Origin of the sequence: Sphaerisporangium melleum (assembly GCF_014646695.1) — a bacterium.
Classification (GTDB): domain Bacteria; phylum Actinomycetota; class Actinomycetes; order Streptosporangiales; family Streptosporangiaceae; genus Sphaerisporangium; species Sphaerisporangium melleum.
In genome coordinates, this window is sequence record NZ_BMNT01000040.1 from 1 (window position 1) to 56,841 (window position 56,841).

Annotated in this window: 55 protein-coding genes, 1 tRNA gene and 1 pseudogene (1 of these 57 only partly in view); 41 read left to right on the plus strand and 16 right to left on the minus strand. The window is 71.7% G+C overall.

All coding sequences use genetic code 11. From position 1 onward, the window contains the following. Window positions 1-132: 132 nt before the first annotated feature. The 4 genes from IEY93_RS39830 (at window position 133) to IEY93_RS29570 (ending at window position 2,027) form a co-directional block, all read left to right on the plus strand. Entirely contained in the window at window positions 133-291 is a 159-nt protein-coding gene (locus IEY93_RS39830) for a Scr1 family TA system antitoxin-like transcriptional regulator (RefSeq protein ID WP_373291512.1), read from the plus strand. Next, on the plus strand, window positions 261-413 hold the full coding sequence (locus IEY93_RS29560; protein WP_189166433.1) for a hypothetical protein: 153 nt from the start codon (window positions 261-263) through the stop codon (window positions 411-413). Before IEY93_RS39830 ends, IEY93_RS29560 begins: the two co-directional genes overlap by 31 nt. Window positions 414-421: 8 nt before the next feature. Beyond that, window positions 422-598, plus strand: coding sequence for a DUF397 domain-containing protein (locus IEY93_RS29565; RefSeq protein WP_203968408.1), 177 nt, complete (start codon window positions 422-424; stop codon window positions 596-598). Between the two features lie 229 nt (window positions 599-827). Further along, window positions 828-2,027, plus strand: coding sequence for a UDP-N-acetylglucosamine--N-acetylmuramyl-(pentapeptide) pyrophosphoryl-undecaprenol N-acetylglucosamine transferase (locus IEY93_RS29570; RefSeq protein WP_189166435.1), 1,200 nt, complete (start codon window positions 828-830; stop codon window positions 2,025-2,027). A 49-nt stretch (window positions 2,028-2,076) separates the two neighbouring features. Here the strand turns inward: IEY93_RS29570 and IEY93_RS29575 are convergent, their stop codons facing one another. Beyond that, window positions 2,077-2,250, minus strand: a complete 174-nt coding sequence (locus tag IEY93_RS29575; RefSeq protein WP_189166436.1) for an NAD(P)-dependent oxidoreductase — start codon at window positions 2,248-2,250, stop codon at window positions 2,077-2,079. Window positions 2,251-2,601: 351 nt separating this feature from the next. On the opposite strand from IEY93_RS29575, the gene IEY93_RS29580 reads away from it, so the two are divergent. The 3 genes from IEY93_RS29580 to IEY93_RS29590 all read left to right on the plus strand — a co-directional run bounded on the left by IEY93_RS29580 (window position 2,602) and on the right by IEY93_RS29590 (window position 4,804). Then, window positions 2,602-3,102: a NucA/NucB deoxyribonuclease domain-containing protein gene (locus IEY93_RS29580; RefSeq protein WP_189166437.1), complete on the plus strand. Its 501-nt coding sequence runs from the start codon at window positions 2,602-2,604 to the stop codon at window positions 3,100-3,102. A 130-nt stretch (window positions 3,103-3,232) separates the two neighbouring features. After that, the gene (locus IEY93_RS29585) at window positions 3,233-3,751 is read left to right on the plus strand and encodes a hypothetical protein (RefSeq protein ID WP_189166438.1); all 519 of its coding nucleotides are present in this window, start codon (window positions 3,233-3,235) and stop codon (window positions 3,749-3,751) included. A 324-nt stretch (window positions 3,752-4,075) separates the two neighbouring features. Next, window positions 4,076-4,804: a dienelactone hydrolase family protein gene (locus tag IEY93_RS29590; RefSeq protein WP_189166439.1), complete on the plus strand. Its 729-nt coding sequence runs from the start codon at window positions 4,076-4,078 to the stop codon at window positions 4,802-4,804. Between the two features lie 105 nt (window positions 4,805-4,909). Here the strand turns inward: IEY93_RS29590 and IEY93_RS29595 are convergent. The 4 genes and pseudogenes from IEY93_RS29595 to murA all read right to left on the minus strand — a co-directional run. After that, window positions 4,910-5,281, minus strand: a pseudogene (locus IEY93_RS29595) (LysE family translocator); the annotation flags it as partial. Then, window positions 5,278-6,027, minus strand: a complete 750-nt coding sequence (locus tag IEY93_RS29600) for a metallophosphoesterase (protein WP_189166440.1) — start codon at window positions 6,025-6,027, stop codon at window positions 5,278-5,280. The gene IEY93_RS29600 and the pseudogene IEY93_RS29595, both read right to left, overlap by 4 nt. 303 nt (window positions 6,028-6,330) lie before the next feature. Further along, a complete protein-coding gene (locus IEY93_RS29605) occupies window positions 6,331-8,706 on the minus strand; it encodes a transglycosylase domain-containing protein (RefSeq protein ID WP_229691583.1) in 2,376 nt (791 codons plus the stop codon). A 53-nt stretch (window positions 8,707-8,759) separates the two neighbouring features. Then, window positions 8,760-10,064, minus strand: a complete 1,305-nt coding sequence (gene murA / locus IEY93_RS29610) for a UDP-N-acetylglucosamine 1-carboxyvinyltransferase (RefSeq protein WP_189166441.1) — start codon at window positions 10,062-10,064, stop codon at window positions 8,760-8,762. A gap of 116 nt (window positions 10,065-10,180) precedes the next feature. Between murA and IEY93_RS29615 the strand changes: the two genes are divergently transcribed. Then, window positions 10,181-10,837: a hypothetical protein gene (locus tag IEY93_RS29615; RefSeq protein WP_189166442.1), complete on the plus strand. Its 657-nt coding sequence runs from the start codon at window positions 10,181-10,183 to the stop codon at window positions 10,835-10,837. A gap of 107 nt (window positions 10,838-10,944) precedes the next feature. Here the strand turns inward: IEY93_RS29615 and IEY93_RS29620 are convergent, their stop codons facing one another. From IEY93_RS29620 to ybaK, 4 genes are all read right to left on the minus strand, one after another. Beyond that, window positions 10,945-11,568, minus strand: coding sequence for a hypothetical protein (locus tag IEY93_RS29620; RefSeq protein WP_189166443.1), 624 nt, complete (start codon window positions 11,566-11,568; stop codon window positions 10,945-10,947). Window positions 11,569-11,570: 2 nt separating this feature from the next. Beyond that, the gene (locus IEY93_RS29625; protein WP_189166444.1) at window positions 11,571-12,143 is read right to left on the minus strand and encodes an RNA polymerase sigma factor; all 573 of its coding nucleotides are present in this window, start codon (window positions 12,141-12,143) and stop codon (window positions 11,571-11,573) included. 129 nt (window positions 12,144-12,272) lie between these two features. After that, window positions 12,273-13,673 carry an amidase gene (locus tag IEY93_RS29630; protein ID WP_189166445.1) on the minus strand — a complete coding sequence of 467 codons (1,401 nt, stop codon included), beginning with the start codon at window positions 13,671-13,673 and terminating at the stop codon, window positions 12,273-12,275. Between the two features lie 208 nt (window positions 13,674-13,881). Further along, window positions 13,882-14,382, minus strand: a complete 501-nt coding sequence (gene ybaK, locus IEY93_RS29635) for a Cys-tRNA(Pro) deacylase (protein ID WP_189166446.1) — start codon at window positions 14,380-14,382, stop codon at window positions 13,882-13,884. Between the two features lie 100 nt (window positions 14,383-14,482). On the opposite strand from ybaK, the gene hisD reads away from it, so the two are divergent. The 9 genes from hisD (at window position 14,483) to IEY93_RS29680 (ending at window position 21,875) form a co-directional block, all read left to right on the plus strand. Further along, window positions 14,483-15,787 carry a histidinol dehydrogenase gene (gene hisD / locus IEY93_RS29640; protein ID WP_189166447.1) on the plus strand — a complete coding sequence of 435 codons (1,305 nt, stop codon included), beginning with the start codon at window positions 14,483-14,485 and terminating at the stop codon, window positions 15,785-15,787. Continuing rightward, a complete protein-coding gene (locus IEY93_RS29645) occupies window positions 15,784-16,941 on the plus strand; it encodes a histidinol-phosphate transaminase (RefSeq protein WP_229691584.1) in 1,158 nt (385 codons plus the stop codon). The genes hisD and IEY93_RS29645 overlap by 4 nt, the downstream gene beginning before the upstream one ends. Continuing rightward, window positions 16,938-17,558, plus strand: a complete 621-nt coding sequence (hisB, locus tag IEY93_RS29650; protein ID WP_189166448.1) for an imidazoleglycerol-phosphate dehydratase HisB — start codon at window positions 16,938-16,940, stop codon at window positions 17,556-17,558. Before IEY93_RS29645 ends, hisB begins: the two co-directional genes overlap by 4 nt. Further along, window positions 17,555-17,710: a CG2302 family histidine operon protein gene (locus IEY93_RS29655; RefSeq protein WP_189166515.1), complete on the plus strand. Its 156-nt coding sequence runs from the start codon at window positions 17,555-17,557 to the stop codon at window positions 17,708-17,710. Before hisB ends, IEY93_RS29655 begins: the two co-directional genes overlap by 4 nt. Further along, window positions 17,701-18,333: an imidazole glycerol phosphate synthase subunit HisH gene (gene hisH / locus IEY93_RS29660; RefSeq protein WP_189166449.1), complete on the plus strand. Its 633-nt coding sequence runs from the start codon at window positions 17,701-17,703 to the stop codon at window positions 18,331-18,333. The genes IEY93_RS29655 and hisH overlap by 10 nt, the downstream gene beginning before the upstream one ends. 45 nt (window positions 18,334-18,378) lie before the next feature. Then, the gene (locus IEY93_RS29665) at window positions 18,379-18,717 is read left to right on the plus strand and encodes a hypothetical protein (protein WP_189166450.1); all 339 of its coding nucleotides are present in this window, start codon (window positions 18,379-18,381) and stop codon (window positions 18,715-18,717) included. 4 nt (window positions 18,718-18,721) lie between these two features. Beyond that, entirely contained in the window at window positions 18,722-19,444 is a 723-nt protein-coding gene (gene priA / locus IEY93_RS29670; protein WP_189166451.1) for a bifunctional 1-(5-phosphoribosyl)-5-((5-phosphoribosylamino)methylideneamino)imidazole-4-carboxamide isomerase/phosphoribosylanthranilate isomerase PriA, read from the plus strand. Beyond that, a complete protein-coding gene (hisF, locus tag IEY93_RS29675; protein WP_189166452.1) occupies window positions 19,441-20,211 on the plus strand; it encodes an imidazole glycerol phosphate synthase subunit HisF in 771 nt (256 codons plus the stop codon). Before priA ends, hisF begins: the two co-directional genes overlap by 4 nt. 287 nt (window positions 20,212-20,498) lie before the next feature. After that, entirely contained in the window at window positions 20,499-21,875 is a 1,377-nt protein-coding gene (locus tag IEY93_RS29680) for an LppU/SCO3897 family protein (protein WP_189166453.1), read from the plus strand. A 174-nt stretch (window positions 21,876-22,049) separates the two neighbouring features. Here the strand turns inward: IEY93_RS29680 and IEY93_RS29685 are convergent, their stop codons facing one another. After that, the gene (locus IEY93_RS29685; RefSeq protein ID WP_189166454.1) at window positions 22,050-22,220 is read right to left on the minus strand and encodes a hypothetical protein; all 171 of its coding nucleotides are present in this window, start codon (window positions 22,218-22,220) and stop codon (window positions 22,050-22,052) included. 267 nt (window positions 22,221-22,487) lie between these two features. Then, the gene (locus IEY93_RS29690; RefSeq protein WP_189166455.1) at window positions 22,488-23,123 is read right to left on the minus strand and encodes a TIGR03085 family metal-binding protein; all 636 of its coding nucleotides are present in this window, start codon (window positions 23,121-23,123) and stop codon (window positions 22,488-22,490) included. A 384-nt stretch (window positions 23,124-23,507) separates the two neighbouring features. Here IEY93_RS29690 and IEY93_RS29695 point away from each other — a divergent pair, with 384 nt between their 5' ends. After that, window positions 23,508-25,292 carry an ABC transporter ATP-binding protein gene (locus tag IEY93_RS29695; protein WP_229691590.1) on the plus strand — a complete coding sequence of 595 codons (1,785 nt, stop codon included), beginning with the start codon at window positions 23,508-23,510 and terminating at the stop codon, window positions 25,290-25,292. Between the two features lie 91 nt (window positions 25,293-25,383). Then, complete coding sequence (locus tag IEY93_RS29700) at window positions 25,384-27,219, plus strand: ABC transporter ATP-binding protein (protein ID WP_189166457.1); 1,836 nt, start codon at window positions 25,384-25,386, stop codon at window positions 27,217-27,219. Between the two features lie 75 nt (window positions 27,220-27,294). Here the strand turns inward: IEY93_RS29700 and IEY93_RS29705 are convergent, their stop codons facing one another. Continuing rightward, entirely contained in the window at window positions 27,295-28,356 is a 1,062-nt protein-coding gene (locus tag IEY93_RS29705) for an alkene reductase (RefSeq protein ID WP_189166458.1), read from the minus strand. Window positions 28,357-28,468: 112 nt separating this feature from the next. Here IEY93_RS29705 and IEY93_RS29710 point away from each other — a divergent pair, with 112 nt between their 5' ends. Further along, entirely contained in the window at window positions 28,469-28,810 is a 342-nt protein-coding gene (locus IEY93_RS29710; RefSeq protein WP_189166459.1) for a winged helix-turn-helix transcriptional regulator, read from the plus strand. Between the two features lie 75 nt (window positions 28,811-28,885). On the opposite strand, the gene IEY93_RS29715 is transcribed toward IEY93_RS29710, so the two are convergent. From IEY93_RS29715 to IEY93_RS29725, 3 genes are all read right to left on the minus strand, one after another. Next, window positions 28,886-29,983: a PP2C family protein-serine/threonine phosphatase gene (locus IEY93_RS29715; protein WP_189166460.1), complete on the minus strand. Its 1,098-nt coding sequence runs from the start codon at window positions 29,981-29,983 to the stop codon at window positions 28,886-28,888. A 205-nt stretch (window positions 29,984-30,188) separates the two neighbouring features. Then, entirely contained in the window at window positions 30,189-30,491 is a 303-nt protein-coding gene (locus IEY93_RS29720; RefSeq protein WP_189166461.1) for a hypothetical protein, read from the minus strand. 114 nt (window positions 30,492-30,605) lie between these two features. Next, a complete protein-coding gene (locus tag IEY93_RS29725) occupies window positions 30,606-31,475 on the minus strand; it encodes a helix-turn-helix domain-containing protein (protein ID WP_189166462.1) in 870 nt (289 codons plus the stop codon). 274 nt (window positions 31,476-31,749) lie between these two features. Between IEY93_RS29725 and hisI the strand changes: the two genes are divergently transcribed. From hisI to pyk, 16 genes are all read left to right on the plus strand, one after another. Next, a complete protein-coding gene (hisI, locus tag IEY93_RS29730) occupies window positions 31,750-32,100 on the plus strand; it encodes a phosphoribosyl-AMP cyclohydrolase (RefSeq protein ID WP_189166463.1) in 351 nt (116 codons plus the stop codon). Continuing rightward, window positions 32,097-32,747, plus strand: a complete 651-nt coding sequence (locus tag IEY93_RS29735; protein WP_189166464.1) for a TIGR02234 family membrane protein — start codon at window positions 32,097-32,099, stop codon at window positions 32,745-32,747. The genes hisI and IEY93_RS29735 overlap by 4 nt, the downstream gene beginning before the upstream one ends. Before the next feature lie 138 nt (window positions 32,748-32,885). Continuing rightward, window positions 32,886-33,392, plus strand: a complete 507-nt coding sequence (locus tag IEY93_RS29740; RefSeq protein ID WP_189166465.1) for a CD225/dispanin family protein — start codon at window positions 32,886-32,888, stop codon at window positions 33,390-33,392. Further along, on the plus strand, window positions 33,392-33,829 hold the full coding sequence (locus tag IEY93_RS29745) for a DUF2752 domain-containing protein (protein ID WP_229691585.1): 438 nt from the start codon (window positions 33,392-33,394) through the stop codon (window positions 33,827-33,829). Before IEY93_RS29740 ends, IEY93_RS29745 begins: the two co-directional genes overlap by 1 nt. 185 nt (window positions 33,830-34,014) lie before the next feature. Then, complete coding sequence (gene trpC, locus IEY93_RS29750) at window positions 34,015-34,839, plus strand: indole-3-glycerol phosphate synthase TrpC (RefSeq protein WP_189166466.1); 825 nt, start codon at window positions 34,015-34,017, stop codon at window positions 34,837-34,839. Window positions 34,840-34,877: 38 nt separating this feature from the next. After that, the gene (gene trpB, locus IEY93_RS29755; RefSeq protein ID WP_229691591.1) at window positions 34,878-36,080 is read left to right on the plus strand and encodes a tryptophan synthase subunit beta; all 1,203 of its coding nucleotides are present in this window, start codon (window positions 34,878-34,880) and stop codon (window positions 36,078-36,080) included. A gap of 31 nt (window positions 36,081-36,111) precedes the next feature. Beyond that, window positions 36,112-36,915 carry a tryptophan synthase subunit alpha gene (trpA, locus tag IEY93_RS29760; protein WP_189166468.1) on the plus strand — a complete coding sequence of 268 codons (804 nt, stop codon included), beginning with the start codon at window positions 36,112-36,114 and terminating at the stop codon, window positions 36,913-36,915. 371 nt (window positions 36,916-37,286) lie between these two features. Continuing rightward, complete coding sequence (locus IEY93_RS29765; protein ID WP_203968405.1) at window positions 37,287-37,802, plus strand: DoxX family protein; 516 nt, start codon at window positions 37,287-37,289, stop codon at window positions 37,800-37,802. A 40-nt stretch (window positions 37,803-37,842) separates the two neighbouring features. Next, window positions 37,843-38,607: a DsbA family protein gene (locus IEY93_RS29770; RefSeq protein ID WP_189166470.1), complete on the plus strand. Its 765-nt coding sequence runs from the start codon at window positions 37,843-37,845 to the stop codon at window positions 38,605-38,607. Between the two features lie 11 nt (window positions 38,608-38,618). Beyond that, window positions 38,619-39,809: a prolipoprotein diacylglyceryl transferase gene (gene lgt / locus IEY93_RS29775; protein ID WP_189166471.1), complete on the plus strand. Its 1,191-nt coding sequence runs from the start codon at window positions 38,619-38,621 to the stop codon at window positions 39,807-39,809. Beyond that, complete coding sequence (locus tag IEY93_RS29780) at window positions 39,806-40,690, plus strand: hypothetical protein (protein WP_189166472.1); 885 nt, start codon at window positions 39,806-39,808, stop codon at window positions 40,688-40,690. Before lgt ends, IEY93_RS29780 begins: the two co-directional genes overlap by 4 nt. A gap of 17 nt (window positions 40,691-40,707) precedes the next feature. Beyond that, window positions 40,708-41,358 carry a hypothetical protein gene (locus IEY93_RS29785; RefSeq protein ID WP_189166473.1) on the plus strand — a complete coding sequence of 217 codons (651 nt, stop codon included), beginning with the start codon at window positions 40,708-40,710 and terminating at the stop codon, window positions 41,356-41,358. Between the two features lie 306 nt (window positions 41,359-41,664). After that, window positions 41,665-46,179, plus strand: a complete 4,515-nt coding sequence (gene gltB / locus IEY93_RS29790) for a glutamate synthase large subunit (RefSeq protein ID WP_189166474.1) — start codon at window positions 41,665-41,667, stop codon at window positions 46,177-46,179. Window positions 46,180-46,193: 14 nt separating this feature from the next. After that, entirely contained in the window at window positions 46,194-47,678 is a 1,485-nt protein-coding gene (locus tag IEY93_RS29795; RefSeq protein ID WP_189166475.1) for a glutamate synthase subunit beta, read from the plus strand. Between the two features lie 205 nt (window positions 47,679-47,883). Then, window positions 47,884-49,620, plus strand: coding sequence for a S8 family peptidase (locus IEY93_RS29800; RefSeq protein WP_189166476.1), 1,737 nt, complete (start codon window positions 47,884-47,886; stop codon window positions 49,618-49,620). Window positions 49,621-49,957: 337 nt separating this feature from the next. After that, window positions 49,958-51,388 carry a pyruvate kinase gene (gene pyk, locus IEY93_RS29805; RefSeq protein WP_189166477.1) on the plus strand — a complete coding sequence of 477 codons (1,431 nt, stop codon included), beginning with the start codon at window positions 49,958-49,960 and terminating at the stop codon, window positions 51,386-51,388. A 255-nt stretch (window positions 51,389-51,643) separates the two neighbouring features. On the opposite strand, the gene IEY93_RS29810 is transcribed toward pyk, so the two are convergent. Beyond that, a tRNA-Leu gene (locus tag IEY93_RS29810) sits at window positions 51,644-51,716 on the minus strand. A 50-nt stretch (window positions 51,717-51,766) separates the two neighbouring features. On the opposite strand from IEY93_RS29810, the gene IEY93_RS29815 reads away from it, so the two are divergent. From IEY93_RS29815 to IEY93_RS29835, 5 genes are all read left to right on the plus strand, one after another. After that, window positions 51,767-52,366 (plus strand): ANTAR domain-containing response regulator, encoded by a 600-nt coding sequence (locus IEY93_RS29815; protein WP_229691586.1) that lies wholly within the window; start codon window positions 51,767-51,769, stop codon window positions 52,364-52,366. Window positions 52,367-52,767: 401 nt separating this feature from the next. Continuing rightward, entirely contained in the window at window positions 52,768-53,964 is a 1,197-nt protein-coding gene (locus tag IEY93_RS29820; RefSeq protein ID WP_189166478.1) for a branched-chain amino acid ABC transporter substrate-binding protein, read from the plus strand. Window positions 53,965-54,069: 105 nt separating this feature from the next. Then, window positions 54,070-55,038, plus strand: coding sequence for a branched-chain amino acid ABC transporter permease (locus IEY93_RS29825; protein ID WP_189166479.1), 969 nt, complete (start codon window positions 54,070-54,072; stop codon window positions 55,036-55,038). Next, window positions 55,035-56,183: a branched-chain amino acid ABC transporter permease gene (locus IEY93_RS29830; protein WP_189166480.1), complete on the plus strand. Its 1,149-nt coding sequence runs from the start codon at window positions 55,035-55,037 to the stop codon at window positions 56,181-56,183. Before IEY93_RS29825 ends, IEY93_RS29830 begins: the two co-directional genes overlap by 4 nt. Then, window positions 56,180-56,841, plus strand: partial view of an ABC transporter ATP-binding protein gene (locus IEY93_RS29835; RefSeq protein ID WP_189166481.1) — the 5' portion only. It continues 121 nt past the right edge of the window; the window shows 662 of its 783 coding nt (coding positions 1-662); its start codon is at window positions 56,180-56,182; its stop codon lies beyond the right edge, outside the window. Before IEY93_RS29830 ends, IEY93_RS29835 begins: the two co-directional genes overlap by 4 nt.

The window sequence follows — 56,841 nt, forward strand, 5'->3', positions numbered from 1 at the left end:
CAGCAGCCACCCCGCTGACCAGCCCGCCTCTTCCAAACCCAACGCCGGAAGGGGCATCAACTCACAAACCGACCTCTGAGTGCTTCACGGCATTGGCGACGAGCTCACCCACCAGGAGTTGTGCGCGCACAAGTGGCCCGGTTGCTGGAAGTCGCGGCACACCCACGCGTCACCATCCAGGTCGTCCCCTACACGGCCTGGTCCGCGATCGGTCTTCAAGCGTCCTTCAGCATCGCGGAACTGCGCGGTGTGCCCACAGCGTGTACGTCGAGAGCGCACCCCGTGGCCTGACCGTCGGTGACCGTGAGACCATCGCAGCGCTGGTGGGACGTTTCGACGCTCTACGGGCGGCGGCCCTTCCGAAGAACCTGTCATTCGGCTTCATCGAGGAAGTGATGGCGCAGTGGACCTGAGCAACGCGATGTGGCGTAAGTCCTCTTGGTCTAGTGGCGATGGCGGCACATGCGTGGAGATGGCCTCCAACCTGCCGGGTATCGTCGCCGTTCGGGACAGCAAGAACCCCCAGGGCCCCGCTCTGGTCTTTCCGGTCCACCAGTGGCGCGCGTTCCTCCTGAGTGCGAAGACCGGAGAGGTCTGATCTCGCGTCGCTAGCAGGACAGCGGCGGGCGCCGAATAGTCGATGTCGGCGCCCGCCGGGAAATGGTGCCTTCGGCGCGCTTTGTTTCGGGCGACCCTCGTCTCTGTGGTCGCCGCATCACCGCTGGTCACCGTTTGGAGTCGTTCGTGGTGTGAGCACAGGAGTGCGGGCAGAGGGGGGCGGTGATGGATGGCCGGGGGAGAGCCGGGCGCTGCTAGTGTCGCGCGGTGTGAACAGCGTCGGCGGGGGGCTCCCGTCCTCTGAGGAGCGTCCTTTCCGCTTGATCGTCACCGGCGGTGGGACGGGTGGGCACACCTATCCCGCGCTCACCGCCGTACGCACTCTGCAGGGCAGGCTGGCGGAACACGGCCGGGCATTGGACGTGCTGTGGGTCGGCTCGGCCGGCAGCCTGGAGGCCCGGGTCGCGGCGGGAGAGGGCATCGCGTTCGCCGAGGTCGCCACCGGCAAGGTACGGCGGTCCCGGAACCCGCTGGGCATGCTCTCGCTCGCCAACCTCAAGGACATGGCGCGCGTCCCGCTCGGCGTCGCCCAGGCCCGGTCGATCGTCTCGCGGTTCCGTCCGGACGTGGTGCTCGCCACGGGCGGCTACGTCGCCGTGCCGGTTGGCCTCGGGGCGTGGATGTGCCGCCGGCCACTGGTGGTGCACGAGCAGACGGTCCGCCTCGGGCTCGCCAACCGGCTACTCGCCCGCGCCGCCCGCCGGGTCGCGGTGTCCTCGGAGTCGTCTCTGACGCTGCTCCCGGAGTCGGTGCGGCGGACGGCGGTGGTGACCGGCAATCCGGTACGACCCGAAGTGCTGACCGGGCGGCCCGACAAGGCGATCGGCGCGCTCGGCCTGCACGGCTTCGACTCGGCGCTGCCGACGGTGTACGTGACCGGAGGCGCTCAGGGGTCGCAGCAGATCAACGGCCTGGTAGGGGAGATCCTGCCGTGGCTGCTGTCCCAGGCGAACGTCGTCCACCAGTGCGGGCCGAACAACGTCGACGAGCTGCGCCGGCGCGCGGCACAGGTGCCCGCCGCGTCGGCCGCCCGCTACCACCTGACCGGGTACCTCGGCGCCGAGTTGCCCGACGTCCTGGCCCTGGCCGATGTGGTGATCTCACGGAGCGGGGCGGGGACGCTCGCCGAGCTGACCTCGCTCGGCAAGGCCGCGGTTCTCATTCCGCTCGCCAGCTCCGCCGGCGGTGAGCAGGCGCACAACGCGCGGCACCTGGCCGAGGCCGGCGCCGCGGTCGCCCTGTTGGGCGAGGCGTCCGCGCACAACCTGGGCGAGGCCCTGGCCCCTCTGCTCGCCGACCCCGCCCGCCGCGCCGCAATGGCCGCCCGCGCCCGCACCCACGGCCGCCCCGACGCCGCCGGCCACCTCACCGACCTCGTCCTGTCCGCCGCGGCGAACAGGCGTTCCTGACCGTGATGCGGTCGAGCCGAGGCGGGTAGACGCCTCGGCTCCCGAGTTCTCACGAAGTGATGACCACGGCTCGGTGCAGGTAGGCGTTGTCGTGGAGTTCGGTGAGCATGAACTCCGCGATGTCGGCGCGGGAGACCTTGGCGGTGAAGGAAAGCCGAAGCTCGGTTCCCGCGTGGTAGCGGCCGGTGCGGGGCCCGTTGGTGAGCACGAACCCGGCGCGCACGGCGGCACGTCTGGTCCCGTCCGTGTGGCCCCGATGCCCGGCCGGCTCCGGCCGTGGGCCCAGATCGAACCGTTGCGGCCGGAAGGTGCCGCGCCGACCGCCCAGACGGAACCGCTCTCCGGCTGGATGGCGAGGTCGCGGACGGACGCGTTCTGGTCGGGCGGAGCCGGAAAGACGCCCGGCTCGACACTTTCGGCGCCGATGCGCGGATAACGGCTGCCTCCGCCCTTGGCGTTGTAGACGACCCAGGCCCCGCCTCTGCCGTCGGGCTCCGCCTGGGCGCGCGGCTGGAAGCCCGGTTCGCCACGGACCTCGATGTCGAAGCCGCCCAGATAGCCGGACAGCAGCAAGGTGTCACCGCAGAGCACGCCGTCGTACCCGCCGACGCGCAACCCCCTGGGCAATGAGCAGAACAAGAACATCCCCGGCAACTGGCTGGCCAAGAGCGACCCGCTGACCCGCGGCAAGCCCGGGGTCATCAACACGGAGAACCGGTTGCATTTCTCCCGGATCGAAATGCACATGGACGTGGGGACGCCGCAAGAAAAGCACTTGCTGATTCCACCGGAGAGGCCGCGCCACGCCTTCAGCATCAACTACTGCAAGTACTACATGCCGCAGAAGTATCCCGCTCCGTTCAGGGCGGACGGCCTGCCCCCCGGCGGGCCGAACAGCTGCGACGAATATCCGTTCGCCGCAACTTTGGAAGGGGCGAAGGCCGCCAAGGTCCATTTCTCCGTACGCGCCGTGAACGCGGCCCATAACTCGCTTCAAGGAAGGATGCTCGAAACATTCTTCACCGATTTCCGTGCTGGGGAGGGCAACCGGTTCTGGGTGCTCACTGAGGACTGATCCCTGGACCAGGAAGAGGGCGAGAGGTGGTACGGTATGGCTTCTCGCCCGCTTTCTCCTGGTGACTGGGATTGGAACCCGGCCAGCCCCTATGAATTCCTTCCCCGCCGAAAGTCAGCACCCTCTTCTGGTGGCGCACGGCCTCCATCCGTGGTTCGCCGCCCAATGGGTCGGCATCGAGGACGGCAACGAGGTCGCCCAGCGGTTGCGCGTCCCGGTGGAGACCATGGAGACGTGTGACTTCCAGACCGCCATGGAGTCGTACGCGCCCACGTCCGAGACGCTACGGGTCTGGATCACCTCGCATGTCCCGGGCTGGTCCCATGTCCTGGTCCTCAGCGGGTGGACGATGCCGTCCGCGGAGGTGCTCAGTCGCGGTGGTAGGCGCGTCTTCGAGATCGCCTACACCAGTGGGGTCGAGGAGATCGAACCGATGGGCTACACCCACGACGGAGTGAGCGCCGGAGACATCTTCCAGGCGGACGAGTACCACGACTATTGGGCGGATCTGCCGTATGACGACATGATGCCGCCGGCGGATGAGCTGGAGCAGTATCTCGTCATCGTGGGCAGGATCACCGAGCGGTTCCTCGACCGCGATTGGTTCTCGGCACACGGGCTGCTGTGCACCATTCCTGACCCAGGCTGAGGCGAACAGCCTCGTCGTACGTCATGGACACTCGCCGCGCCGTCCGATCAGTCCGGTTCAGATCACGCGGGAGGTCTCCTTCCAGTAGCAGGCCCTTGTAGAGCTTGCCGGTCTGTCCGCGATCGAAGCTCTCCAGTGCCGCGTCGGACGACGTTCGCCTCGGCGAGGCGCGGGCGATGTTCCTCGTGATACCTTCGGCGTCGCCGTGCACCACTGTGAGTTCAAGGAGGTGAGACCCATCAACGCTGTGACAGGTCGGGCCTCCCTCCTCTGCATGGTCTAGGGAGCGCCCGCACAAGGCATCCCGAAAGGCTTGAAACGCTGATGCGCTTCACCTCTGTGACGTCGTCGGACGGCGTCACCGAACAGTTCTTCACCCTCGGCGAGATCCCTGGCGTGCTGTGGACGCCGGAAGACGCCCGCGGTACTCGTCCCCTGATCCTGCTTGGCCACGGCGGCGGGCAGCACAAGACGGCCCCCGGCACCGTGTCCCAGGCCCGCCGCCTCGCCGCCGAGGGTTTCGCGGTCGTCGCGATCGACGCGCCCAACCACGGCGACCGGCCCAAGGACGAGGAGTTCGGCCGGATCGCGGCGGAAATGCGGGCCGGCATGGCCGCCGGTGAGAATCCTGGCGCGCTGGTCGCCGGCATGCACGGCTATCTGGCCGGTCAGGCCGTCGCCGACTGGCGGACGGTCCTGACCGCGGTTCAGCGCCTCGACCAGGTCGGCGTCGGCCCGGTGGGCTACTGCGGCATGTCGATGGGCTGCGGACTGGGCATCCCGCTCATCGTCGCAGAGCCCCGGATCCGTGCCGCGGTGCTGGGCCTGCTCGGCGTGCATGGGCTGGCCGAGGACGCCGCGCGGATCACCGTGCCGGTGCGGTTCCTGGTCCAGTGGGACGACCAGCTGGTCCCGCGGGACCAGAGCCTGGCCTTGTTCGACGCTCTGGCCTCGGCTCAGAAGACGTTGCACGCCAACCCCGGCAAGCACGGGGATGTGCCGTCGTTCGAAGTGGACGGCTCGGTGAGGTTCTTCGCCCGGCATCTGGGCTGACACGAGATCACAGTGACCGGCGCGCCGGCCGGAACCCGTTCCCGGCCGGCGCGCTCGTGTCACCTTGACCGGCCCGAGGGTCAGGGAGATGGAGGCGGCCTTGGGGTTGAGCACGTTCGCGAGCAGGGCCTGGGTGTGGCGGGACCCGGTACGTTTCGGCTCCTGCCGCGGGGTGGGAGGCGGGGGCAGGGTGGTGGAGCGCCAGGTCCACAGGCCGAGGCCGACCAGGTAGGCCGCGCCGAGGAACTTGACGACGGCGAATGCCTGGCTGGAGTGCATGACCAGGGCCGACAGGCCGGCGATGGCCAGGACCGCGTGGACGTACAGGCCGCTGCACGTACCGAGGACGACAGGGAGGGCCTGCGGGCGGCCGCTGGTGGTGACGTGCTGGATCAGCAGGGTCAGGCCGGCGCCCGGCGTGGCGATGATGGGCAGGATCGCCGGCAGGAACGCGGTGATCGCGTACGGATGGATCACGCAGGGAGCACGACGCGGTAGTGCGTGGTGAGGCGATGCTCGTCGTCCAGGATGTGGAAGGCCAGGCCGGGTGGCTGCTCCAGGTCGGCGAACTGATCGCCCTCCCAGGGCAGGCGCAGTGTCCAGGTGACGGCCGGTCCGACGATCAGGGGGCGGCCGGCGAGGGAGGAGGCGGCCGCGGTGTGCGCGTGGCCGGTGAGCACGGCGACGACCTGCGGGTGGGCGTCGAGCAGTGCGGCGAGGTCGCCGGGCGACTCCAGCCGGATGGAGTCGAGCAACGGGTGGTGGAGTTCGACGGGGGGATGGTGGAAGGCGATCAGCGCAGGGGTGTCCGGGGCGAGCCCGTCGAGGGTGGTGTGCATCCAGGCGAGGGTCTCGGGGTCCAGCCGGCCATCGTCGCGTCCCGGGATGGTGGAGTCGCACATCAGGATGGTCGTGCCGGCGATGTGGTGCACCTCGTTGACGGGGCCGGAGCCGGGCGGCCGCCCCAGCAGCGCCTTGCGGTAGGCCTGGCGGACGTCGTGGTTGCCGGGGCAGGGGAGCACCGGGAAGGGGGCGGCCAGAATCCGGGCGGCCTCTTCGTACTCGGCCTCCGCGCCGTGGTCGGCGATGTCACCGGTGACCAGCAGGGCGTCGACCGGGCGGGGCAGCGCGCGCAGGTAGTCCATGACCCGGGTCGCGCGCCGGGTCGCGCGGTCGGTGCCGTCGAGGTGCAGGTCGCTGATCTGAGCCAACAGCAGCGTCATCACGTGATCGTCCCCTCAGCGGATCGCCTGATGGATGAGCGAGATCTACCGTTAGGACGGTAGAGGATCGTCGCGGCCCTGGCACGGGCCGCCATCGACCTCCTGGCCGGTCCCCAGCGGGAGCGGTTGCGCGCTTGCAAGTCCGCTACCTCGTGCAGAGCCATGGGCGGCGGGCATGGTGGGAAGCCGTCCTGCGGCAGCCGGGCCTGGAGGGCACGCCACTACCTGCGCCGCGACGCCCCGGCTCACTGAGATCCGCCCGGCCGCGCCCACGGAAGTGGTGTGAAGTTTCCGCTGGGCGAGTCAGAAGCGGCGGCGGTCGGCGGGGTGGGTCCAGGTGTGCCGGTGCCGGTGCCGGGCGGGACGGTCGTAGGGAAGGATCCACAGGTAGGGCCAGGTGCGGTCGTACCAGTGGGCGGGGCGGTGCCAGTGGCGGCGCAGGCCGCGTTCGCCCGGCCGGCCCGCGTACTCCTCGGCGTACTCCTCGTCCCCGGGCCGTTCGCGTCCGTCCGGGCCGAGCCGGGGGTCGGCGAGGTCCTCCGGCTTCATGCCCGGGGTGGTGCCGCCGCCGAACCGGCCGAAGTCGGGCGAGTGGAACGAGGTCGCCGGGCGGTCCTGCAGAGCCAGCTCCATCGAGCGCACCCAGATCGGTCCCGGCAGCGTGGCCCCCTGGACGCCGCCGTAGCTCTGGCCGCCGATCTCCACCCCGGTCAGCGGGTACTTGTAGGCGCCCCTGATGTCGCCGAGGCTGACCGCCGCCGCCAGGTCGGGGGTGTACCCCGCGAACCAGGCCGAGGTGTAGCCGTTGTTGGTGCCGGTCTTGCCGGCCGCGTCCCGGCCGATGCCCTGGCCTTTCATCGTGCCCCGGGTGAACACCCCGCTCAGGATGTGGTTGACCGCGTCGGCGACGTCCTTCTCGACGGCCTGGCGGCAGTCCGGTTTGAGCTTGGTACGCACGCCCCGCGCATCGACGATCTCCAGGATGGCCGCCGGCCGGCAGTAGCGCCCGCGCGCGCCGAAGGCGGCGAAGCCGGCGGCCACGGTGAGCGGGTCCATCTCGTTGACGCCGAGGGTGAAGGTCGGCACCTCTCTGAGCGGCCGCCCGTCCGCGCGGACCATGCCGAGCGAGCGCGCGGTGCGCACGACGTCGCACAGTCCGACGTCGCGTTCGAGCATCATGTAGAAGATGTTCACCGACTGCCAGGTGCCGGTGGCCAGGCTGTACGGGCCGCCCTTGCCCTCGCCGCCGGCGTTGTGCACGACCGTGCCGGGGGCGTTGACCTTGTGCCCGGCGCAGTCCTTGTACCCGGAGGAGGGGACGAAGCTGCCGGGGGTGTCGAACCCCTGGTCGAACCGCCAGCCCTTCGCCAGTGCCGTGGCCAGCGTGAACACCTTGAACGTGGACCCGGCCTGGAAGCCCTGCCCGCCGCCGTGCGCCATGTCGGCGGGCAGGTTGTAGGTCGTCCGCGGTCCGTCCTTGCGCTCGCCGGGGTTGGCCCCGTACTTCTTGCTCGCCGCCAGCGCGCGCACCCGCCCGGTACCCGGCTCGACCATCGCCTCGGCGGCCACCTGGTCGTCCTTGGCGTGGACGTACGCGGCGATGGCCTTGTCGGCGGCCTTCTGCGCGGTGGGGTCCAGCGTCGTCCTGATCGTGATCCCGTCGCGGAACAGCCGGCGCTCGCGTTCGGCCACCGTGCGGCCGAACGCGGGGTTGAGCAGCACCTCCTTCTGCACGTACAGGCAGAAGAAGGAGTGGTCGCTCTCGGAGCACCCGCCGGGTTCGGGCCGCAGGTTCAGCATGAGCGGGCGGGCCTTGGTGGCGACGGCGGTCGCCTGCGGGATCATCTTGAGCTGCGCCATGCGGTCGAGCACGAGGTCGCGCCGCTCGCGCAGCCGCTGCCGCTGCTCGGGGCCGAGCGTGGGGTCGGTGAAGTACGGGGTGCGGACCGCCCCGGCCAGGGTCGCGGCCTGGTCCAGGGTGAGCGCGGCGGCCGAGGTGCCGAAGAACCGCTGCGCGGCGGCCTGGACGCCGAACGCCCCGCCGCCGAAGTAGGCGATGTTGAGATAGCGCACCAGGATCTGGTCCTTGGTGTACTTGCGCTCCAGGCTCACGGCGTACCGCAGCTCCTGCAGCTTCCTGCGGATGCTCGGCGCCCGCGCCTGCTCGCGCTCGGCCTCCGAGCGGGCGTTCTGCACCAGGACGTTCTTCACCAGCTGCTGGGTGAGCGACGAGCCGCCCTGCACGATGCCGCCCGCCCGCGTGTTGCTGATGATCGCCCGCAGGGTGCCCCGGATGTCCAGCCCGCCGTGCTCGTAGAACCGGGCGTCCTCCATCGCGACGATCGCCTTCAGCATCATCGGGGCGATCGCCGTGAGGCCGACCGACTCCCGGTTCTGCACGTAGAACCGGGCGAACTGCCGGCCGTCCTTGTCCAGCAGCCGGCTGCGCTGGGGCAGCGGCGCCTCCCACAGGACCGCCGGCACCTCGAACACGTCGTGGGCGAGGTCGCGGGTGAAGACGCCCACCCCGCCGACGGCGGGCAGGGCGAGCGCGGCGACCAGTACACCGCCCGCCACCCCGGCCCCGCCCAGCACCGCGAGACCCGCCAGCACCGGTCGCTCCCGGCGCGGCGAGGACTCCCCGCCGGGCGCCCGGCGGACGTCGGATCCCGAGGTCACGGCATTAGACGTACGACCGCAGGAAGCCCGGCAAACGCCCCTTCGGGGAAGCTTTACGCTTCCCGGTTGATCTTCAGTCCAAGTGAGGTGAACTGGTCGAAAACGCGGTGGTACCCGCGCTCGATGTGGTTCACGCCGCGCAGCGTCGAGTTGCCCTCGGCGACCGAGGCGGCGAGCACCGCGGAGAACCCCGCGCGGATGTCGGGCAGCGTGACGTCGGCGCCGCGCAGCTTGGAGATGCCCCGAACCACCGCCGAGTGCTTGGCGTTGGTGTCGTGGTAACGGCAGGCCGGGCCGCCCAGGCAGGCGTCGAAGACCTCGATCTCACAGCCCATCTTCTGCAGCGCCGGCACGTACACCAGACGGTTCTCGAAGACGGTCTCGTGCAGCACCGACATGCCCTCGGCCTGGGTGAACAGCACCATCAGCGGCGTCTGCCAGTCGGTCATGAACCCCGGATGGGTGTCGGTCTGCACCGCGGCGCCGCGCAGGCCGTTGGGCGCCGAGGCGGTCAGCCAGTCGTCGGTGATGTCGAACTGCGCGCCCATGCGGGCCAGGGTGGTGATGGCGGTGACCAGGCGGTCCTGCGGGCAGCCGTGCACCCGCACCTCGCCGCCGGTGATCAGCCCCGCCACCAGGTAGGAGAACGCCTCGATGCGGTCGCCGGCGAGCCAGGTGGACGCGCCCCGCAGCCGGTCGACCCCTTCGATGACGATGCGCCGGTCCGGGCTGAGCTCGATGCGCGCGCCCATGCGCTGCAGGAACAGCGCCAGCTCGACGACCTCGGGCTCGGTGGCCGCGCCCTTGATCACCGTCTTGCCCTCGGCGAGCACCGCCGACAGCAGGATCGTCTCGGTCGCGCCGACGCTGGGGTAGGGAAGCTCGATGCGCGTGCCGCGCAGCCGGGTGGCCTTGGCCGAGATGCCGCCGTCGCCGACCTCCACCTCGGCGCCCATCGCGCGCAGCGCCTCGACGTGGAAGTTGACCGGCCGCCGCCCGATGGGGTCGCCGCCCACCAGGGGGACGAACGCCTCGCCGGCCAGGTGGAGCAGCGGGCCGAGCATGAGGATCGGGATGCGGTTCAGCCCGGTGAACGCCGCGGGGACCCGGGGACGGATCTCGGGGCCGCGCTCGAGGGTGATCTCGCGCGCGGTGATCTGCACCTCGATGCCCAGGGCGTCGAGCATCGCGGCGGTGATGCCGACCTCGCCCACCTCGGGCGCGTTGTGCAGGGTGCTCGGGCCGCTGCCGAGCATCGCGGCGACCATGTGCTTGGACACCGCGTTCTTGGAGCCCCGGACCTCGACGTCACCGCGCAGCGGCCCGGAGGGTTCGATCTGCCATACCTCATCGCTCACGGGGGACAGCCTAACCGGGCGCTCCGGGTCGGCCGAAGGCACCGCCTGCCGGCTCTCCTCGGTAGCATGAAGGGTCCGCGTGCTGGTGCTGGAACGGTTCATGGCGAGGTGATCGGGTGCGGCAGCTGCGCGACTTCGGGCTCACCGTCATCGTGCTGGCCCTGCTGGGGGTCGCGGCCGGGTTCCTGTGGTCGGTCCTCGCGCCCCGCACGCCGTACGTCGTCACCAAGACGGGCCCGCAACTCGCCGATCCCACCACCCAGACGCTGATCGCGGCCGACGGCTGGTTCGCCGTCATCACCGGCGCGGCGGGGCTCGCGTGCGGCATCGTCGCCTACCTCATCGCCCGCAAGGGGCGCCCGCTCGCCCTGCTGGCGGGTCTGGCGGCCGGCGGCCTGCTGGCCGGGTGGCTCGCGCTCAGCGTCGGCACCTCCGTCGGCGGATCCATGATCCAGGCCGCCGCGGCGCCCGGTGGTGCTTCGGCGGGCGACACGGTGAACGTGCTGTCGCTGACCGCGCGCGGGGTGCTGCTGGCCTGGCCGCTGGTCGCGGTGGCGGTGTTCGGCATCATCGAGTCGGTCGACGGCTACCGCGACTCGCCGCCGCGCCACCCGTACGCCGGCGAGCCCGCCCCGCCCCGCAGCGGGCCGGGCGAGCCCTGGCCGGGCGACGCCTACCACGCCGGCCCGGGCCGAGCGGAGCCCGGCCCCCACGGGCCCCGCTCTTCCCTCTCCGACCCCGACTCTCCGGAAGGCCCGGGCACGGGCGGCTGACCCGGCGGAGCCCCGGGCCCTCGATCGGAGCGCCGGTCAGGCGCGCCCACCAGAACGCTCAACGAGGTCCGCGCGGCGGCTCATGGGGCTCGCGGCCCCCCTGACCTCTAGTGCGGGTCGTCGACGGGGGTGCACGGCGCGACGGACGTGCCCGCCTGGGCCAGCCAGGCGCCGAGTCGCCAGGGCACTCGCGCGTCCTGGTTGTCGCGGAACTCCACCACGAGCGTCTCCCCGGGCCTGATGTACCGCGGCGAGATCCGGATCGTCCGTACCGAGGTCACCTGGGTGGCCTTGGCGGACCGCGACCCATCGACCATCGAACGCAACTCGCGTGGCCGCGTGGCGGCCGGTCCGCCGTAGGTCTCGTCCACGCCCGCGAACCGATCGGGTGCGCACTGCTCGCCGGCGGCCAGGAACGTCACATCGGCCCGGATGCCGGCCGCACCCAGCCTGGCCTGCAGCCCGGCGGGGTCGTGCAGTTCGTTCACGGTCACCGTGATCGTGCCGTCCGGGCTCTCGGTCACCGCGTAGGCGGGGGTGCCGGCTCCGCCGAGCAACGGTGCGGCGACGAGCGCCGCCGCTGCGACACCGGCCGCGATCAGTAACCGGGGGCCGGTGACGACGCGCCGCCGCGGGCGCATCCCGTCGAGGAGCCGCTGCCGAGCTCCGGCGAGCTCCTCGGGGGTGGCCGGCGGAATGGTGCTCCACATGGCCTTCAGTTGGGCATCCATCGTCATTCTCCTTGTTCTTGTCGATTCAGTGCGTGACGGACCCGGTGGCGGGCCCGGTTGAGCCGCGAGGCGACGGTTCCCGGCGGGATGGCGAGCGCTTCGGCCACCTCCTGGTAGCTCAGTTCCGCCCACGCGACGAGCAGCAGTACGTCGCGGTCGGCCTGGGAGAGGTCCAGCAGCGCCTGTGCCAGCGGCCGGTTGACCGCCAAGGTGCCGACCCCGTCCTCCACCCGCAGGCCCGACAGCTCCGCCGGATGCACGCCGCTGCGGATGTAGGCGCGGTAGAGGCTCGTCTCCGCGCGCCGTCGCTTGCCGATCACGTTGGAGGCGATGCCGTACAGCCAGGGCCGGGCGTCGCTGCGGCTACGGTCGTAGTCGCCTCGGTGCTGGAAGGCCGCCAGAAAGGTGTCGGCCACGATGTCCTCCGCCTCGCTCGGCCCCAGGCGCCTGGTGGCGTAGCGGTGCAGGAGCGGCGCGTGCCGGTCGAAGAGGACGGAGAAGATCTCGGGTTCATCGAGCGATCTTTCGATGAGGATCGCGTCATGGACCTCGACAGCTTCGCGGGAGAGTGTCATGCATACCGGCCTTTCGTCGGCGTATGCGGTCACTCGTACTTACCGCGGCACGCCGAAAAGCTTCACCGGCCATGCTGGGACGGCCCGGCGGGGACACGCCGCCCTCGGTGTCCTGCCCGGGCCGGGAGGTCAGCCGAGGGGCGGGCGGCGGTCGCCGTACCGGGTGGCCTGCTCGAAGGCATGCGCCGCGCGCAGCACCGTGAGGTCGGCCCACGGCCGTCCGACGATCTGCACGCCGACCGGCAGGCCCTCGGGGGTGAACCCGCACGGCACCGAGGCCGCGGGCGCGTGCAGCACGCTGATCCAGTACGCCGAGCGCATCCAGGCCAGGTAGTCCGGCATCGGCGTGCCGTCGATCTCGGTGACGTGGCGCTGCCCGACCGGGAAGGGCGGCACCTGGCTGACCGGGCAGATCAGGATGTCGTAGGTGTCGAAGAAGGCGTTCATCCGCTGGAACAGGCCGCTGCGCAGCCGCTCGGCGCGGGCGAGGTCGGCGCCGGTGACCTTCAGCCCCTGCTCGACGTTCCAGGCGACGTTGGCGCCGAGCAGGTCGCGGGGCAGCTCGCCGAAGGCACTGGCGTAGTGCCAGGCGCGGTAGGTGCGGAAGGCGTCCTCGGCGCCGGACAGGTCCAGCTCGACCTGCTCGACGTCCGCGCCGAGGCCGGCCAGCACGCCGGGCGCGCGCGCGGTCACCGCCGCGGTCGCCGGGTCCACGGGCAGGCCGCCGAGGTCGGGGCTCCAGGCGACCCGCATGCCGGCGACGCCGGTGTCCAGCGGCGCGGCGAACACCGAGCCGTCCTCGCGCACCGCGAAGGGCGAGGTGGGCGCGAACCCGGAGATCACGCTCATCAGCAGGGCGGCGTCGGCGACCGTCCTGGCCATCGGCCCGGCGACGCTCAGGGTGAACCAGGCCGCGGTGGGCGAGGCGTCCGGGACCCGGCCGGGGGTCGGCCGCAGGCCGACGACGTTGCAGAACGAGGCGGGGTTGCGCAGCGAGCCGCCCATGTCGGAGCCGTCGGCCAGCGGCACCAGCCCGGCGGCGAGCGCCGCCGCCGCGCCGCCGCTGCTGCCGCCCGCGCTCTTTGCGGTGTCGTACGGGTTGCGGGTGGCGCCGAAGATCTCGTTGACGGTGTGCGAGCCGGTGCCGAACTCGGGGGTGTTGGTCTTGCCGAGGGTCACCGCGCCGGCCGCGCGGGCCCGCCGCACCACCAGCGCGTCGCTCGCGGGCACGTGGTCGGCGAACAGCGGCGAGCCGTAGGTGGTGCGGATGCCGGCGGTGTCGGTGAGGTCCTTGAACGCGATGGGCAGCCCGTGCAGCGGGCCCTGCCAGTGGCCGCGGGCCAGGCCCTCGTCGAGCCGCCGCGCCTCCGCGAGCGCCCGCTCGGCGGTCAGGGTCACGATCGCGTTGACCTCGCCGCCCACCTGCTCGATGCGGCGCAGGTGCGCCTCGGTCAGCTCGGCCGCGCCGACCCGCCGCTCGCGCAGCAGGCCCAGCATCTCGACCGCCGACAGGTAGAACAGCTCGCTCACCCGCGCCCCCTTCGGCACACTCGCCCCCGCCCGGCCCGCCGGGCGGCTCCCGTCAGGCCAGTCTGGACACCCGGCACGCCTCCGGCGACGGCAAGGGTTGCCAAGGGCGCCCACACCGGCTCGCCACCGTACGGTGGCGCCGGATTCGCCTTATACCTTCCCGCCGGCGCGGGGCCGGCGAGAGGGCTTCGGCGTACGGCGGGGGAGGTCAGGAGGACTTGGCGATGGCGGCGGTGACGGCCTTGGTGAGGCGGATCAGGTCGGCGGGGGCGGCCTCGATCTGCAGGCCGCGCCGGCCGGCGGAGAAGTAGATCGTCTCGAAGTCCAGCGCCGAGGAGTCGATCACGGTGGGCAGCGCCTTGCGCTGGCCGAGCGGGCTGATGCCGCCGACCACGTACCCGGTGACCCGCTCGGCCTTGGCCGCCTCGGCCATCGCCGCGCGCTTGCCGCCGAGGGCGGCGGCGAAGGCCTTGAGGTCGAGTTTGCCGGCGACCGGGACGACGGCGACCGCGAGCCCGGTCTCGACCTCGGCGACCAGGGTCTTGAAGACCCGTTCGTGCGGCAGGCCGAGCGCGTCGGCGGCCTCCTCGCCGTAGGCCTGGGCGTTCGGGTCGTGGTCGTAGGGGTGCAGGGTGAACGCGGCGCCGGCCTTGGTCAGGGCCACGGTGGCGGGAGTGCCCTGCCCTCCCTTGCTTTTGGTCTTGGTCACCGCCCCAGCCTAACGGCAGATTAAAATCTACAATGTAAAGGCACCGTCCACATGGCGGACGCGCACCGGAGTGGGCGGCCACCCTCCGTAGACTGGTCCGGTGATATCCCGTATCGACATGCGCGGGTCTCTGCCGGAGAACCTGCGCGACGTGCTCCCCCGCGCCGAGCTCGACGTAGAGGCCGCCCTGTCGAAGGTGCGCCCCCTGTGCGACGACGTGCGCCATAGGGGAGTGGCGGCCGTACGGGAGTGGACCGCCCGCCTCGACGGCGTCGAGCTGGGCGCCACGCGCGTGCCCGTGACGGCGCTCGCCGAGGCCCTCGCCGGCCTCGACCCGGCCGTCCGCGCCGCGCTGGAGGAGTCCATCCGCCGCGCCCGGCTGGTCCACCGCGACCAGCGGCGCACCGACACCACCACCGAGGTCGTCCCCGGCGGCACGGTCACCGAGCGCTGGGTCCCCGTCGACCGGGTCGGCCTGTACGTTCCGGGCGGCCGCGCGGTCTATCCCTCCAGCGTCGTGATGAACGTCGTGCCCGCGCAGGAGGCCGGCGTGCCGTCCCTGGCGGTGAGCTCGCCGCCGCAGGCCGACTTCGGCGGGCTGCCGCACCCCACGATCCTCGCGGCGTGCGCGCTGCTCGGCGTGGAGGAGGTGTACGCCGTGGGCGGGGCGCAGGCCGTGGCGATGTTCGCCTATGGCACCGAGGAGTGCCCGCCGGTCACCATGGTCACCGGGCCGGGCAACATCTGGGTCGCCGCCGCCAAGCGGCTGCTCAAGGGACGCATCGGCATCGACTCCGAGGCCGGCCCCACCGAGATCGCCGTGCTCGCCGACGACACCGCCGACCCGGCGCACGTCGCCGCCGACCTGATCAGCCAGGCCGAGCACGACGTCATCGCCGCCGCGGTGCTGGTGACCACCAGCGAGGCGCTGGCCGACGCCGTCGCGCGCGAGCTGCCCGCCCAGGTGGCCGCCACCAAGCACTCCGGGCGCATCACCGAGGCGCTCGCCGGCCCGCAGTCGGGCATCGTGCTGGTCTCCTCGCTGGAAGACGGCCTGCGGGTGGTCGACGCCTACGCCGCCGAGCACCTGGAGATCCAGACGGCCGACGCCCACGCGGTGGCCGCGCGGGTGCGCAACGCCGGCGCGATCTTCATCGGCGCCTACGCCCCGGTGTCGCTGGGCGACTACCTCGCCGGGTCCAACCACGTGCTGCCCACCGGGGGCTGCGCCTGCCACTCCTCGGGCCTTTCCGTGCAGACGTTCCTGCGCGGCATCCACGTCGTCGACTACACGCGCGACGCGCTCGCCGGCGCCGCCGATCACGTGTACGCCCTGTCGGAGGCCGAGGACCTCCCCGCGCACGGCGCCGCCGTCCGGGTGCGCTTCGAGGGAGGCTCGCGATGACCGCCGGGCGTATGCGCCTTTCCGACCTGCCGATCCGTAACGACCTGCGCGGCCGCTCGCCGTACGGCGCGCCGCAGATCGACGCGCCGGTGCTGCTGAACACCAACGAGAACCCCTACCCGCCCTCCGAAGGGCTGGTCGCCGACCTGGCCGAGGCCGTGCGCCGTGACGCGGCCACGCTCAACCGCTACCCCGACCGCGAGGTCGTGGCCCTGCGCGAGGACCTCGCGGACTACCTCGGCCACGGCCTGACCGCCGAGCGGGTGTGGGCGGCCAACGGCTCCAACGAGGTGCTCCAGCAGATCCTGCAGGCCTTCGGCGGCCCCGGCCGGTCGGCGATGGGCTTCGAGCCGTCGTACTCCATGCACCCGATCATCACGACCGGCGCCGCCACCCGGTGGATCTCCGGCGCCCGGGAGGACGACTTCGGGCTGGACCCCGGCAAGGCCGTGGCCGCCATCGAGGAGCACCGCCCCGACATCGTCTTCCTGACCAGCCCCAACAACCCGACCGGCACGGCGCTGCCGCTGGAGGCCATCCAGTGGGTGGTGGAGGCCGCGCCCGGCATGGTGGTGGTCGACGAGGCGTACTTCGAGTTCGCCCGCACCGGCACGCCCAGCGCGCTGACGCTGCTGGAGGACAACCCGCGGCTGATCGTCACCCGCACCATGTCCAAGGCGTTCGCCATGGCCGGCACCCGCCTGGGCTATCTCGCGGCCGACCCCGCGGTGATCGAGGCGCTGCTGCTGGTGCGCCTGCCCTACCACCTGTCCACGCTGACCCAGGCGGCGGCGCGGGTCGCCGTCGCCCACCGCGGCGAGCTGCTCGGCACGGTCGACCGGCTGCGCGCCGAGCGCGACGCGTGCGTGGCCCGGCTGCGCGGCCAGGGGCTGTCGGTGGCCGACTCCGACGCCAACTTCGTGCTGTTCGGCCGCTTCGGCGACCGCCGCGCCGTGTGGGAGGGGCTGCTCGAGCACGGCGTGCTGATCCGCGAGGTGGGGCCGCCGGAGTGGCTGCGCGTCTCCATCGGCACCGCCGACGAGATGGCGACCTTCCATCAGGCCCTGACCGCCGTGCTCCCCACGGCGGACGTCATCCCCGCGCCCGGCCGCCCCGGGCGTGACGACCCGCAGCAACCCGAGGAGATCGCGTGACCAGTCCCGCCGCGGACGCGCCGAGGCCGAGGACCGGCCGCGTCGAGCGTACGACCAAGGAGACCTCCGTGCTGGTGGAGGTCGACCTCGACGGCACCGGCCGGGTCGAGGTGTCCACCGGCGTCGGCTTCTTCGACCACATGCTGGCCCAGCTCGGCAAGCACGGCCTGTTCGACCTGACGGTCAAGACCGATGGCGACCTGCACATCGACTCCCACCACACCATCGAGGACACCGCCCTGGCGCTGGGCGCGGCGTTCCGGGAGGCGCTGGGCGACAAGTCGGGCATCCGGCGGTTCGGTAACGCGTCCTGCCCGCTGGACGAGGCGCTCGCCGAGGTCACCGTCGACCTGTCCGGCCGTCCCTACCTCGTGCACACCGAGCCCGAGGGCATGGCCCCGATGATCGGCCCCGACTACGACACCACGCTGACCCGGCACATCCTGGAGTCGTTCGTCGCCCAGGCGGCCGTCTGCCTGCACGTGCGGGTGCCGTACGGGCGCAACGCCCACCACATCGTCGAGGCGCAGTTCAAGGCGCTGGCCCGCGCGCTGCGGGCGGCCAGCGAGCGCGACCCGCGGGCCACCGGCGTGCCGAGCACCAAGGGGGTGCTGTGACCGGCAACTGGACCGCCATCGCCATGATCTTCGTGGCGCTGTTCCTGCTGGGCGGGGTCTTCTCCTTCATCAAGCAGGGCATCAAGGCCGGCGCCGCCGTCTGCGGCGTCGGCGCGGCGCTGGCGCTGGTCGCGGGGGTGCTGTGGTGGTGAACGTCGTCATCCTCGACTACGGCTCGGGCAACCTGCGCTCGGCCGAGCGGGCGCTGGCCCGCACCGGCGCCCAGGTGACCGTGACCGCCGACCACGACGCCGCCATGGCCGCCGACGGGCTGGTCGTCCCCGGCGTCGGCGCGTTCTCGGCCTGCATGAGCGGGCTGAAGGCCGTACGCGGCGACCAGATCATCGGGCGCCGCCTGGCCGGCGGCCGGCCGGTGCTCGGCATCTGCGTGGGCATGCAGATCCTCTTCGCCGAGGGCGTCGAGCACGGCGAGCACACCGAGGGGTGCGGCGAGTGGCCGGGCGTGGTGGAGCGGCTGGAGGCCCCGGTGCTGCCGCACATGGGGTGGAACACCGTCCAGGCCCCCGAAGAGTCGGTGCTGTTCGCCGGGCTGGACGACGCGACCCGCTTCTACTTCGTCCACTCCTACGGCGTGCGCAAGTGGGAGCTGACCCCCGGTGACGGCTTCCAGGCGCCGCTGGTCACCTGGGCCGAGCACGGTGTGCCGTTCGTCGCCGCGGTGGAGAACGGCCCGCTGATGGCCACCCAGTTCCACCCGGAGAAGTCCGGCGACGCGGGCGCCGCCCTGCTGAAGAACTGGGTGGGCACGCTGTGACCCTCCCGCCGCGCCCGGCTCGTTCCCCGTGGTAGTGGTGCGCCGGTGAGCAAAGAACGCGCGCGCCGCCGCGCCCAGCGGGAGGCCGAGAAGGCCCGGCAGGCCGCAGTGCGCGCCGCGCGCGAGGCGCGACGGGCCCGGTGGCGCCGGATGCGCGCCCGGGTGACCGCCGCGGTGCCCCGCCCGGTGCGGGTGGCCCGCCAGGGCGGGCTGATCGCCCGGCGGCACCGCGCGCAGAACGCCGTGATGGCGCTGCTGTTCGTGCTCGTGCAGGCCGGTTCCTGGTTGCTGCTGTCCACCTGGGCGGCCCGGCTGGGCGCCCTGGTGTTGTCCCTTCTGCTGCTGCCGGTGCTCGTCACCGTCCTCTTCGACCGGAGGTCCTAGAACAATGTCGCTGGTGCTGTTGCCCGCCGTGGACGTCGCCGACGGGAAGGCCGTGCGCCTCGTGCAGGGTGAGGCGGGTACGGAGACCTCCTACGGTGACCCGCTCGCCGCGGCGCTGGCCTGGCAGCGTGCGGGCGCCGAGTGGATCCACCTGGTGGACCTGGACGCCGCGTTCGGCCGGGGTTCCAACCGCGAGCTGCTGGCCTCGGTGGTGGCCGCGCTGGACGTCCAGGTCGAGCTGTCCGGCGGCATCCGCGACGACGCGTCGCTGGAGGCCGCGCTGGCCACCGGCTGCCGCCGGGTGAACATCGGCACCGCCGCCCTGGAGGACCCCGCCTGGTGCTCCAAGATCATCGCCGAGTACGGCGACCGCATCGCCGTCGGCCTGGACGTGCGCGGCACCACGCTGGCCGCGCGCGGCTGGACCAAGGAGGGCGGCGACCTGTGGGAGGTGCTCGACCGCCTGGAGGCCGACGGCTGCCCGCGCTACGTCCTCACCGACGTCACCAAGGACGGCACCCTGCGCGGCCCCAACCTCGACCTGCTGCGCCAGGTCTGCGCCCGCACCGACAAGCCGGTGATCGCCAGCGGTGGCGTCTCGTCCCTGGACGACCTGCGGGCGCTGGCCACGCTGGTTCCCGAGGGCGTGGAGGGCGCCATCGTGGGCAAGGCGCTGTACGCGCAGGCGTTCACGCTGGAGGAGGCCCTCGCGGCGGTGCGGGCATGACCGTCGCCGTACGGGTGATCCCCTGCCTGGACGTCGACGCGGGGCGGGTCGTCAAGGGGGTCAACTTCGAGAACCTCAGGGACGCCGGCGACCCGGTCGAGCTGGCCCGGCGCTACGACGCCGAGGGCGCAGACGAGCTGACCTTCCTGGACATCACCGCCTCCTCCGGCGACCGCGAGACCATGATCGACGTGGTCCGCCGCACCGCCGAGCAGGTGTTCATCCCGCTCACCGTCGGCGGGGGAGTGCGCGCCGTGGAGGACGTCGACCGCCTGCTGCGCGCCGGCGCCGACAAGGTGGCGCTCAACACCGCCGCCATCGCCCGTCCCGAGCTGCTCACCGAGGCGTCGCGCCGGTTCGGCGCCCAGTGCGTCGTGCTGTCGGTGGACGCCCGGCGCGTCGTGGACGGCGAGCCCACCCGGTCGGGGTTCGAGGTCACCACGCACGGTGGGCGGCGCGGCACCGGCATCGACGCCGTCGAGTGGGCGCGCCGCGGCCAGGAGCTCGGTGCCGGGGAGATCCTGCTGAACTCCATGGACGGGGACGGCACCAAGGACGGCTACGACCTGGAGATGATCAAGGCGGTGCGGGCCGCGGTCACCGTGCCGGTGATCGCCAGTGGCGGCGCCGGTGCGCTGGAGCACTTCCCGCCGGCGGTGGACGCGGGGGCGGACGCCGTTCTCGCCGCCAGCGTCTTCCACTTCGGCCAGCTCGCGATCTCCGACGTCAAGCGCGCCTTGCGCGCCGCGGGCCACCCCGTCCGCTGAGCGGCCACCAACGGTCGTCCTGACCGGTCAGGAGTCCTGTGCGGTGCGATCACGCGCACCGCACAGGACTCCTGCGTCGTTCCGGCGCGGGGTGGGGGACAGGCGTGACCTGGGGCGATCGGCCGCCGTCGGGTGGAAGGCGGTGAGCCGGGCGAGCCGAACCTGTTTTGTTACCCGGAGGGAACGGTCCATAACCGCTCGAATGGTGGAATGTCTTCGCGCGTCAGATGGTGATCCGCTACGGTCATGCGGGTTCTTCTACGGTGTCGCAGACTCGAGGATTCTCCGTGACCACTCCCCCCACCCCCCGGCAACCGGATTCTCCCTACCAGCAGGGCTCGGCCTATCCGGGAACGCACCAGCACGATCCCCTCGGGCAGCCGGGCGGTGCGCCGTACGCCGCGCAGCAGCAGGCCGCCCCCGGGCAGGACCCGCTGTCCGGCCAGGGGTATGCGAGCCAGGGCCACGCCACGCCGCAGCAGGGGGTGTACCCGCAGGCGCCCTACGGGAGCGGAGCGTCAGAGGGGTACGCCCCGCAGCCGGGGCACGGTGGCGGGCAGGGTGCCTACCAGGGGCAGCAGGGCGGGTACGACGCGCGGCCGGGCCAGAGCGCGGCCTACGGCACGCAGGCCGGTCACCCCGGTGATCACGGGCAGGGGTGGCCGGGCCACGCCGCCCAGCAGGACGGGTACGGCGCCCAGCCCGGGTACGGGGCGCAGACCGGTCAGAGCGCGTACGGCGGTCAGGCGGACCAGGCCGGGCATGGGACGCAGGCCGGTCAGGGCGGATACGGCGCGCAGCCCGGGTACGGGGCGCAGGCCGGTCAGAGCGCGTACGGCGGGCAGGCCGACCAGGGCGGCCACGGGGTGCAGGCCGGGTACGGCGGTCAGGCCGGTCAGGCCGAATACGGAGGCCGGAGCGGCCAGGGCGGGTACGGTGGCTCGCCCGGGCAGGTGGCCGTCGGGTACCCGCCGCAGACTCAGGATCCCTCCCAGCAGGCGCAGGGGCAGGGCTACCCGCAGCCTCCGGACCCCTACCAGCAGGCCCAGGATCCGTACCGGCAGGGGCACCCGCAGGGGGGAGCGGTCCCGGATCCCTATCAGCAGCACTACGGTCAGGGACGGCAGCCGGCGCAGGACCCGTACGCCCCGCAGGGCGGTCAGGGGCAACAGCAGGCACAGGACCCGTACGCCCAGCGGCCGCAGGGGCAGGATCCCTACGCCCAGCAGGGCGGCGGTGGACAGTGGCAGCCCACCGAGCCCGCGGCCCCGGCCAAGAAGAAGGTGACCGGCAAGCTGCTCGGCGCGCTCGGCGCGGTGGGCATCTTCGTGGTGATCGCGGCCGTCAAGTTCGGCGCCGGTTTCGTGCTGGGCGAGGGCGTCGGCGCGGTCGGCGACCAGGTGACCGGCGCTCCCCGCATCGCCGATGTCGGTGACTGCATGGCGGGGCAGAACGAGAACAGTCTGAAGGTCGTCGACTGCAAGGACGCCGGCGTGGAGTGGAAGGTCTCCCAGAAGGTCGAGGGCAAGACCGAGGCGCAGTTCGACGCGGACAAGGAGTTCACCATGTGCCGCGACAAAAAGGTCACTTCGGCCTACTGGGAGGGAGAGCGGGGCGGCGCCGGCTGGGTCCTGTGCCTGATCCCGGCCGGCAAGAAGGGCTGACCGCGCTCCGGACGTCCGCCGCGACTGGCCTGGTGCGGGTTTGACCCGCACCGGGCCGGGCAGGCGCAACCCCGGGTACACCGCGATCGGCTTCGGCGTACCCGGGCATGGCTCAGCGGCCCACGTCGGCGAGGCGGGAGGCTGCCGGGGGCCGGAGGAGGTGATGCCGCCCGGTCAGGCGGTAAGGCGCGAGAAGAACAGAGCGAGCTGCCCGGCACCGTTGGTGATGCCGTCGAAGACTCCTCTGACCGCCGAGGCGGCTTCGGCCGGCCGGGAGTACAGATAGAAGACCACGAACGCGATCGCGAGGTACGTGAGTACCTTCTTGGTTCTCGCCGTTAACATCGGACTTCCTCCCGAGCACTCTGGCGTGGCCCTGTGAGACGGCGGGACGGCCGACCTTCCGGGACGGTTGCACCGTTCCCGAAAGATCATAGCCACGGGTCGGCAATTGCGGGCTGCCGGCACCGCTGATCCCGCCATGTCGTGCAACGAACATCATTCCCTACTCGGATCCGCAATCTACGGACCAGTAGGGCTATGTAGCGACATGGCTAATATCGTGGGCGCGCGAGGCTGCGCTGGGCACCTTTCTGGTTGCGGACTGTACGATCACACGCCCAGGTCGGCGGCGCGCAGGCGCTCGACGGCGGCCTGGTCGCCCTCGTAGGTGAGGCGGGCGTGCTCCTGCCGGCCGAAGGCGAACAGCAGCAGCTCCATGGGCTCGCCGGTCACGACGACGCGCGGCTCGGCCTTCTTGCCGCCCGCCTTGCGTCCGTCGGGCAGCCGCATGACCACTCCGACCGGCGCCTTGCGCAGCATGAACGGCGCGCCGGTGCTGAGCCGCTTCCACACGGTCTCGTTCAGGCCGGCCGGCAGCTCGCGCGGCTCCCACCCCGGCGCGGCCCGCCGGACGTCCTCGTGGTGGACGAGGAACTCCAGCATGTTCACCAGCATGTCGACGGCCGGCACCAGGCCGTACGGTGACCAGCGCGGCGGCCCCTGGCGGACGGTGTCCACCAGCTCGGGGTAGCTCCGTCCCGTCTTGATCCGCTGCTGTACGGAGGCGGTGTACCCGGCGAGCGGCTTGACGGCGATGCCGGGCGCGGCGTCCAGCCTGCGCTCGCGCAGCACGAGATGGGCGGCCAGGTCGGCCGTCGTCCACCCCGCGCACAGTGTGGGGGCGTCGGGGCCGAGACGGTCGAGCAGATCACACAGGGCGGCGCGCTCGGCGCGTGCGTAGGTCACTCTGATCACCCTAATCGCGTCCGGGGCTCGACCCCGCGCAGCGTGTTCGCCGGGCTCCGCCGCCCTTCGCCGCACGGGCGGACCCGCCGCGCCGCACCGATGACCATCCCCGACCGACGGTAGTTCGCTCGGTAGCTCCACTTATGCCCGTCATATACGCCTCTGGGGATGTATGGGGCTAATGCTAGGAAAGTTGCTGTCGCGGGCGGAGTGGGAGTGTTTCGGGGGTGGGCGGTAGGGGTGGGAATAAATGGGTTGCCGCGGATGATAGGCATTAGGGCGGACCGGTTCCCCCGGCGAGCTCGGACCGGCCCGCCTGGCCTCCGTCCCCCGATCGAGAGGATCCCCCGCGTGCCGAGCGAGTCAGAGCACACGTCGTCCGTCATGCGCCAGGGGTTCGGCGTCATCGGCCACGCCGTCCGGAGCGAACCGCGCGTCTTCACCGGGGCCGTGCTGTCCAGCGCGGTCTACGGTGCGATGACCGTGGCCTCCTCCTGGGCGCTGGGCTGGGCGACCGAGCACGCCGTACTGCCGGCCTTCCGATCCGGCTCGCCGGCCACCGGCACGCTGACCGCCGCCGCCCTGCTGATCGTGGGCGTGGCGGTGCTGAAGGCGGCCGGGGTGATCGGCCGCAGGGTGCTGGCCGGCATCATGCAATATCGCATGCAGGCCCGTTCGCGCCGGGCGGTGACCCGCCAGTACCTCCGGCTGCCGCTCGCCTGGCACCACCGGCACCCCACCGGGCAACTGCTGTCCAACGCCGGCTCCGACATCGAGGCCGCCTGGGCGCCGCTCGCCCCGCTGCCGATGGCCGTCGGCGTCGTGGTCATGCTGGTCACCGCGGCCGCCGGCATCGTGGTCGTGGACCCGATGCTCGCCATAGTCGGCTTTCTGATCTTCCCGGCCATCGCCGTGCTCAACCTGGTGTACCAGCGCAGGCTCTCGCCGCTGGTGATGCGCGCCCAGCAGCTCCGCGCCGAGGTCAGTGAGATCGCGCACGAGAGCTTCGACGGCGCGCTCGTCGTCAAGACCCTGGGGCGGGAGGACACCGAGGCCGAGCGTTTCCAGGCCCGGGCCGACCGGCTGCGCGAGGCCAACATCGCCGTCGGCCGGGTCCGCGGCATGTTCGATCCGCTGCTGGAGGCGCTGCCGACGCTCGGCGTCCTGGCGGTGCTGCTGTTCGGCTCGCTGCGCCTGGCCTCGGGCGGGGTGACCTCCGGTGAGCTGGTCCAGGTCTCCTACCTGTTCACCCTGCTCGCCTTCCCGGTCCGCGCGCTCGGCTGGGTGCTGGCCGAGCTGCCGCGCAGCGTCGTCGGCTGGCGGCGGGTGCAGGATGTGCTGAACGCCTCCGGCTCGATGGAGTTCGGCCCGGCCCACCTGGCCACGCGCGGCCCGGCCCGCGTGCAGGTGCGCGACCTGAGCTTCGGCTACGTGCCCGGCGCGCCGGTGCTGTCCGGTGTGGACTTCGACGTCGAGGCCGGCCGTACGGTGGCGCTCGTCGGCCCCACCGGCTCGGGCAAGTCGACGCTGACCCAGCTCCTGGTCCGCCTGATCGACCCCGACGAGGGCCGGGTGCTGATCGACGGGGCGGACCTGCGGGACGTCGCGCGGGGCCAGGTCAGCGCGGTGGCGGCCCTGGTGCCGCAGCAGACGTTCCTGTTCGACGACACGGTGCGCGGCAACCTGACCCTCGGCGGCGCCGAGGGCGCCTCGGACGAGCAGATCTGGGCGGCCCTGCGCCTGGCCCAGGCCGAAGGGTTCGTCAGCGCCCTGCCCAAGAACCTGGACACCCGCATCGGCGAGCGCGGCGCGACGCTGTCCGGCGGGCAGCGCCAGCGCCTGGCGCTCGCCCGGGCCCTGGTCAGGTCGCCCCGGCTGCTCATCCTGGACGACTCCACCTCCAGCGTGGACGCCCAGGTCGAGGGCCGCATCCTGTTCGGGCTGCGCGACGGTTCGCCGGACTCGACGGTGATCGTGGTCGCCTACCGGATGGCGACGATCGCGCTGGCGGACGAGGTGGTCTACCTGGAGCAGGGCCGGGTCGCCGACCGCGGTACGCACGAGGAGCTGCTGGCCCGGTGCGCCGGCTACCGCGACCTGGTCACCGCCTACGAGCGGGAAGAGGTCGAGCGCGCGGCGCTGGACGCCGGCGAGGAGGTCAACGCGTGACGGGGCCCGGACGGACGGCACGACCCGCCGGCGGCACGGCGCGAAACACGATGATGCGGGACACGGCGGAGCAGGGCGAGGAGTACGGGGCATGACGACGCGGGTGGACGAGCGCGGCGCCGCGGAGACGGCGGCCGGCGGCAAGGCCGGGGCGGGGCTGCGGGTCGAGGAGCGTTCGGCGCTCGCCACGCTGCGGCACGGCCTGGCCCTGTCGCCGGAGTTCCGGATCGGACTGCCGGTCACGCTGCTGCTGGCGGTGCTCGCCACGCTGGGCAAGGTGATCGTGCCCATCGCCGTTCAGCAGGTCATCGACCAGGGCCTGAAGGACACGACGGCGCCGGACATGGTGTTCATCACCCGGGCGGTGCTGCTGTGCGCCGTCGCGGTGCTGCTCACCGCCCTGTGCGGCTACCTCATGAACGTGCGGCTCTACCGCACCACCGAGTCGGGTCTGGCCTCGCTGCGCGGCAAGGCGTTCCGGCACGTCCACGACCTGTCGGTGCTCACCCAGAACACCGAGCGGCGTGGCGCGCTGGTCTCCCGCGTCACCAGCGACGTCGACCAGATCAGCACGTTCATGCAGTGGGGCGGCCTGATGGTCATCATCTCGGTGGGCCAGTTGCTCATCGCCAGCGTGCTGATGGCCGTGTACTCCTGGCAGCTCACGCTGGTCGTCTGGGGCTGCTTCCTGCCCCTGGTCATCGCGCTGCCGCGGTTCCAGCGCTGGGTGGCCCGCGCCTACACCGGGGTGCGCGAGCGCACCGGCGACATGCTGGCGGCGGTCAGCGAGTCGGTGGTGGGCAGCGCGGTCATCCGGGCGTACGGCTCGGAGGAGCGCACCGCGCGCCGCATCGACGAGGCGGTGGGCGCCCACCAGGCGGCGCAGACCCGCGCCCAGAAGATCATCGCGTTCACCTTCCCGAGCACCGAGCTGGTGGGCGCGCTGGCGATCGCCGGCGTCGTCGTCCTCGGCGTCGAGCTCGGCGTGGGCGGCGCGATCTCCGCCGGGCGGCTGGTGGCGTTCCTGTTCCTGATCACGCTGTTCATCAGCCCGCTGCAGACGGCGACCGAGGTGCTGAACGACGCGCAGAACGCCGTCGCCGGCTGGCGGCGCGTCCTCGGCGTGCTGGACACCCCCGCCGATGTGGCCGACCCGGGCGAGAAGGGCCGGGTGCTCCCGCGCGGCCCGATCACGGTGTCCTTCCAGGGCGTCGGCTTCCACTACCCGGGCGGCCCGCAGGTGCTGCACGACGTGTGGGCCGACATCGCGCCCCGCACGCGGGTGGCGATCGTGGGGGAGACCGGCTCGGGCAAGACGACCTTCGCCAAGCTGCTCACCCGCCTGATGGACCCCACCAGCGGGCACATCCTGGTCGACGGCGTCGAGCTGCGCGACGTGCGGTTCTCCTCGCTGCGCGAGCGCATCGTCATGGTGCCCCAGGACGGGTTCCTGTTCGACGGGACGCTGGCCGACAACATCCGGTACGGCCGGCCCTCGGCCACCGACGAGGAGATCGGCCTGGCCATGACCGAGCTGGGGCTGGGCGACTGGCTGGAGGGCCTGCCCGCGGGCCTGGCCACCCCGGTGGGCCAGCGGGGCGAGTCGCTGTCGGCGGGCGAGCGCCAGCTCGTCGCGCTCGCCCGGGCCTACCTCGCCGATCCCGACCTGCTGCTGCTGGACGAGGCGACCTCGGCGGTGGACCCGGCGACCGAGGTACGGCTGGCCCGCGCGCTGGACGGGGTCACCCGCGGCCGCACGGCCGTGTCGATCGCCCACCGGCTGTCCACCGCCGAGGCGGCCGACGAGGTGCTGGTGTTCGAGCACGGCCGCATCGTGCAGCGCGGCCCGCACGCCGAGCTGGTGCGCAAGGACGGCGTCTACGCCGACCTGTACGCCTCCTGGGCGGCCGCCGCGCGCAGCTCCTAGACCAGGGGAGCGGCGCGGCGGGACCGTTCGTGCCGATGACCGGCGGGCGTGGCACCGGCCCGCCGGTCAGGCTGCTCAGGCCAGGGCGGGGTAGTCGGTGTAACCGCGCTGGTCACCGCCGTAGTAGGTGGCGGGGTCGGGAGTGTTGTACGGGCCGCCGGCGGCCAGCCGGGCGGGCAGGTCGGGATTCGCCAGGAACAGCGCCGCGAAGGACACCAGATCGGCGGTGCCGTCCTCGATCAGGCGAAGATGCTCCGGGCCGGTGATGCCCTCGGGGGTGTAGGGGTTCAGCATCAGCGCGCCGTGCCACATCCGGCGCAGGCGCAGCGTCAGATCACGGTGCGGCCCCTCGAAGATGTGCAGGTAGGCGAGGCCGAGCGGATCGAGCTCGGTGATCAGCGCCTCGTAGGTGTCGTGGGCGTTGTGCTCGGCGATGTCGTTGTTGGGCACCCCGGGGGAGATGCGCAGCCCGAGCCGCTCGGCGCCGATCTCGCCGGCGACGGCCCGGACGACGGCCAGCGGGAACCGGATCCTGGCCGCGGCGTCGCCGCCCCAGTGGTCGCCGCGCTGGTTGGTGTTGGTGGCCAGGAACTGGTGGAGCAGGTAGCCGTTCGCGCCGTGCAGCTCCACGCCGTCGAAACCGGCCTCCATCGCCAGCCGCGCCGAACGGGCGAAGTCGGCGATGGTGGCCTGGATGCCGTCCTCGTCCAGCTCGACCGGGTCGGCGCTGGCCTGCATGCCCTGGCCGGTGAAGATCTTGACGTCCGCGCTGATCGCGGAGGGGGCGACGTGGGTCATGCCGTCCGGCAGGAAGCCGGAGTGGCCGACGCGGCCGGTGTGCATGAGCTGCACGAAGATCTTGCCGCCCTTGGCGTGCACGGCGTCGGTGACCCGGCGCCAGCCCGCCACCTGCCGGTCGTCGTGCAGACCCGGGGTGTCCAGGTAGCCCTGGCCCACGACGGAGGGCTGGGTGCCCTCGGTGATGATCAGGCCGGCGGAGGCGCGCTGCGCGTAGTACTCGGCCATCAGCGGCGTCGGAATCCGATCGACCGCCCGGCTGCGGGTCATCGGTGACATGACGATGCGATTGGTCAACCTGAGTCCACCCAGGTCGAACGGGTCGAAGGCGGTCGGCATCGGAACTCCCTGCGAGACTGTCGACTATCTAGTCGAAGGTGACTATCTAATCGAAAGCCTAGCCTTATCATCTATCGTTGAGCAAGTCGCTATCCAGGAGTAAGCTCCTATCGTGCCTGGCTACGAACCGGACTTCTGTCCCCGCTACCACAGTTCGATCGAACTGATCGGCAAGCGGTGGACCGGCGTGATCCTGCGTGAACTGCTCCGCGGCGCGAGCCGCTTCTCACAGCTGTCGAACGCGATCCCCGACATCACCGACAAACTGCTGGCCGAACGGCTCAAGGAACTGGAAGCCGCGGGCGTCGTCGAGCGGCGGATCTACCCGGAGACCCCGGTCCGCATCGAGTACGTGCTGACGGAGAAGGGCCGCGACCTGGAGGGCGTCGTCCGCGAGGTGTCGCGGTGGGCCGAGCACTGGCTGCCCCCGGTCCCCGCGAACCCGGAGGCCTAGCCGGGTTCCCGTTCCCCCGCGGGAGTGAACGCGGGAGCGACGAGGGCGTACGGAAAGGACGCGATCAGCCGGCCTTCACTCGGCGGCCCGGCCCCCATCGTCATCGGACGGGCCGGAGTCGCACCGGCGCCGCAGGAGCAGCATCGCCACGTCGTCGCCGAGGGGCCCGCCCACGTGGTCGAGCAGATCCGTGCGCAGCTCGTCCAGCGCGACCTGCGGATCCTCGTCCGTCAGGACCTTCGTCCGCTCGAAGAGGGGATAGAAGTTCCTGAAGGGGTCACGCGCCTCGATCACCCCGTCGGTGTAGAACAGGATCTGGTCACCGTCCAGGAAGGGGAGGCGGGACGGTCTGGCCGGGCTCGGGCTCAGCGACACCAGGCCGAGCGGCGGGCACTCCGTCTGCGGCTCGGCGAAGAACGCGTGCCCGTCATGGCGGATGACCAGGGGAGCGGGGTGCCCGAAGTTGAGCAGGGAGATCTCGCCGTCATGGACTTCGGCGATGATCGCCGTGACGAACTTCTCCCCGCTCAGATGCCGCACCAGGCTGTTCTCCAGGCGCTGCCCGACGGCGGACAGCTCGGGCTCGTCGTAGGCGGCCTCACGGAACGCGCCGAGCACCCAGGCGGCGATCTCGACGGCGTCCAGTCCCTTGCCCTGGACGTCGCCGATGAGCAGGCGCACGCCCGCCGGCGTGGTGACCACCTCGTACAGATCACCGCCGATCTGGGCCTCGGCCGCGGCGGAGGTGTAGGACAGGCCGATGTGCAGGTCGTCCGCCCGGCGCGGCACTGGCCGCAGCAGCACCCGCTGGGCCGCCTCGGCGACCAGGCGCACGTTGGCCAGCTCGCGCTCCCGGTGGATGCGCAGCCGGCTGGCCAGGGCGCTGGCGCCCGTGACCGCGATGATGGTGGCGATGGTCAGGTTGTTCTGCGGCGTGAGCAGCAGCTCGCTGACGTACGCCAGCGGCAGGGACACGGCCAGCGCCAGCGCTCCTATGGCCATGGTGCGCCGCACACTGCCCGACACCGACGCGAAGGTGGGGCCCAGGGTGAGCAGGGGAAGGAAACCGAGCCTCGGGCCGGCGAGCAGGTCGACGCAGGCCACGGCGGCGATGGCGGCGAAAGGCAGTGATCTGAGCAGCGCCCGCGACTTCCTGTCGGTCTTCGCCGCCAAAACGTTCAGGGTCGACCTCCGGCAATCTTCGCCACCACCGTAACGGCAGGCGATGCCCGGACGCCACTCAAGCCGGCCATGGGGCGCTCACGTGTCCGCGGGCCGGGCCGCGTCCCCTCGGCCCCGGTGCGGACGCCGGCCGCGGTCCGATGTCCGGCCCGAGCCGGAGCCGGTCGATGGTGGCGTACGGAGTGCCTTGCGCGGGTCAGCGGTCGGAACGGCGGGGGCGCAGAGCGTCGCAGACGAGGGCCACGGCGGCCTGGGTGTCGGTCACGGGGGCGATGCGCTCGGCCCATGACCACCAGAACCACCAGTGGTCGCCGCCGCGTGCCGCGAAGATGACCTCCGACAGCGTGGGCACCGTCATGCTGATCACGATGAGCTGGGGAACGCCACCGGCGGTGGCCCCGACGCGCACGTGCAGGCCCCGTGTCCTCAGCAGCTCGCCGAGCCGCCACAGATGGTCGGCGGCCGTGGCCGTCGTCGCGACCGGGTCGGCAGTGCCCATGTCGTCTCCGTCCCGCGGGGGTGGCCGTGCGAGACGGGCGCTGCCCGCGTTCGCCACGGAGTGCGTCGCCCGCGACGGTAGGCGATCGGCGAAGCGCGGAGCAACGATGTTGCGTCATGTTCCTCGTGGCGGCTCGTGCGGCTCGGCGAAGCTCGCGCGGGACGTCTCGATCAGCGTGCGGGCGGCCTTGCCGTACACGGCGGCCTCCGACAGCCGGGCGAAGGCCCTCTCGTACAGCGCGACGTCGCTGGGAATCTTGATGCGGTACTGGCCGGGGACGGTGTCCACCCTGACCTGGGTCGCGTCGTAGATCCAGAAGTTCTCCGGCGGCATGATCGGCGGCCGGGCGGTCGACGGGATGACCCCGAGGCTCAGATGCGCGGTGCCGGCGGTCAGCCCGGCCAGCCGGTCGAGTTGCTCCACCATGTCCCGCGGGGCGCACACCGGGGTGCGCAGCGCCTGCTCACCGATGATGAACGCGAACAGCTTCCCGCCGGTCTCCAGCACGACCTGCTGGCCCAGCCGGGCCGCCACCGCCACCTCCAGGTCGTCGGGGATGCCGCGGAAGTCGATCACGGCCCGCAGGTGCGCGCGGGCGTACGCGGGGGTCTGCAGCAGGCCCGGCACCGCCGAGTGCTGGAAGACCCGGAACCGCCGGGTGCCGCGGTAGAGCGAGGTGAAGGACTCCTGCACGTGGCGCAGGCCCGTCGCCTCCAGGCGCCGCCAGTCGGTGTACATCGAGTCGATGTTGCGCACGGCCGCGATGAGGTCCACGACGTACTCCTCGGCGTCGCAGACCCGGCACCACATCCGGATGTCGTCCTCGTTGGGGGTCTGCGCCGCGTTCTCGATCTTGGAGACCTTGGAGTAGTGCCAGCCCGCCTCCGAGGCCAGGGCCCGGCCGGTGATGCGGGCCTCGCTGCGGATCTCACGCAGGCGCGCGGCCAGGATGCCCTTGGCCTCGGTGATGCGTGGTGGGGGCATGGGGGAGCCACCTTCTCCGGACACGGGATGCCGCCTGACATCGCCGCCCCCACCGTAGCCCGAAGGCCCGCGCGGCTCCCACGTGTTGCGCGATGTTGCTCGCCGCCGCGTCCGCCGGTCCCGCTGCGGCCGGCGGAGGCACGGCGCTCGCCGGCACCTCCCGCCGGACGGCCCGCTCCGCGTGCGGCCCGCTCCGCGTGCGGCGCGGCCCGGACGCGGTGCACACACCCCCGCGGTGACCTGCCCTTGTGTGCGGCTGCGGCACAATTGCCCCATGCCTCTTGATCAGAAGATCGCGGACCGCCTCAAGCGCACTGCGGACGGGCTGGTGCCCGCGGTCGTCCAGCAGCACGACACCGGCGAGGTGCTGATGCTGGCCTGGATGGACGACGAGGCCCTGCACCGCACGCTCACCACCGGCCGGGCCACCTACTGGTCACGCAGCCGCCGTTCCTACTGGGTCAAGGGCGAGACGTCCGGCCACGTCCAGCATGTCCAGCACGTGGCACTCGACTGCGACGGCGACACCATCCTGCTGAAGGTCGACCAGGTCGGCGCGGCCTGTCACACCGGCGACCGCACCTGCTTCGACGCCGACGTGCTGCCGGTCCAGGGGACGCCGTGACCACGGCCGGCGGCCCCCCTGCCCCGGCCCGGGGCGGGGCGCGCCGCGCGCTGGCGGCCTGGGTGGTGGTCTCCGCCGCGTCGGCCGGGCTGGTGCTGGCCGCCGCCGGGCGCACCTGGGTCCGCGCCGCCTACTCCGGCGGCCCCGGCGGCGGCACGCGGCTGGAGCTGTCCGGCGGCGAGCTCGCGCCCGTCCTGACCCCCCTCGCCCTGGCCTGCCTGGCCGCGGTGGTGGCCGTGCTCGCCACGCGCGGCCTCTGGCGCAAGGGGGTGGGCGTGCTCACCGCGCTGCTCGGCGCCGCGATCGCGGTGGCCGCCTGGCGGGCGGTCTCGCCGGCCGCCGTGGCGCAGGTGGCGGGCACCCGGGGGGCGCTGACCGGTGTGCCGGGCCTGGTGACCTCCACCGTGCAGCCCTGGCCGGCGCTCGCCGTCGCCGGCGGGGCGCTGCTCACCGCGGCCGGCGCGCTCGCGGTGGTGTCGGGCGGGCGCTGGCCGGGCATGTCCGAGCGGTACGAGCGGCGGGCGGCGCCGGCCGGCACGCGTGCGGGCGCGGGGCGTCCCGGTGGGTCCGAGCGGTCGCTCTGGGACGCGCTCGACCGGGGCCTGGACCCCACCGAGGGCGACGGCCCCACCGGCCGGCCCGGCTGATCCGCTCGCCTGTGTCGGACGCTCCGCAACCGTCAGATGACAACTTGCCCACAAAGTGGGACAACCATCGTGCGTGTCGCCGCTCGTCGCTATGCTGCCGCAGCGCGACCCGCGCATTGATCTCACAGGAGTCCTTCGATGAGCTACGGGAATCAGCCGGGCGGTCCTGAGGGGTACGACCCTCAGCAGCCCGGTGGCCAGCCCTCCGGGGGGTACGGCCAGCAGGGCGGCGGCTACGGCCAGCAGCCGGGCTACGGCCAGCAGCAAGGGGGCTACGGGCAGCAGCAGGGGGGATACGGGCAGCAGGGGGGCTACCCGCCGCCCCAGGGCGGCTACGGCTACGGACAACAGCAGGGTCCCTACGGCGCGCCCGCCGCGCCGGACAACCACCTGGTCCCGGCGATCCTCACCACGCTGTTCTGCTGCCTGCCCTTCGGCATCGTGTCGATCGTCAAGTCGTCCCAGGTCAACTCCAAGTGGGCCGTCGGCGACTACCAGGGGGCCATCGCCGCCTCCGAAGAGGCCAAGACCTGGTGGAAGCGCGCCCTCATCTGGGGCATCGTCGCCGACATCGTGATCGTCGTCGGCTACTTCATCCTGGTGGCCGTGCTGCTCAGCGCGAGCAACTCGTCGTACAACTACTGATGACGGCGCACGCGGAGCACACCGGGCGGCGCGGGAAGGGCCGCCTGCGGTCCATGCTCGCGCCCTTCGGCGCCGCGGCGCTCACCGGGGCGGTGTTCACCTACGTCGGGCTGGTCGACCCCAACCAGACCGGCCACTACCCGACCTGCCCGTTCCTGCTGGTCACCGGGCTCTACTGCCCCGGCTGCGGCACGCTTCGCACCATCCACGCGCTGGCGCACGGGGACATGGTGGCCGCGCTCGGGCTCAACCCTCTCGCGGTGGCGACCGTCCCGTTCCTGCTGTTCTGGTGGGGGAGGTGGGCGCTGCGCACCTGGCAGGGGAGGCCGGTGCGCACGACCCTCGCCCACCCGGCGTACATCTGGGCCTTCCTCGCCCTCGTCATCGTCTACTGGATCGTGCGCAATCTGCCTTTCGGCAGGTTCCTCGCACCGTGAGTCCGGCGCTCGCCACCCGGTGGCGAGCGGGCGGCGGTAAGCCCGATACCATCGGCAGGGCAAGGTCGGGAGAGGGAGCACGCCTTTGGAGCCGATCAGCCGATCGGGTGGTGAGGGCGCCCTCGGCCCGGGGGACAGCGACGGAGGGACCCTGGACGGGTGAGCGAGCCTAGCGAGGAGATCAAGTGAGCGTGCTCGACGAGATCCTGGACGGCGTGCGGGCCGACCTCGCCGACCGGCAGCGGGCCGTTTCGCTCGCGGACCTCAAGGAACGCGCCCAGCGCGCGTCCGCCGCCCGGGACGCCTATGCCGCCCTGGGCGGCGATCGGGTCTCGGTGATCGCCGAGGTCAAGCGGTCCAGCCCCTCCAAGGGGGCGCTGGCGGCGATCGCAGATCCGGCGGCGCTCGCCGGCGACTACGAGGCGGGCGGCGCGCACGTCATCAGCGTGCTGACCGAGCGGCGCCGCTTCGGCGGCAGCCTGGACGACCTGGCCGCGGTGCGCGCGGCGGTGGACATCCCCGTCCTGCGCAAGGACTTCGTGGTCAGTTCCTATCAATTGTGGGAGGCCCGCGCGTACGGCGCGGACCTCGCGCTGCTGATCGTGGCCGCCCTGGAGCAGAACGCCCTCGTCTCGCTGATCGAGCGGGCCGAGTCGATCGGCCTGGCGCCGCTCGTAGAGGTGCATACTGAAGAGGAGCTCGACCGGGCGCTGGAAGCCGGCGCCAAGATCATCGGTGTGAACGCGCGGAACCTCAAGACCTTGGAGGTCGACCGCGACGTCTTCGCCCGGATCGCGCCGAAGATTCCGGACGGCGTCCTCAAGATCGCCGAGTCCGGCGTGCGCGGCCCGCACGACCTGCTGGCCTACGCCCGCGCCGGCGCCGACGCCGTGCTCGTCGGCGAGAGCCTGGTCACCGGCAAGGATCCCCGTGCCGCCGTGGTCGACCTGGTCACCGCCGGAGCGCATCCCGCATCGCGACTGGACAACGGACCCGAGAGGCAGCAGTGACCATCGCAGAAGGCCCCATCCTGACCGCCGCCGACCTCGTGGGCGGTGGCACGGCCGGTGACGACCCCGACGAGCGCGGCCGATTCGGGGTCTTCGGCGGGCGGTTCGTGCCCGAGGCGCTGATCCCGGCCCTGGACGAGGTCGCCAAGGTGTACGCCGAGGCCAAGGAGGACCCGGCCTTCATCGCCGAGTTCGAGCACCTGCTGCGCACCTACGCCGGCCGGCCGACCGCGGTCACCGAGGTCCGCCGCTTCGGCGAGGTCGCCGGTGGGGCGCGCGTGCTGCTCAAGCGCGAGGACCTCACGCACACCGGCGCCCACAAGATCAACAATGTGCTCGGCCAGGCGCTGCTCACCAAGCGCCTCGGCAAGACCCGCGTCATCGCCGAGACCGGCGCCGGGCAGCACGGCGTGGCCACCGCCACCGCGTGCGCCCTGCTCGGCCTGGAGTGCGTGATCTACATGGGCGAGGTCGACTGCGAGCGCCAGGCGCTCAACGTCGCCCGCATGAAGCTCCTCGGCGCGCGCGTCGTCCCGGTCGCCAACGGCAGCCGCACCCTCAAGGACGCCATCAACGAGGCGTTCCGCGACTGGGTGACCAATGTGGGTAACACCCACTACCTCTTCGGCACGGTCGCCGGGCCCCACCCCTTCCCCGAGATCGTCCGTGACTTCGCCCGCATCATCGGGGTCGAGGCCCGCCGCCAGGTGCTGGAGCTGACCGGCAGCCTGCCCGACGCCGTCTGCGCGGCCGTCGGCGGCGGTTCCAACGCCATCGGCGCCTTCCACGCCTTCCTCGGTGACGAGGGCGTCGCGCTGCACGGCTACGAGGCCGCCGGTCGCGGTGTCCAGAGCGGCGAGCACGCCTGCACCCTCACCGAGGGGTCGATCGGCGTCCTGCACGGCTCGCGCACCTACGTCCTGCAGGACGACGAGGGCCAGACCATCGATTCCCACTCGATCTCGGCCGGGCTCGACTACCCCGGCGTCGGCCCCGAGCACGCCTGGCTGAAGGACTCCGGCCGCGCGACCTACCACGGCATCACCGACGACGAGGCGATGGAGGCCTTCTCCATCCTGGCGCGCACCGAGGGCATCATCCCGGCCATCGAGTCCGCGCACGCCCTGGCCGGTGCGATCAAGCTCGGCCGCGAGCTGGGCCCGGAGGCGACCATCCTGGTCAACCTCTCCGGGCGCGGCGACAAGGACATGGGCACCGCCATGAAATATTTCAACCTGTAGGCCCCCACACTTCCGAGCGGGACATCCAGACATGACGACTCTTCAGACGGTGTTCGAGAAGGCGCGGGCCGACCGCAGGGCCGCCCTCGTCGGATACCTCCCGGCCGGATTCCCCACCAAGGACGGCGCCGTCGCCGCCGCGACAGCGATGGTGGAGGCCGGCTGTGACGTCATCGAGATCGGCCTGCCCTACTCCGATCCGCTGATGGACGGCCCCACCATCCAGGACGCCGTGCACCGGGCCCTGCTCAACGGCACCCGCATCGCCGACGTGATGCGCACCGTCGAGGGCGTCGCCAAGACCGGCGCCGCCGTGCTGGTCATGACGTACTGGAACCCGATCGACCGCTACGGCGCCGAGCGGTTCGCCCGGGAGCTGGCGGACGTCGGCGGCAGCGGCACGATCACCCCCGACCTCACCCCGGAGGAGGCCGGGCCCTGGCTCGAGGTGAGCGCGGTGACCGGCATCGACACCGTCTTCCTGGTGGCCCCGAGCTCCCCCGAGGAGCGCATCAAGGCCGTCGCCGACTGCTGCACCGGTTTCGTGTACGCCGCCTCGCTCATGGGCGTCACCGGCGCGCGGGAGAGCGTGAGCTCGGCGGCCGAGGGCCTGGTGCAGCGCACCCGTTCCCAGACCCGGCTGCCGGTCTGCGTCGGTCTCGGCGTCGGCAACGGCGCCCAGGCCGCCGAGGTGGCCGGGTACGCCGACGGCGTCATCGTCGGCTCGGCGTTCATCCGCCGTCTGCTCGACGCTCCCGACGAGGCCGCCGGGCTGGACTCCGTACGCCGGCTCGCCGCCGAGCTGGCCGAGGGCGTGCGCGGCGTGCGCGCCTGACCGCATTCATTCCAAGCCGTTCTGCGACGCCTCGTCCCGATGGGGGGCGAGGCGTCGTCATTCGTCCTCTCTAGGGTCCTTGGTCCCCGACGATCGGGCCACGAGCCCATTCCCCGAGGTCACCGGGGTCGGGCAATCTACTCGCGGGCTGCTTACCGGCCGCTTATCGGGGTCATGATGGGCTGTAGTGCCGGTAGCCTTCGGCCGGACGGCCGCCGCCGAGAGGCGGCGCGCCCCGGCGGCTCTGGACGTCCGCAGGCGGGCACGTCCGCCGGGCCGGTCGCTCGTGGTGACAAAGGAGACAAGATGCTGGTGACGTCGCGGAGGCCGCGCCGATGAGGTCGCTTTACGCACACCCGGCGGTACCCTGGGTGACGACCGTTGCCCGGCTCGTGCTCGCCGGTGTGCTGATCGTCGCCGGCTGGCTGAAGATCGGCACTCCGGCGCTGTCGGTCCAGGCCGTCCAGGCGTACGAGTTGCTGCCGGAGCGGGTCGCCACCGTGGTGGGCTACGGCCTGCCGCTCGTCGAGATCGTCGTAGGGGTGTTGCTGGTTGCCGGGCTGCTCACGCGCGTGGCGGGCGCGGTCTCCGCGCTGCTCATGCTGGCCTTCGTGGTCGGCATCGCCTCGGCGTGGGCCCGCGGCCTGCGCATCGACTGCGGCTGCTTCGGCGGCGGCGGCAAGCTCGCCGCAGGGCAGAGTCCCTCCTACTTCTGGGAGATCCTCCGCGACGGCGGCCTGTTCCTGCTGGCGGCGTGGACCGTCCGGTTCGCTCCGGGCCGCTTCTCGCTCGACGCGGCGCTCGGCCTGGTCCCGGCCCGCCGCCTCACGCGAGACGACGAGCTTGAGGAGCCCGGCGACGGCGTGGACCAGGGGGAGGCCGCGTGATCGGCGACGATGACCGGCCCGGAAAGAAGGAGATCGTCTGATGGGAAAGGCCGCGCGGCAGGTCTCGGCCCGCGAGCGCATCAAGGCACAGCGTGAGCAGGAGCGCGTGCAGGAGCGGCGCCGGCGCGTCGCGACCGTGGTCACCTCGGTCGTCGTGCTGCTCGCCGTGGTCATCGGAGGCTGGTGGTACGTCCAGACCAACCGTTCTGAGACGGCCACCGCCGCGCTGGCCCCGATCAGCGTGGCGGCCGACGGCTCGACGGTCATGGCCAAGCCCGGCGTCACCAAGCCCGTGCTGGACATCTACGAGGACTTCCAGTGCCCGGCCTGCAAGGCGTTCGAGCAGACCAGCGGGCCCACGGTGAAGAACCTCGCGGCGGACGGCAAGGTCAAGGTCGTCTACCACGTGGTCAACATCTTCACCGAGGAGCCCACCCGCGGCAACACCGCCCGCGCGTCCGCGGCGGCCCGGTGCGTGCCCGCCGGCCCGCAGTGGATGGCCTTCCATGACCGGCTCTACAAGGAGCAGCCGCCCGAGAGCAAGCAGGGCTTCGCGCTGGACGACCTGGTCAAGTGGGGCAAGGAGACCGGGGTCACCGACGCCGGCTTCGAATCCTGCGTCAAGACCCAGAAGTACGCCCAGACCCAGGCCGAGTACAACCAGAAGATCATCGACGCCAAGACGTTCCAGGGCACGCCGACGCTGCGGCTCGACGGCAAGGAGCTCGCCAACGACGTCACCTACAGCCCGTCGGCGCTGCGCCAGACCATCCTTGATGCCGCGCAGCAGGCCGGGAACCGGTAACGTCACCTGACATGCCCCTGGCCTCCATCCCCAGCCCGCCAGAAGGGGTCTGGTACCTCGGACCGATCCCTCTGCGGGCCTACGCTTTCTGCATCGTGCTCGGCGTCATCGCCGCCGTCTGGATCGGTGAGCGCCGCTGGCGCGCCCGCGGCGGCGAGCCCGGCACCATCACCGACCTCGCCGTCTGGGCCGTCCCGTTCGGCCTGGTCGGCGGGCGGCTCTACCACGTCATCAGCGACTGGCAGCTCTACTTCGCGCCCGACGCCCCGAACCGCCCGATCGACGCGCTGTACATCTGGCACGGCGGTCTCGGCATCTGGGGCGCCATCGCGCTCGGCGCCGTCGGCGTGTGGATCGCCTGCCGCAGGCGTGGCATCTCGCTGTCGGCGGTCGCCGACGCGGTGGCGCCGGGCATCGCGGTCGCGCAGGCGATCGGCCGCTGGGGCAACTACTTCAACCAGGAGCTGTTCGGCGGGCCGACCGACCTGCCGTGGGGCCTGGAGATCGAGCCGGGCCGTCCCGGCACCATCCCCGGCGAGATGACCTACCACCCCACCTTCCTGTACGAGTCGCTGTGGGACCTCGCGCTGGCCGCGGTGCTGATCTGGGCGGGCCGGCGCTGGGCGCTGCGCCACGGCCGGCTGTTCGCGATCTACGTCGCCGGATACACCCTGGGCCGCTTCTGGATCGAGGGCATGCGGGTGGATCCCGCCCACCACATCCTCGGCCTGCGGCTGAACCAGTGGACCTCCGTTGTGATCTTCCTCGGCGCCCTCGTGTACCTGTACCTGACCAGGAACAGGACCACCGAGGAGATCGTGAACCCGATGAGCGGAGCCGGTCTCGACCCCGCCCACGACGCCGCGCAGGCGGACGAGCACGAGATCGCCGCCGCCGCGGCCGCCGCCGAGGAGCCGGGATCCGCCGAGGGCCCGCCCGGCGAGGCGGGGGAGAGCGCCTCCGAACCGGACGACCCGCAGACCGGCCCGCGGACCGAGGCCGCCGCGAAGGCCGGGCAGGGCGCGTCAACGGGTGGCGGCACACCGGTCGACGCCGCCGAGGGCGGCGAGCCGGCGGGCGAGGCCGCTGCCCCGGAGACGGCGGCAGGAGCCGGCAAGGCCGCCGGTGCTGACGAGAAGGCATCCCCGTCACCTGACCCCGCGTCGTCGTCGGCGCCGGCCTCGGAGGCGAATTCCCGATGACCCAAGGCGGCCTCTCGGGGGGGCACGCCGGGTCCGCCTCTGGTCCTCCGCCCGACGGGCGCCGGCGGACGGGGAGCGCGCGCAGCAAGCGGCGCCGCCCCTCGTTCGAGGTCGACGCCCTGTCCGAGCGGGGTCTGACCCGGGGCCAGCAACGCCTGCTGATCGCCGCCGGCACGGTGATCGCCGTGCTGGCCGGCGCCTTCGGTCTCACCGCTCTGTTCAGCACCCTCGGCGTGTCCGACCCGCCCGTGGAGGAGGGGTCGGCCGCCGAGGCGATCGGCTTGCTCAGCCCGTCCGACTACCAGGCCTGGCCCTCGCTCAAGCTGTTCGCGCCGATCGACCGGCGCGAGGCCGACCGCACGCCGCTGCGGGCCGAGGAGGTCTTCTCGATCAAGACCGTCCGCAGCGGCAAGCTGACCCTCAAACTGGCCGCCCGGCGGCTCGACGGCGCCTGCGCGCCCGCGGTGTGGGGCGGCAAACTGCTCGCCGAGTTGGGCGAGACCGGCTGCACGCAGGTGGTCCGCGGTCTCTATGTGAGCGCCGACCGCCGGTACCTCGCGCAGTACACGCTGTTCAACATGGCCGACACCGCCGCCGCCGACCGGCTGGTCCGCGAGCTGTCCACGCTGTACCGCGGGGGAGGGTGGGTGCGCCCGCTGGAGTCGGGGGCGGTCGTGTTCCCGCAGGACGGCTACAGCGAGGCGAGCGGCCACGTCATGGGGCACTACGCCGGGCTGGTGTGGGTGGCCAGGGCCGACGGGCAGGAGGCCACGCCCCGGGACGACTTCGTCACGCTGACCCTGGCCGCCCGGGCCGCCGAGAAGGCCGTCTACCGGAGGGTGGTCACCGCCGGCGGCCCCGCCGCCTCCCCGGCCGGCTGACGATAGGCTGCGTGGCCATGCCGAGCCGTAGGTGGATCGCCGTGGCGATCGCGGGGGTGCTCGCCGGGGCGGGAGCGGTGGGGTACGTCCTGCTGCGACCCGTGACGGGGCCGGTCCCCGGCAAGGTGCGCGCCGAGCGCACCTCCGCGCTGTACGCCCCGATCGCCACCCGCCGCGACGACCCCCGCCCGCTGACCGCCGAGGAGGTGTTCGGGCGGGCCGGCACGATGTCCGCCGCGGGGGTGACCATGCACCGGCGTCAGGTCTCGGCGTCCGCCGACTGCGCTCAGGCGCTGTGGGGCGAGCCCCTGACGGCGGCCGCGGCCGGGTGCGTCCAGGTGGTGCGGGCGGGCTTCGCCGATGCGGCCGGTGGGGTGTCCGGGCAGTACACCGTGTTCGACATGCCCGAGGAGTCCGCGGCGGACCGCTTGGTGGCGGCGCTGCGGGCCCGGCCCGCGGAGGGCTTCCTCACCCTCGCGCCCGGGCAGCCGCCGTCGTTCGACGCCGGCCACAGCAGGGCCGAGGTACGGGCGCTCGGGCACTTCGTCGTGGTCAACTGGGTGGGCCCGGTGAGTGACGCAGGGCCGGCCGATGTCACCCTGGCGCAGGTGGCTCTGGAGGGCCTGGGTGGCTTCGTCCAGGCGCGGGTGCTCGACGCCGCCGGTTGACGTGTTATGATCCGGCAGCCGCACCTGATCTTCAGCTGACCGGTCACAGAACCCTTACCGGGGGTCCCACCAGGAATAACGCGTGTTTTTCCGGCGTTCTCTCCCTGCGGTCTGGGAAGCGCGGCAGTGGGCACATCGAAGTGTCCCCCGATAGTGAATGTTCGCGATCACCACCTGGTGGGCACTATTCCGGCAGGGTGCGGTAGTCTCTACACACCTAACAGAACAGCAGCAGGGCCAACGTCGTCCCTCTTGCCTGCAATCGCCAATCCAGACGAAGCAGACGAAGACGACGGGAGGGATTCAATGCCTGCTGCCCACCTCGGGTTCCCCGAGCCCCAGGGCCTATATCACCCCTCGCAGGAGCACGACGCCTGTGGTGTGGCGATGGTAGCGGACGTCGCCGGGCGCCGGAGCCACGACATCGTCGCCAAGGCCCTGACGGCACTCTGCAACCTGGACCACCGAGGGGCCAAGGGTAGCGAACCGGACACCGGTGATGGCGCGGGCATCCTTACCCAGATGCCGGACGCGTTCCTCCGTGAGGTCGTGGACTTCCCCCTTCCCCCGGCCGGTTCCTACGCGGCCGGCGTCGCGTTCCTGCCGGTCGACGAGCAGGCCCGCACGACCGCGGTGCGCCTGATCGAGGAGATCGCCGCCGAGGAGGGCCTGACCGTCTTCGGCTGGCGCCAGGTGCCCATCGACACCGCCCACGCCGGGCCGAGCGCGCGCGCCGTCATGCCGGACTTCCAGCAGCTGTTCGTGTCCTCACCGAACGGCGAGGAGGGCCTGGCGCTCGACCGCCTGGCCTTCTGCCTGCGCAAGCGGGCCGAGCACGAGGCGCACGTCTACTTCCCCTCGCTGTCCTCGCGCACCATCGTGTACAAGGGCATGCTGACCACCCCGCAGCTCGAGCCCTTCTTCCCCGACCTGTCCGACGACAGGTTCGCCTCCGCGATCGCCCTGGTCCACTCGCGGTTCTCCACCAACACCTTCCCGTCGTGGCCGCTCGCGCACCCCTACCGCTACGTCGCCCACAACGGTGAGATCAACACGGTCAAGGGCAACCGCAACTGGATGCGCGCCCGCGAGGCCATGCTCGCGACCGACCTGATCCCCGGCGATTTGTCGCGGCTGTTCCCGATCTGCGACCCCGACGGCTCCGACACCGCCTCGTTCGACGAGTGCCTCGAACTGCTGCACCTCGGCGGTCGCAGCCTGCCGCACGCCGTGCTGATGATGATCCCCGAGGCGTGGGAGAACCACACCGAGATGGACGCGGCGCGGCGCGCCTTCTACGAGTACCACTCCACCTCGATGGAGGCCTGGGACGGCCCCGCGTCGATCACCTTCAGCGACGGCACGCTGGTCGGCGCGGTCCTCGACCGCAACGGCCTGCGCCCGGGCCGGTTCTGGGTGACCGAGGACGGCCTGGTGGTCCTGGCCTCCGAGGCGGGCGTGCTGGACATCGAGCCGGCCAAGGTCGTCCGCAAGGGCCGTCTCCAGCCGGGCAAGATGTTCCTGGTCGACACCGCGCGTGGCAAGATCATCGAGGATGACGAGATCAAGGCCGAGCTGGCCGCCGCCCACCCGTACTCCGACTGGCTGCACGCCGGGCTGATCCGCTTCGAGGAGCTGCCCGCGCGCGAGCGCCCGATCGTCACCCACGAGGCCCTGGTCAAGCGCCAGCAGACCTTCGGCTACACCGAGGAGGAGCTGCGGGTCATCCTGGCCCCGATGGCCAAGGCCGGCGCCGAGCCGATCGGCTCGATGGGCACCGACAGCCCGGTCGCGGTGCTGAGCGAGAAGCCCCGGCTGCTGTTCGACTACTTCAGCCAGTTGTTCGCCCAGGTCACCAACCCGCCGCTGGACGCCATCCGCGAAGAGCTGGTCACCTCGCTGCAGACCACCATCGGTCCCGAGGGCAACCTGCTCGCGCCCGACCCCGCGTCCTGCCGCCGGCTCGTCCTGCCCTACCCGGTGATCGACAACGACGAGCTCGCCAAGATCATCCACATCAACGACGAGGGCGCGCTGCCCGGTTTCCAGCCGCACGTCGTCTCCGGCCTGTTCGAGGTCGCGGGCGGCGGCGAGGCGCTGCTGCGCCGCCTTGCGGAGATCCGCGCCGAGGTGTCGCGGGCCATCGAGGACGGCGCGCGCATCATCGTGCTGTCCGACCGCGGCTCCGACGCCCGCATGGCGCCGATCCCGTCGCTGATGCTGACCGGCGCGGTGCACCACCACCTGATCAACGAGAAGTCGCGCACCCGCGTCGGCCTGGTCATCGAGACCGGCGAGGCCCGGGAGTGCCACCACATGGCGCTGCTCATCGGCTACGGCGCCTCGGCCGTCAACCCCTACCTGGCGATCGAGACCGTCGAGGACATGGTCGCCGCCGGCGCGCTGACCATGGAGCCGCGGGCCGCCGTGCGCAACCTGATCAAGGCGTACGGCAAGGGCGTGCTCAAGGTCATGTCCAAGATGGGGGTCTCCACGGTCGCCTCCTACACCGGCGCGCAGATCTTCGAGGCGCTCGGGCTGGGCCAGGAGGTCATCGACGCCTGTTTCGCCGGCACCACCTCGCGCCTGGGCGGCGTCGGGTTCGCCGTGCTGGCCGAGGAGGCCGCGCTGCGCCACCGGCACGCCTATCCGCGCGCCGAGAACGCCCACCGCCGCCTGGAGGTCGGCGGTGAGTACCAATGGCGCCGCGAGGGCGAGCCGCACCTGTTCAACCCCGAGAGCGTCTTCCGGCTGCAGCACGCCACCCGCACCCGCAGGTACGAGATCTTCAAGCAGTACACCGACCTGGTCGACTCCCAGGCCGAGAAGCTCATGACCCTGCGCGGGCTGTTCCGGCTGCGCGAGGGCGTGCGCCCGCCGGTGCCGATCGAGGAGGTCGAGCCGGTCTCCGAGATCGTCAAGCGGTTCTCCACCGGCGCGATGTCCTACGGGTCGATCTCCAAGGAGGCCCACGAGACCATCGCCATCGCCATGAACCGCCTGGGCGCCAAGTCCAACACCGGCGAGGGCGGCGAGGACCCCGAGCGGCTGTACGATCCCGAGCGCCGCAGCGCCATCAAGCAGGTGGCCTCCGGGCGGTTCGGCGTGACCAGCGAATACCTGGTCAACGCCGACGACCTGCAGATCAAGATGGCCCAGGGCGCCAAGCCCGGCGAGGGCGGCCAGCTTCCCGGCCACAAGGTGTACCCGTGGATCGCCAAGACCCGGCACTCCACGCCCGGTGTCGGCCTGATCTCGCCGCCGCCGCACCACGACATCTACTCCATCGAGGACCTCGCCCAGCTCATCCACGACCTGAAGAACAGCAACCCGCAGGCGCGCGTCCACGTGAAGCTCGTCGCGGAGGTCGGGGTCGGCACCGTCGCGGCCGGGGTCAGCAAGGCACACGCCGACGTGGTGCTGATCTCCGGGCACGACGGCGGCACCGGCGCCTCGCCGCTCACCTCGATCAAGCACGCCGGCGCGCCCTGGGAGCTCGGCCTGGCCGAGACCCAGCAGACGCTGCTGCTCAACGGCCTGCGCGACCGCATCGTGGTGCAGGCCGACGGTCAGCTCAAGACCGGCCGCGACGTCCTGATCGCCGCGCTGCTCGGCGCCGAGGAGTTCGGGTTCGCCACCGCGCCGCTGGTGGTCTCCGGCTGCGTCATGATGCGCGTGTGCCACCTGGACACCTGCCCGGTGGGCGTCGCCACGCAGAACCCCGAGCTGCGCAAGCGGTTCTCCGGTAAGCCCGAGTTCATCGTCAACTTCTTCGAGTTCATCGCCGAGGAGGTCCGTGAGTACCTCGCGGCTCTCGGCTTCCGCTCGATCGACGAGGCGGTCGGCCGCGCCGAGATGCTGGACACCACGGCCGCCGAAGAGCACTGGAAGGCCGCCGGCCTGGACCTCTCGCCGATCCTGCACACGCCGGCGCTGCCCGAGGGCACGCCGCTGCGCCGGGTGGTCGAGCAGGACCACGGCCTTTCCAAGGCGCTGGACAACACGCTGATCCAGCTCTCCGAGGCCGCCCTGCAGTACGGCGAGCGGGTCACGCTCGAGCTGCCCATCCGCAACGTCAACCGCACGGTCGGCACCATGCTCGGCCACCAGGTGACCAAGCGGCACGGCGGCGCGGGGCTGCCCGCCAACACCATCGACGTCAGCTTCACCGGTTCGGCGGGCAACTCCTTCGGCGCGTTCGTGCCGCAGGGCGTCACTCTGCGCCTGACCGGCGACGCCAACGACTACCTGGCCAAGGGCCTGTCCGGCGGCCGGGTGACGGTGCGGCCGCACCCCGACGCGCCGTTCAGCGCCGAGACCCAGGTCATCGCCGGCAACGTCGGCCTGTACGGCGCGACCTCCGGCGAGGTGTTCATCCGGGGTGTCGTCGGCGAGCGGTTCTGCGTGCGCAACTCCGGCGCCACCGCCGTCGTCGAGGGCGTGGGCGACCACGGCTGCGAGTACATGACCGGCGGCCGGGCGGTCGTGCTCGGACCGACCGGGCGCAACTTCGCCGCCGGGATGTCCGGTGGCGTCGCCTACGTGCTCGACCTGGCTTCGGCGCGGGTCAACCGCGAGATGGTCGCCGTCGAGGAGCTCACCGACGAGGACTCGGAGTTCCTGCGCGACATTGTCGAGCGGCACCTCGCCGAGACCGGCTCCACCGTGGCCAAGACGCTGCTGGACGACTGGGACGGCACGCTCACCCGCTTCGCGAAGATCATGCCGGTGGACTACAAGCGGGTCCTGCAGGCCCAGGCCGCCGCGCGCGCCGAGGGCAGGGACATCGACCAGGCGGTCATGGCCGCCGTTCAGGGTTAAGGGAGGTTTCACCGATGGCCGACCCCAAGGGGTTTCTGACGCACGCGCGTGAGCTGCCGGCGCGCCGCCCGGTCGACGTCCGCATCCGCGACTGGCGGGAGGTCTACGAGGACTTCCCGCGGCCCGCCCTCACCCGGCAGGCCGCCCGGTGCATGGACTGCGGCATCCCGTTCTGTCACAACGGCTGCCCGCTCGGCAACCTGATCCCCGAGTGGAACGACCTGGTCTTCCGCGACGACTGGCGCGAGGCGATCGAGCGGCTGCACGCCACCAACAACTTCCCGGAGTTCACCGGCCGGCTGTGCCCGGCTCCGTGTGAGTCGGCGTGTGTCCTCGGCATCAACGCAGACCCGGTGGCGATCAAGCGGGTCGAGGTCGAGATCATCGACCGGGCGTTCGAGGAGGGCTGGGTCACTCCGCAGCCGCCGGCCGTCAAGACCGGCAGGCGGGTCGCCGTCGTCGGGTCCGGCCCGGCCGGCCTGGCCGCCGCCCAGCAGCTCACCCGCGCCGGGCACGACGTGGTGGTCTTCGAGCGCGCCGACCGCATCGGCGGGCTGCTGCGCTACGGCATCCCCGAGTTCAAGATGGAGAAGCGTCACGTCGAGCGGCGCCTTGAGCAGATGCGCGCCGAGGGCACCGAGTTCCGCGCCGGCGTCGACGTGGGCGTGGACGTCACCGCCGCGCGGCTGCGCGAGGAGTTCGACGCCGTCGTGCTGGCCGGCGGCGCCACCGCCTGGCGGGACCTGCCGATCGCCGGCCGCGAGCTGGCGGGGGTGCACCAGGCGATGGAGTACCTCCCGCCGGCCAACAAGGTGCAGGAGGGCGATCTCCCGGTCTCGCCGATCTCGGCCGAGGGCGAGCACGTGGTGGTGATCGGCGGCGGCGACACCGGCGCCGACTGCATCGGCACGGCGGTGCGCCAGGGCGCGCTGTCGGTCACCCAGCTGGAGATCATGCCACGGCCGCCGGCGGACCGGCCGGGGTCCCAGCCGTGGCCGACCTATCCGATGCTGTTCAAGATGGAGAGCGCCCACGAGGAGCTCGAGGCCGAGGGCGGCACGCGGGTGTACGCCGTATCGACCACCGAGTTCGTCGGCGACGAGCAGGGGCGGGTCAGGGCGCTGCGCCTGGTGGACGTCGAGGGCCCGGCCAGCGGGTTCCGGCCGATCCCCGGCACCGAGCGCGAGATCCCGGCCGGGCTGGTGACGCTGGCGATGGGCTTCCTCGGCCCCGAGAAGGGTCCGCTGCTCACCGACCTGGCCGCCCAGGCGGCCGACCCGGACGCCTTCTTCGACGCGCGGGGCAACGTCGCGCGCGACAAGTCGTACATGTCCGGTGTGGAGGGCGTCTTCGTCGCCGGGGACATGGGGCGCGGGCAGTCGCTCATCGTGTGGGCGATCGCGGAGGGCCGCTCGGCGGCCGCCGCGGCCGACCGTTACCTCACCGGTGAGACGGCCCTGCCCGTCGCGATCCCGCCGACGGCCCGGCCGCTGGTGTGACGCGCGCCGGGATGAGCTGACGAGGACGGCGTCCCCTCGTGGGACGCCGTCCTTTTCGTATGATTTCGGCCCCCCTTTACAGTTTTATCGCTATATGTAGGTCTAATGGGTCGAATGCCGGGGTGTTTGTTCGCAACTTGCTTTGGTGCTCGATCCCCTGAAAGATGCTGCCTCGTTCTCTAGGACAGGCATGAGGGGAAGGTCAATGGTGCGGGGGTACAGACGCCTGGCGGGCGCCGCCGTTTCGCTCGCGATGGCGGGCACGCTCGCCGCCGCTTCGCTGGTCACGGGTGCGGTCCCGGCCGGGGCCGCCGCGCCCGCGTCCGCGGGCCACGGCGAGTACCTCGTCTTCCACCGGGCCGGCGGGCAGGCCGAGGCGCTGCGCGCGGTCCGGGCGGCCGGAGGCGCCGTCGCGGCGGTCGACGCCAAGCTCGGGTACATCGTCGCCCGCGGCCCCGGCGCGGCCTTCGCCGAGCGGCTCGGCGCGAGCCAGGCCGTCATCGGCGTCACCGGCAACCGCAAGATCGGCGCGACCACAGCCCTGGGCGCGGCCACCGGCCCGGCCACCGCGCCGCTGTCGCTCACCGGTCCATCCGCGCTGCCCGCCGCCTCTTCCGCGGCTTCGGGCGCACCGGCCGCCGGGCCGTCCGCCAAGGGCGCCGCCCGCGGCGCGGACCCGCTCTCGGGCCGCCAGTGGGACATGAAGATGATCGGCGCCACCGCCACCGGCTCCTACGCCAAGGCGCGGGGCAGCAGGAAGGTCCTGGTCGGCATCATCGACACCGGCGTGGACGGCAGGCACCCCGACATCGCCGCCAACTTCAACCGGGCGCTGAGCCGTAACTTCGTCACCGACCAGCCCAAGGACCCGAACGGCAAGGAGCTCGACGGCCCGTGCGAGGTCAAGGGCTGCAAGGACGCCGCCGACATGGACGATGACGGCCACGGCACCCACGTCGCCAGCACCATCGGCTCTCCGCTCAACGGCATCGGCGTCGCGGGCGTCGCCCCGAACGTGTCGCTGGTCAACGTCCGCGCCGGCACCGACTACGGGTTCTTCTTCCTCAAGCCGGTGATGGACGCGCTGACCTACGCCGGCGACGCGGGCATCGACGTGGTCAACATGAGCTTCTTCGTCGACCCCTGGACGTTCAACTGCACGAGCAACCCGGCCGACTCCAAGGCCGACCAGCTCCAGCAGTCCGGCATCATCACCGGCGTGCAGCGGGCGCTCGACTACGCCCGCGCCCGCGGCGTCACGCTCATCAGCGCGCTCGGCAACGGCTCCAGCGACCTCGGCGCCCCCACCTCCGACAAGGAGAGCCCCGGCTACCCGCTCGGCAAGGAGCGCGAGCGCACGATCGACAACTCCTGCCTGAACGTCCCCGCCGAGTCGCGGGGCGTCATCTCGGTCTCCGCCGTCGGCCCGAGCAAGCGCAAGGCCTGGTACTCCGACTACGGCACCGAGCAGACCGACCTGTCGGCCCCGGGCGGCGACCCCTCCGACGAGGGTACCTCGCTGAAGGGCACGGCCAGGGAGATCCTCGCCGCCGCCCCGGCCCACGTGCTGCGCCGGGAGAAGCTCATCGACAAGTCGGGCAAGCCCACCGGCTCCTCGGTGGTGCGCGAGTGCCACCACGGCCACTGCGCCTACTACCAGTACCTCTCGGGCACCTCGATGGCCGCCCCGCACGCCGCGGGCGTGGCCGCGATCCTGATCAGCCGCTTCGGCAAGCCCGGCAAGGGCGGTCTGGCCATGTCACCGGAGAAGGTGGAGCGCATGCTGTACGCCACGGCCACCCGGGTGAAGTGCCCGGCCTCCGGCTCGACCACCTACACCGTGAGCGAGGAGACCCACGTGTGCGCGGGCGGGCCGGCCAAGAACGGCTTCTACGGGCACGGGATGGTCAACGCCTACCGAGCGGCCACGACCAGGGGCTGAGGCGTCCCTCCAGGCCCGGTGCGCGCCGGGCCGGGAGGGCAATCGTGGCGGCCCGAAGCACGGCGCGGACGGCGCGCGGGGCGGGCCGCCGCGGGCCCAAGGTGGCATACCGCTCACACGCGCTCGCGGCGGCAACTATCCTTCTGCACGAGACTGAAGACGAATACGGACCTCGCGCGCCCTTCCGCGCCGGTCGTGGTCGCCGCCCGATCGCCGGGCCCACCTGCGACGACGTGCCTGAGCGCACGCGATGGCAAGGCATCTGTCACCCGGAGTTCCCCGGGCGCTGTGGTCTTGGTCATCGCCAAGTGGTCTGTACCAATTAGGGTAGGACTTTGTGAGTCGTCGAGCGAAGATTGTCTGCACACTGGGGCCCGCCACCTCATCTCCCGAGCGGCTGCGCGAGCTGATCGCCGCCGGGATGAACGTCGCGCGGTTCAACCTCAGCCACGGGAGCCACGAGCTCCACAAGGAGATCCACGGCCGGGTCCGCGAGGCGGCGGCCGAGCTCGGCAAGGCCGTGGGCATCCTCGCCGACCTGCAGGGCCCCAAGATCCGCGTCGGCCGGTTCGCCGAGGGCCCGGTGCGCCTGGGCTTCGGTGACGTCTTCACCATCACCACCGAGGACGTCCCGGGCGACCGCGAGATGGTGTCCACCACCTACGAGGGCCTGCCGTCCGACGTGAACCCGGGCGACAAGATCCTGGTCGACGACGGCCGCCTCGTCCTGGAGGCCACCGCCGTCGACGGTCCCCGCGTGGTGACCAAGGTCCTGGTCGGCGGCATGATCTCCAACAACAAGGGCCTCAACCTTCCCGGTGTCGCGGTCTCGGCCCCCGCCCTCACCGAGAAGGACGAGGAAGACCTGCGCTGGGCGCTGCGCACCGGCTTCGACATGATCGCGCTGTCCTTCGTGCGCAGCCCCGAGGACGCCCAGATCGTCCGCGCCATCATGGACGAGGAGGGCGTCCACCTGCCGCTCCTCGCCAAGATCGAGAAGCCCCAGGCGGTCGAGCACCTGGAGGAGATCGTCGACGCGTTCGACGGCATCATGGTCGCCCGCGGCGACCTCGGCGTGGAGCTCCCGCTGGAGCAGGTGCCGATCGTCCAGCGCCGCGCCATCGCCCTGGCCCGCGAGAAGGCCCACCCGGTCATCGTGGCCACCCAGATGCTCGACTCGATGATGACCGCCCCCCGGCCCACCCGCGCGGAGGCGTCCGACGTCGCCTACGCCGTCATGGACGGCGCCGACGCGGTCATGCTGTCCGGCGAGACCTCGGTCGGCGACTTCCCGGTCGAGTCGGTCGCCACCATGGCCCGCATCGCCACGGCCGCCGAGGACGACACGCTGGAGTGGACGCACACCTTCGACCGCCGGCCCGAGACCACCGGCGGCGCCATCGCCCGCGCGGCGGCCGAGGTCGGCGCCATCGTCGGCGCCAAGGCGCTGTGCGCGTTCACCATGTCGGGTGAGACCGCCCGCCGCCTGGCCCGCTACCGTTCGCCGATCCCGCTGCTGGCCTTCACCTCGGCCTCGCACGTGCGCGGGCAGCTCGCGCTCACCTGGGGCGTGGAGACCTTCGAGGTGCCGTTCGTCCACCACACCGACGACATGGTCCGCCAGGTCGAGTCGGCCCTGCTGTCCCTGGGCCGCTACGAGAAGGGCGACAAGGTGGTCATCGTCGCCGGTTCGCCTCCCGGCAACCACGGCTCCACCAACTCCCTGCGGGTCCACACGATCGGCTCTGCCCTGTCCTCCTCGAGCTGACCGGAAATCACCCGTTTCTGCTACGGCGCCGCCCTCCAGCGGCGCCGTAGCCGTTTCCAGGGGCTTTCCCGCGGAAGGGGAGGGCGGCTGCTCGGTCCACCGTCGCGGCGGGACGGGGGAGCGGCGCCGCGCCGCGCAAGGGTGAGGGCCCCGGACGGGCGTGCGAGCCTGTCACCAGGCGGGCGGGGCGAGATGAGGCCGGGCGAAAAAGAAACCGCGCGGCGGTGGCCGCGCGGTCGCAAGGGGTGGCGTGAGTGCCCCGAGTGGGATTCGAACCCACACTGTATGGATTTTGAGGCCATCGACTCTGCCGTTGGTCTATCGGGGCGCCGTGGTGCTCGTGCCCCTAATCTAGCGGACGTCGGTACTCTCTTGGTCGTGAGTACGCAGCGGCGAGTGGTGATCGCGGAAGACGAGGCGCTGATCCGCCTCGATTTGAAGGAGATGCTGGAGGAAGAGGGCTATGCCGTCACCGGTGAGGCCGGTGACGGCGAGACGGCGATCAAGCTGGCCCTGGAGCAACGTCCCGATCTGGTGATCCTGGACGTCAAGATGCCCATACTGGACGGCATCTCGGCCGCCGAGCGCATCGTGTCCGAGCGGGTCGCGCCGTGCCTGATCTTGACGGCGTTCTCCCAGCGCGACCTGGTCGAGCGGGCGCGGGACGCCGGCGCGATGGCGTATCTGGTCAAGCCGTTCACCAAGTCCGACCTGGTCCCGGCGATCGAGATGGCGGTGAGCAGGCACGAGGAGATCGCGGCGCTCGAACGCGAGGTCAGCACGCTCGGCGAGCGTCTTGAGACCCGCAAGCTCGTCGAGCGGGCCAAGGGCCTGCTGATGACCGAGCATGGCTGGACCGAGCCACAGGCCTTCCGGTGGATCCAGAAGGCCTCCATGGACCGCCGGCTGAGCATGCGCCAGGTCGCCCAGGCGGTGGTCGCCGACGCCGAGTCCAGACCGGCCGCCGAGGAGTCCTGACCCGAAGGCGGCGGCGTCTCCGGGCCCGGACGGCCGGAGCCGCCCGCCGCCGGCGGGGCCGGCACGTCGTCCGGGCGCGAACGGGTCTTGACGCATGACCGCGAGGCCGACCGCCGCCCCGGTTCCGGAGTCAAGGTTCGGCCCGTGACCGTCGAGGGAGTGCGGCCGATCACCCTGAGTGGATCTTCGATGCCCGGCCACGGACATCGATGTGACCTTTACTTTTCCGGGTGATCGCCGTAGAGGACCGTTGCGATAACGAAGCGGTAACGTGATGTGACTCTGTACCGACCTGTGACTTGAGCTGGGTGTAATGCCGTCAACAACTCCTGGCCAGATCGCCAGGGTGGCTCTGTGAAACCCGATCCCGGCACGTGGGATCAGGCGAAAGGAAGGCAACCTTGCGGCCCAAGATTGCTCGCCTCGGGGGCGTGCTCGCCGTCGGTGTGGCACTTACCGTTGGTCTCGCCGCTTGTGGTGGTGGCGGTGACACGGGTTCGACGACCGGTGGCGGTGACTCGGCGGCGCCCACGACGCTGAAGATCGGCTTCATGGGCGACCTCTCCGGTGAGAGTTCCGGCATCGTCATCCCGCCGAGCAACGGTGCGCAGCTTGCCGTGGACGAGTACAACGCGACCAACCCCAAGGTCAAGATCGAAATGATCAAGTACGACAGCCGCGCCGACGCGACGACGGCCGTCAACCTGGCGCAGAAGGCGATCAAGGACGACAAGGTCGTCGCGCTGGTGGGTCCGGCCTTCTCGGGTGAGTCCAAGCAGGCCGTGCCGGTGCTGGAGGAGGCGAAGATCCCGAACATCTCCGCCTCGGCCACCAACGTCGACCTCGCCAAGAACGGCTGGAAGTACTGGCACCGCGTCGTGCCCAACGATGGCGTGCAGGGCCCGTCGATCGCCGACTTCATCGCCGGCGCCGCGGCGGCCAAGAACGTCTTCGTGGTCGACGACAAGTCCGAGTACGGCAAGGGCCTGGCCGACGCCGTGCGCGCCCAGCTCAAGACCAAGGGCGCCACGGTCAGCGACGACGCGCTCGACCCGAACGCGACCGACTACTCCTCGACCGTGAACAAGGCCGTCTCCGCCAAGCCGGACGCCATCTTCTTCGGTGGTTACTACGCCGGCGCCGGCAAGCTGCTCAAGCAGCTGCGGGACAAGGGCGTGCAGGCGAAGTTCTTCTCCGGTGACGGCTCGCTGGACAAGGGCATCATCGAGAGCGCCGGCGCCGCGCAGGCCGAGGGCGCGCTCATCGGCTGCCCGTGCCGCATCCCGACCTCGGCCGAGACCGACGAGAAGGTCAAGAAGTTCGCCGCCGACTACAAGGCGAAGTTCGGCGCCGACCCGCTGATCTACGCGACCGAGGGCTACGACGCCATGACCGCCTTCACCAAGGCGATCGCCGGCGGCGCCACCACGGCCGACGCGATCAACGAGGCGGTCGGTAAGTCGGACTTCGACGGCATCTCCAAGCACATCAGCTTCGACCCCACTGGTGAGCCTTCGGCGAAGTCGATCTACATGTACCAGGTCAAGGACGGCCAGATCGGGCTGCTCGGCGACACGACGACGGCCAAGCTGAGCTGACGGACGGCACGGCAAGGTCAGTAATGAGGGGCGGGAAACGCGACGGCGCTCCCGCCCCTGTCCGTGCCCGACCTGGCGTTAAGGCTCCCTTGAAAGCGAAACCCCGTGTTCGATAATCTCCTCGGCTCTTTCTGGCCGTACACGATCGACGGCCTCATCCTCGGCGCGATCTACGGCCTGGTCGCCCTCGGCTACACGATGGTCTACGGCGTGCTGCGCCTCATCAACTTCGCGCATTCCGAGATCTTCATGATCGGCACCATGGCGTCGGCGTTCGTGGTGATGGTCATGGGCGTGACCAAGCCGCTGACCGGGCTGGCGCTCGTCGGCGGCCTGCTGCTCCTGGTGCTGGCCGGCGGCGCCGCATCGGCGGGCTCGGCCATGCTGCTCGAACGCATCGCCTACCGCCCGCTGCGCAAACGCGGCGCCTCGCGGCTCGCCGCGCTCATCTCGGCCATCGGCGCCTCGCTCTTCCTGCAGGAGCTCTTCGCCCTGGTCATCATTCCCTACGTCTTCAACCGTCCGCAGCAGGGCCGCAACCAGATGGGTGTGGCCCGCATCATGGAGAAGGACACCCTCTTCAGCATCGGCGGCGCGCAGGTCCGCGTCGACCAGGTCATCATCTTCGTGGCCGCGCTCGGCATGATGGTCCTGCTGGACCTGCTGGTCAACCGCACCAAGATCGGCCGCGGCATCCGGGCCACCTCCCAGGACCCGGAGACCGCGGTGCTGATGGGCGTGGACATCGACAAAATCGTGCGGGTCACGTTCCTGATCGGCGGACTGATGGCCGGCGTCGCCGGCGCGCTGTTCGTCCTGCAGTTCGAGGTCACCAAGTTCTCCATCGGCTTCCTCCTCGGCATCAAGGCGTTCACCGCGGCGGTGCTCGGCGGCATCGGCAACCTACGCGGAGCCCTGCTCGGCGGCCTGTTCCTCGGTCTGATCGAGAACTACGGCGCGGCGATCTTCGGCTCGGGATGGAAGGATGTCATCGCGTTCTCGGTTCTCGTCCTGGTCCTGATGTTCCGCCCCACCGGCATCCTCGGTGAATCACTCCAGCAGGCACGCGCATGAGCACGAACTCCACACTCACCGCAAGCAGGAACGCCATGGGCGCGTTCACCGACCGCGTCCGCGACCGCTGGGCGACCGCTCCGGGCTGGCAGCGCTGGACCGTCTACGTCCTGCTGTTCATCGGCGCGCTGTTGCTGCCGTCGGAGTCCATCGGGCACTTCATGTCGCCCTACAGCGACTGGGCGAGCGTCCTGTTCTTCCCGGTCGGCACCTACATCGTGCTGGCGATCGGCCTGAACATCGTCGTCGGCCAGGCCGGCCTGCTGGACCTCGGGTTCGTCGCCTTCTTCGCCATCGGCGGCTACTCGATGGCCCTGCTCGGCACCCGTCTGGGGCTGAACTTCTGGGAGATCCTCATCGCGGGAGTCATCCTGTCGGCGATCTCCGGAGTGGTGCTCGGCGGGCCCACGCTGCGCCTGCGCGGCGACTACCTCGCCATCGTGACCCTCGGCTTCGGTGAGATCGTCCGCCAGACCGCCGAGAACACCGACGCGATCGGCGGCCCGCGCGGCATCGCCGGCATCCCGCACCCGCCGAGCATCGACGGCGTGGTGATCTTCGGAGTGGACATCTTCCACTACGGGGTGCTCGACCCCCGGCCGTACTACTACCTGCTGGTGGTGGTGGCCACGCTGATCATCATCTTCGTCAAGCGCTGGGAGAAGAGCCGCGTCGGCCGCGCCTGGGCCGCCATCCGCGAGGACGAGGACGCCGCCGAGGTCATGGGCGTGCCGACCTTCAAGTTCAAGCTGCTGGCCTTCGCGATCGGCGCCTCCATCGGCGGCGCCATGGGTGTGGTCTGGGCGGGCAAGACCATCTCGATCAACCCCAACGACTTCCTCTTCATGCTGTCGGCGACCATCCTCGCGGCGGTCGTGCTCGGCGGCTCGGGCAACATCCCCGGCGTCATACTGGGCGCCTTCCTGGTCGCCTGGCTGCCCGAGCGGTTCCGCGGCCTGTCGGAGTACCGCATCATGGTCTTCGGCGCCGCGCTGGTCGCCCTGATGATCTTCCGTCCGGAGGGCCTGCTGCCCTCCCGCCGGCGCAAGGCAGAGCTGGCCGAGGGGACGGGTGGCATGGGCGCCATGGGCGCGGAGGTTCCTGATCCGCAGGCCCACGCCGAGCCCGAGGGGGCAGCCAAATGAGCGAGCCGCGTCCGCTGCTGCAGCTGCAGAGCGTCAAGATGCAGTTCGGCGGTGTCGTCGCCCTGCGCGAGGTCGAACTCACCGTCAACGAGGGCGAGATCTTCGCGCTCATCGGCCCGAACGGCGCCGGCAAGACCACCGTGTTCAATGTCGTCACCGGCGTCTACCAGCCGACGTCGGGGCGGGTGATGTTCGACGGTGACCGCATCGACGGCATGAAGCGCTTCAAGGTCACCAAGCGCGGCGTCGCCCGCACCTTCCAGAACATCCGGCTGTTCCACAACATGTCGGCGCTGGAGAACGTCATGGTGGGCGCCGACGCCCACCATCGCGCGGGCATGTTCAGCGCGGCGCTCGGCTTGCCCTGGCACCGCAACGAGGAGCGCGAGGGCAAGGAGATGGCCCACGAGCTGCTGGAGTTCGTCGGCATCGCGCACCGGGCCGAGGAGACCGCCAAGAACCTTCCCTACGGCGACCAGCGCCGGCTGGAGATCGCGCGGGCGCTCGCGACCAAGCCCAAGCTCCTGCTGCTGGACGAGCCGGCCGCCGGCATGAACCCGGCCGAGAAGGAGTCTCTGCAGGGCCTGATCCGCAAGATCCGCGACGCCGGGCGCACCGTGCTGCTGATCGAGCATGACATGGCCCTGGTCATGGGCAT

Coding starts and splice junctions, on each gene's coding strand:
- IEY93_RS29565 (WP_203968408.1), top strand. CDS start 422: ATGTGGCGTAAGTCCTCTTGGTCTAGTGGCGATGGCGGCACATGCGTG.
- IEY93_RS29590 (WP_189166439.1), top strand. CDS start 4,076: ATGCGCTTCACCTCTGTGACGTCGTCGGACGGCGTCACCGAACAGTTC.
- IEY93_RS29600 (WP_189166440.1), bottom strand. CDS start 6,027: ATGACGCTGCTGTTGGCTCAGATCAGCGACCTGCACCTCGACGGCACC.
- IEY93_RS29620 (WP_189166443.1), bottom strand. CDS start 11,568: ATGGATGCCCAACTGAAGGCCATGTGGAGCACCATTCCGCCGGCCACC.
- IEY93_RS29625 (WP_189166444.1), bottom strand. CDS start 12,143: ATGACACTCTCCCGCGAAGCTGTCGAGGTCCATGACGCGATCCTCATC.
- IEY93_RS29645 (WP_229691584.1), top strand. CDS start 15,784: ATGACCGCCGGGCGTATGCGCCTTTCCGACCTGCCGATCCGTAACGAC.
- priA (WP_189166451.1), top strand. CDS start 18,722: ATGTCGCTGGTGCTGTTGCCCGCCGTGGACGTCGCCGACGGGAAGGCC.
- hisF (WP_189166452.1), top strand. CDS start 19,441: ATGACCGTCGCCGTACGGGTGATCCCCTGCCTGGACGTCGACGCGGGG.
- IEY93_RS29685 (WP_189166454.1), bottom strand. CDS start 22,220: ATGTTAACGGCGAGAACCAAGAAGGTACTCACGTACCTCGCGATCGCG.
- IEY93_RS29695 (WP_229691590.1), top strand. CDS start 23,508: ATGCGCCAGGGGTTCGGCGTCATCGGCCACGCCGTCCGGAGCGAACCG.
- IEY93_RS29700 (WP_189166457.1), top strand. CDS start 25,384: ATGACGACGCGGGTGGACGAGCGCGGCGCCGCGGAGACGGCGGCCGGC.
- IEY93_RS29705 (WP_189166458.1), bottom strand. CDS start 28,356: ATGCCGACCGCCTTCGACCCGTTCGACCTGGGTGGACTCAGGTTGACC.
- IEY93_RS29720 (WP_189166461.1), bottom strand. CDS start 30,491: ATGGGCACTGCCGACCCGGTCGCGACGACGGCCACGGCCGCCGACCAT.
- IEY93_RS29725 (WP_189166462.1), bottom strand. CDS start 31,475: ATGCCCCCACCACGCATCACCGAGGCCAAGGGCATCCTGGCCGCGCGC.
- hisI (WP_189166463.1), top strand. CDS start 31,750: ATGCCTCTTGATCAGAAGATCGCGGACCGCCTCAAGCGCACTGCGGAC.
- IEY93_RS29740 (WP_189166465.1), top strand. CDS start 32,886: ATGAGCTACGGGAATCAGCCGGGCGGTCCTGAGGGGTACGACCCTCAG.
- IEY93_RS29745 (WP_229691585.1), top strand. CDS start 33,392: ATGACGGCGCACGCGGAGCACACCGGGCGGCGCGGGAAGGGCCGCCTG.
- trpA (WP_189166468.1), top strand. CDS start 36,112: ATGACGACTCTTCAGACGGTGTTCGAGAAGGCGCGGGCCGACCGCAGG.
- IEY93_RS29770 (WP_189166470.1), top strand. CDS start 37,843: ATGGGAAAGGCCGCGCGGCAGGTCTCGGCCCGCGAGCGCATCAAGGCA.
- lgt (WP_189166471.1), top strand. CDS start 38,619: ATGCCCCTGGCCTCCATCCCCAGCCCGCCAGAAGGGGTCTGGTACCTC.
- IEY93_RS29780 (WP_189166472.1), top strand. CDS start 39,806: ATGACCCAAGGCGGCCTCTCGGGGGGGCACGCCGGGTCCGCCTCTGGT.
- IEY93_RS29785 (WP_189166473.1), top strand. CDS start 40,708: ATGCCGAGCCGTAGGTGGATCGCCGTGGCGATCGCGGGGGTGCTCGCC.
- gltB (WP_189166474.1), top strand. CDS start 41,665: ATGCCTGCTGCCCACCTCGGGTTCCCCGAGCCCCAGGGCCTATATCAC.
- IEY93_RS29795 (WP_189166475.1), top strand. CDS start 46,194: ATGGCCGACCCCAAGGGGTTTCTGACGCACGCGCGTGAGCTGCCGGCG.
- IEY93_RS29800 (WP_189166476.1), top strand. CDS start 47,884: ATGGTGCGGGGGTACAGACGCCTGGCGGGCGCCGCCGTTTCGCTCGCG.
- IEY93_RS29830 (WP_189166480.1), top strand. CDS start 55,035: ATGAGCACGAACTCCACACTCACCGCAAGCAGGAACGCCATGGGCGCG.